The sequence below is a fragment of the Curtobacterium sp. YR515 genome (genome assembly GCF_900113095.1).
Taxonomy (GTDB): domain Bacteria; phylum Actinomycetota; class Actinomycetes; order Actinomycetales; family Microbacteriaceae; genus Curtobacterium.
In genome coordinates, this window is sequence record NZ_FOOD01000002.1 from 113765 (window position 1) to 169836 (window position 56072).

General features: G+C 71.4%; 59 protein-coding genes, 2 tRNA genes and 1 riboswitch (2 of these 62 running past the window's edge). Of the genes, 35 read left to right on the forward strand and 26 right to left on the reverse strand.

Going from position 1 to position 56072, the window contains the following annotated elements; translation table 11 throughout:
• Positions 1-747, reverse strand: the 5' portion of a protein-coding gene (locus tag BM028_RS05260) for a DUF2332 family protein (protein WP_092385121.1). It extends 255 nt beyond the left edge of the window; only the first 747 of its 1002 coding nucleotides appear in the window; its start codon is at positions 745-747; its stop codon lies beyond the left edge, outside the window.
• Positions 747-1220, reverse strand: coding sequence for a GNAT family N-acetyltransferase (locus tag BM028_RS05265; RefSeq protein ID WP_092385123.1), 474 nt, complete (start codon positions 1218-1220; stop codon positions 747-749). The genes BM028_RS05260 and BM028_RS05265 overlap by 1 nt, the downstream gene beginning before the upstream one ends.
• 57 nt (positions 1221-1277) lie before the next feature.
• On the opposite strand from BM028_RS05265, the gene msrB reads away from it, so the two are divergent.
• Together msrB and BM028_RS05275 are read left to right on the forward strand one after the other, a co-directional pair.
• Positions 1278-1682, forward strand: a complete 405-nt coding sequence (gene msrB, locus BM028_RS05270) for a peptide-methionine (R)-S-oxide reductase MsrB (RefSeq protein ID WP_070417813.1) — start codon at positions 1278-1280, stop codon at positions 1680-1682.
• 36 nt (positions 1683-1718) lie between these two features.
• Positions 1719-1794, forward strand: a tRNA-Thr gene (locus BM028_RS05275).
• 183 nt (positions 1795-1977) lie between these two features.
• On the opposite strand, the gene BM028_RS05280 is transcribed toward BM028_RS05275, so the two are convergent.
• Positions 1978-3009: an aldo/keto reductase gene (locus BM028_RS05280; protein WP_070417812.1), complete on the reverse strand. Its 1032-nt coding sequence runs from the start codon at positions 3007-3009 to the stop codon at positions 1978-1980.
• Positions 3010-3062: 53 nt separating this feature from the next.
• Positions 3063-3863, reverse strand: coding sequence for an alpha/beta fold hydrolase (locus BM028_RS05285; protein ID WP_092385125.1), 801 nt, complete (start codon positions 3861-3863; stop codon positions 3063-3065).
• Positions 3864-3897: 34 nt separating this feature from the next.
• Between BM028_RS05285 and BM028_RS05290 the strand changes: the two genes are divergently transcribed.
• Positions 3898-4659 carry an NAD(P)H-hydrate epimerase gene (locus BM028_RS05290; protein ID WP_092385778.1) on the forward strand — a complete coding sequence of 254 codons (762 nt, stop codon included), beginning with the start codon at positions 3898-3900 and terminating at the stop codon, positions 4657-4659.
• Positions 4660-4680: 21 nt separating this feature from the next.
• Here BM028_RS05290 and BM028_RS05295 read toward each other — a convergent pair whose 3' ends face one another.
• Positions 4681-5622 (reverse strand): 2-deoxy-5-keto-D-gluconate 6-phosphate aldolase domain-containing protein, encoded by a 942-nt coding sequence (locus tag BM028_RS05295; protein WP_092385127.1) that lies wholly within the window; start codon positions 5620-5622, stop codon positions 4681-4683.
• A gap of 64 nt (positions 5623-5686) precedes the next feature.
• Between BM028_RS05295 and ypfJ the strand changes: the two genes are divergently transcribed.
• Positions 5687-6586, forward strand: a complete 900-nt coding sequence (gene ypfJ, locus BM028_RS05300; protein WP_092385129.1) for a KPN_02809 family neutral zinc metallopeptidase — start codon at positions 5687-5689, stop codon at positions 6584-6586.
• 19 nt (positions 6587-6605) lie between these two features.
• Here ypfJ and BM028_RS05305 read toward each other — a convergent pair whose 3' ends face one another.
• Positions 6606-7544, reverse strand: coding sequence for a DsbA family protein (locus BM028_RS05305; RefSeq protein ID WP_092385131.1), 939 nt, complete (start codon positions 7542-7544; stop codon positions 6606-6608).
• Positions 7545-7787: 243 nt separating this feature from the next.
• On the opposite strand from BM028_RS05305, the gene BM028_RS05310 reads away from it, so the two are divergent.
• Together BM028_RS05310 and BM028_RS05315 are read left to right on the forward strand one after the other, a co-directional pair.
• The gene (locus BM028_RS05310; RefSeq protein WP_070417806.1) at positions 7788-8888 is read left to right on the forward strand and encodes an ABC transporter ATP-binding protein; all 1101 of its coding nucleotides are present in this window, start codon (positions 7788-7790) and stop codon (positions 8886-8888) included.
• An 82-nt stretch (positions 8889-8970) separates the two neighbouring features.
• The gene (locus tag BM028_RS05315; RefSeq protein ID WP_092385133.1) at positions 8971-10278 is read left to right on the forward strand and encodes a DUF4032 domain-containing protein; all 1308 of its coding nucleotides are present in this window, start codon (positions 8971-8973) and stop codon (positions 10276-10278) included.
• Positions 10279-10391: 113 nt separating this feature from the next.
• Here BM028_RS05315 and rlmB read toward each other — a convergent pair whose 3' ends face one another.
• Genes rlmB through BM028_RS05335 form a run of 4 tightly spaced genes read right to left on the reverse strand, consistent with a single transcriptional unit; the run spans position 10392 to position 14565 of the window.
• Positions 10392-11402 carry a 23S rRNA (guanosine(2251)-2'-O)-methyltransferase RlmB gene (gene rlmB / locus BM028_RS05320; RefSeq protein WP_070417805.1) on the reverse strand — a complete coding sequence of 337 codons (1011 nt, stop codon included), beginning with the start codon at positions 11400-11402 and terminating at the stop codon, positions 10392-10394.
• Positions 11403-11430: 28 nt separating this feature from the next.
• Complete coding sequence (gene cysS, locus BM028_RS05325; protein ID WP_092385135.1) at positions 11431-12840, reverse strand: cysteine--tRNA ligase; 1410 nt, start codon at positions 12838-12840, stop codon at positions 11431-11433.
• A 17-nt stretch (positions 12841-12857) separates the two neighbouring features.
• On the reverse strand, positions 12858-14033 hold the full coding sequence (gene ispD, locus BM028_RS05330; protein WP_092385137.1) for a 2-C-methyl-D-erythritol 4-phosphate cytidylyltransferase: 1176 nt from the start codon (positions 14031-14033) through the stop codon (positions 12858-12860).
• A gap of 49 nt (positions 14034-14082) precedes the next feature.
• Positions 14083-14565, reverse strand: coding sequence for a CarD family transcriptional regulator (locus tag BM028_RS05335; RefSeq protein WP_017888066.1), 483 nt, complete (start codon positions 14563-14565; stop codon positions 14083-14085).
• Between the two features lie 158 nt (positions 14566-14723).
• Between BM028_RS05335 and BM028_RS05340 the strand changes: the two genes are divergently transcribed.
• Positions 14724-15329, forward strand: coding sequence for a hypothetical protein (locus BM028_RS05340; RefSeq protein WP_071295879.1), 606 nt, complete (start codon positions 14724-14726; stop codon positions 15327-15329).
• Between the two features lie 81 nt (positions 15330-15410).
• Here the strand turns inward: BM028_RS05340 and BM028_RS05345 are convergent, their stop codons facing one another.
• On the reverse strand, positions 15411-16091 hold the full coding sequence (locus BM028_RS05345; RefSeq protein ID WP_022906624.1) for a response regulator transcription factor: 681 nt from the start codon (positions 16089-16091) through the stop codon (positions 15411-15413).
• The gene (locus BM028_RS05350; protein WP_070417801.1) at positions 16088-17254 is read right to left on the reverse strand and encodes a sensor histidine kinase; all 1167 of its coding nucleotides are present in this window, start codon (positions 17252-17254) and stop codon (positions 16088-16090) included. Before BM028_RS05350 ends, BM028_RS05345 begins: the two co-directional genes overlap by 4 nt.
• Positions 17255-17400: 146 nt before the next feature.
• Here BM028_RS05350 and phoU point away from each other — a divergent pair, with 146 nt between their 5' ends.
• Both phoU and BM028_RS05360 read left to right on the forward strand, forming a co-directional pair.
• Complete coding sequence (gene phoU, locus BM028_RS05355) at positions 17401-18072, forward strand: phosphate signaling complex protein PhoU (RefSeq protein ID WP_070417800.1); 672 nt, start codon at positions 17401-17403, stop codon at positions 18070-18072.
• A 49-nt stretch (positions 18073-18121) separates the two neighbouring features.
• On the forward strand, positions 18122-18670 hold the full coding sequence (locus BM028_RS05360; RefSeq protein ID WP_071302098.1) for a P-loop nucleotide/nucleoside kinase family protein: 549 nt from the start codon (positions 18122-18124) through the stop codon (positions 18668-18670).
• Between the two features lie 66 nt (positions 18671-18736).
• On the opposite strand, the gene BM028_RS05365 is transcribed toward BM028_RS05360, so the two are convergent.
• On the reverse strand, positions 18737-19483 hold the full coding sequence (locus BM028_RS05365; RefSeq protein ID WP_070417798.1) for a phosphoglyceromutase: 747 nt from the start codon (positions 19481-19483) through the stop codon (positions 18737-18739).
• Positions 19484-19539: 56 nt separating this feature from the next.
• Here BM028_RS05365 and BM028_RS05370 point away from each other — a divergent pair, with 56 nt between their 5' ends.
• The gene (locus tag BM028_RS05370; protein WP_070417797.1) at positions 19540-20313 is read left to right on the forward strand and encodes a methylase; all 774 of its coding nucleotides are present in this window, start codon (positions 19540-19542) and stop codon (positions 20311-20313) included.
• Positions 20314-20425: 112 nt separating this feature from the next.
• Here BM028_RS05370 and ygfZ read toward each other — a convergent pair whose 3' ends face one another.
• The 3 genes from ygfZ to BM028_RS05385 form a co-directional block, all read right to left on the reverse strand.
• Entirely contained in the window at positions 20426-21511 is a 1086-nt protein-coding gene (gene ygfZ / locus BM028_RS05375) for a CAF17-like 4Fe-4S cluster assembly/insertion protein YgfZ (RefSeq protein ID WP_092385139.1), read from the reverse strand.
• Positions 21511-22113, reverse strand: coding sequence for a heme-binding beta-barrel domain-containing protein (locus tag BM028_RS05380; RefSeq protein WP_071295875.1), 603 nt, complete (start codon positions 22111-22113; stop codon positions 21511-21513). The genes ygfZ and BM028_RS05380 overlap by 1 nt, the downstream gene beginning before the upstream one ends.
• A 163-nt stretch (positions 22114-22276) precedes the next feature.
• The gene (locus BM028_RS05385) at positions 22277-22558 is read right to left on the reverse strand and encodes a hypothetical protein (protein WP_083403399.1); all 282 of its coding nucleotides are present in this window, start codon (positions 22556-22558) and stop codon (positions 22277-22279) included.
• Between the two features lie 127 nt (positions 22559-22685).
• On the opposite strand from BM028_RS05385, the gene BM028_RS05390 reads away from it, so the two are divergent.
• The 8 genes from BM028_RS05390 to pstB all read left to right on the forward strand — a co-directional run bounded on the left by BM028_RS05390 (position 22686) and on the right by pstB (position 31767).
• A complete protein-coding gene (locus BM028_RS05390; RefSeq protein ID WP_022906634.1) occupies positions 22686-23369 on the forward strand; it encodes a winged helix-turn-helix domain-containing protein in 684 nt (227 codons plus the stop codon).
• Complete coding sequence (gene mshD / locus BM028_RS05395; RefSeq protein ID WP_092385141.1) at positions 23369-24187, forward strand: mycothiol synthase; 819 nt, start codon at positions 23369-23371, stop codon at positions 24185-24187. The genes BM028_RS05390 and mshD overlap by 1 nt, the downstream gene beginning before the upstream one ends.
• A 90-nt stretch (positions 24188-24277) precedes the next feature.
• Complete coding sequence (locus BM028_RS05400; protein ID WP_070417793.1) at positions 24278-26443, forward strand: RNA degradosome polyphosphate kinase; 2166 nt, start codon at positions 24278-24280, stop codon at positions 26441-26443.
• On the forward strand, positions 26440-27387 hold the full coding sequence (locus BM028_RS05405) for an NUDIX hydrolase (RefSeq protein ID WP_070417792.1): 948 nt from the start codon (positions 26440-26442) through the stop codon (positions 27385-27387). Before BM028_RS05400 ends, BM028_RS05405 begins: the two co-directional genes overlap by 4 nt.
• 267 nt (positions 27388-27654) lie before the next feature.
• Positions 27655-28764, forward strand: coding sequence for a phosphate ABC transporter substrate-binding protein PstS (locus tag BM028_RS05410; RefSeq protein WP_070417791.1), 1110 nt, complete (start codon positions 27655-27657; stop codon positions 28762-28764).
• A gap of 145 nt (positions 28765-28909) precedes the next feature.
• Complete coding sequence (pstC, locus tag BM028_RS05415; RefSeq protein WP_071302101.1) at positions 28910-29857, forward strand: phosphate ABC transporter permease subunit PstC; 948 nt, start codon at positions 28910-28912, stop codon at positions 29855-29857.
• 13 nt (positions 29858-29870) lie between these two features.
• Positions 29871-30956 (forward strand): phosphate ABC transporter permease PstA, encoded by a 1086-nt coding sequence (gene pstA / locus BM028_RS05420; protein ID WP_092385143.1) that lies wholly within the window; start codon positions 29871-29873, stop codon positions 30954-30956.
• A 31-nt stretch (positions 30957-30987) separates the two neighbouring features.
• Positions 30988-31767, forward strand: coding sequence for a phosphate ABC transporter ATP-binding protein PstB (gene pstB / locus BM028_RS05425; RefSeq protein ID WP_070417788.1), 780 nt, complete (start codon positions 30988-30990; stop codon positions 31765-31767).
• Positions 31768-32145: 378 nt separating this feature from the next.
• Here the strand turns inward: pstB and BM028_RS05430 are convergent, their stop codons facing one another.
• From BM028_RS05430 to BM028_RS05440, 3 genes are all read right to left on the reverse strand, one after another.
• Complete coding sequence (locus tag BM028_RS05430) at positions 32146-33027, reverse strand: anti-sigma factor (protein ID WP_092385145.1); 882 nt, start codon at positions 33025-33027, stop codon at positions 32146-32148.
• The gene (gene sigK / locus BM028_RS05435) at positions 33024-33623 is read right to left on the reverse strand and encodes an ECF RNA polymerase sigma factor SigK (protein WP_070417786.1); all 600 of its coding nucleotides are present in this window, start codon (positions 33621-33623) and stop codon (positions 33024-33026) included. The genes BM028_RS05430 and sigK overlap by 4 nt, the downstream gene beginning before the upstream one ends.
• Positions 33624-34214: 591 nt before the next feature.
• A complete protein-coding gene (locus BM028_RS05440; RefSeq protein ID WP_070417785.1) occupies positions 34215-34844 on the reverse strand; it encodes a DNA-directed RNA polymerase subunit beta in 630 nt (209 codons plus the stop codon).
• Between the two features lie 125 nt (positions 34845-34969).
• Between BM028_RS05440 and BM028_RS18460 the strand changes: the two genes are divergently transcribed.
• The 5 genes from BM028_RS18460 to BM028_RS05460 all read left to right on the forward strand — a co-directional run bounded on the left by BM028_RS18460 (position 34970) and on the right by BM028_RS05460 (position 37794).
• A complete protein-coding gene (locus BM028_RS18460) occupies positions 34970-35131 on the forward strand; it encodes a hypothetical protein (protein WP_175473634.1) in 162 nt (53 codons plus the stop codon).
• A gap of 52 nt (positions 35132-35183) precedes the next feature.
• Positions 35184-35256: transfer RNA gene (locus BM028_RS05445), tRNA-Lys, on the forward strand.
• A 75-nt stretch (positions 35257-35331) separates the two neighbouring features.
• Positions 35332-36435, forward strand: coding sequence for an acyltransferase family protein (locus BM028_RS05450; protein ID WP_070417784.1), 1104 nt, complete (start codon positions 35332-35334; stop codon positions 36433-36435).
• 63 nt (positions 36436-36498) lie between these two features.
• Positions 36499-37308 (forward strand): SGNH/GDSL hydrolase family protein, encoded by an 810-nt coding sequence (locus tag BM028_RS05455; RefSeq protein WP_175496004.1) that lies wholly within the window; start codon positions 36499-36501, stop codon positions 37306-37308.
• A gap of 165 nt (positions 37309-37473) precedes the next feature.
• Entirely contained in the window at positions 37474-37794 is a 321-nt protein-coding gene (locus BM028_RS05460; RefSeq protein WP_070417782.1) for a hypothetical protein, read from the forward strand.
• 180 nt (positions 37795-37974) lie between these two features.
• On the opposite strand, the gene BM028_RS05465 is transcribed toward BM028_RS05460, so the two are convergent.
• Both BM028_RS05465 and BM028_RS05470 read right to left on the reverse strand, forming a co-directional pair.
• A complete protein-coding gene (locus BM028_RS05465) occupies positions 37975-38907 on the reverse strand; it encodes an aldose 1-epimerase family protein (protein ID WP_092385150.1) in 933 nt (310 codons plus the stop codon).
• Positions 38904-39782 carry a DeoR/GlpR family DNA-binding transcription regulator gene (locus BM028_RS05470; RefSeq protein WP_092385152.1) on the reverse strand — a complete coding sequence of 293 codons (879 nt, stop codon included), beginning with the start codon at positions 39780-39782 and terminating at the stop codon, positions 38904-38906. Before BM028_RS05470 ends, BM028_RS05465 begins: the two co-directional genes overlap by 4 nt.
• A 64-nt stretch (positions 39783-39846) precedes the next feature.
• On the opposite strand from BM028_RS05470, the gene galT reads away from it, so the two are divergent.
• Both galT and galK read left to right on the forward strand, forming a co-directional pair.
• Entirely contained in the window at positions 39847-40956 is a 1110-nt protein-coding gene (gene galT, locus BM028_RS05475) for a galactose-1-phosphate uridylyltransferase (RefSeq protein ID WP_092385154.1), read from the forward strand.
• Entirely contained in the window at positions 40953-42089 is a 1137-nt protein-coding gene (galK, locus tag BM028_RS05480) for a galactokinase (RefSeq protein ID WP_071302107.1), read from the forward strand. The genes galT and galK overlap by 4 nt, the downstream gene beginning before the upstream one ends.
• A gap of 37 nt (positions 42090-42126) precedes the next feature.
• Here the strand turns inward: galK and BM028_RS05485 are convergent, their stop codons facing one another.
• From BM028_RS05485 to glyA, 4 genes are all read right to left on the reverse strand, one after another.
• Positions 42127-42630, reverse strand: a complete 504-nt coding sequence (locus BM028_RS05485; RefSeq protein WP_092385156.1) for a hypothetical protein — start codon at positions 42628-42630, stop codon at positions 42127-42129.
• Positions 42631-42659: 29 nt separating this feature from the next.
• On the reverse strand, positions 42660-43112 hold the full coding sequence (locus BM028_RS05490) for a hypothetical protein (protein ID WP_092385158.1): 453 nt from the start codon (positions 43110-43112) through the stop codon (positions 42660-42662).
• Positions 43113-43300: 188 nt separating this feature from the next.
• Positions 43301-44212, reverse strand: a complete 912-nt coding sequence (locus BM028_RS05495; protein ID WP_070419370.1) for a tetrahydrofolate dehydrogenase/cyclohydrolase catalytic domain-containing protein — start codon at positions 44210-44212, stop codon at positions 43301-43303.
• Positions 44213-44238: 26 nt separating this feature from the next.
• On the reverse strand, positions 44239-45522 hold the full coding sequence (gene glyA / locus BM028_RS05500; protein ID WP_302847568.1) for a serine hydroxymethyltransferase: 1284 nt from the start codon (positions 45520-45522) through the stop codon (positions 44239-44241).
• Positions 45523-45581: 59 nt separating this feature from the next.
• Positions 45582-45667: riboswitch (ZMP/ZTP riboswitch) on the reverse strand.
• Between the two features lie 37 nt (positions 45668-45704).
• On the opposite strand from glyA, the gene clpS reads away from it, so the two are divergent.
• The 8 genes from clpS (at position 45705) to nagA (ending at position 52158) form a co-directional block, all read left to right on the forward strand.
• Complete coding sequence (gene clpS, locus BM028_RS05505; protein ID WP_083403394.1) at positions 45705-46004, forward strand: ATP-dependent Clp protease adapter ClpS; 300 nt, start codon at positions 45705-45707, stop codon at positions 46002-46004.
• A complete protein-coding gene (locus BM028_RS05510) occupies positions 46001-46477 on the forward strand; it encodes a DUF2017 family protein (RefSeq protein WP_070417774.1) in 477 nt (158 codons plus the stop codon). Before clpS ends, BM028_RS05510 begins: the two co-directional genes overlap by 4 nt.
• Positions 46474-47415: a GNAT family N-acetyltransferase gene (locus tag BM028_RS05515; RefSeq protein WP_092385160.1), complete on the forward strand. Its 942-nt coding sequence runs from the start codon at positions 46474-46476 to the stop codon at positions 47413-47415. Before BM028_RS05510 ends, BM028_RS05515 begins: the two co-directional genes overlap by 4 nt.
• A 51-nt stretch (positions 47416-47466) precedes the next feature.
• Positions 47467-47898, forward strand: a complete 432-nt coding sequence (locus BM028_RS05520) for a MarR family winged helix-turn-helix transcriptional regulator (RefSeq protein ID WP_092385162.1) — start codon at positions 47467-47469, stop codon at positions 47896-47898.
• Positions 47899-48062: 164 nt separating this feature from the next.
• Positions 48063-49397: an MFS transporter gene (locus BM028_RS05525; protein WP_092385164.1), complete on the forward strand. Its 1335-nt coding sequence runs from the start codon at positions 48063-48065 to the stop codon at positions 49395-49397.
• 307 nt (positions 49398-49704) lie between these two features.
• The gene (gene purU / locus BM028_RS05530; RefSeq protein ID WP_071302110.1) at positions 49705-50583 is read left to right on the forward strand and encodes a formyltetrahydrofolate deformylase; all 879 of its coding nucleotides are present in this window, start codon (positions 49705-49707) and stop codon (positions 50581-50583) included.
• A 7-nt stretch (positions 50584-50590) separates the two neighbouring features.
• Positions 50591-50989: a YrdB family protein gene (locus BM028_RS05535; protein WP_083295174.1), complete on the forward strand. Its 399-nt coding sequence runs from the start codon at positions 50591-50593 to the stop codon at positions 50987-50989.
• Entirely contained in the window at positions 50986-52158 is a 1173-nt protein-coding gene (gene nagA, locus BM028_RS05540) for an N-acetylglucosamine-6-phosphate deacetylase (protein ID WP_254789414.1), read from the forward strand. Before BM028_RS05535 ends, nagA begins: the two co-directional genes overlap by 4 nt.
• A gap of 13 nt (positions 52159-52171) precedes the next feature.
• On the opposite strand, the gene BM028_RS05545 is transcribed toward nagA, so the two are convergent.
• Positions 52172-54628, reverse strand: coding sequence for a GH92 family glycosyl hydrolase (locus tag BM028_RS05545; protein WP_254789416.1), 2457 nt, complete (start codon positions 54626-54628; stop codon positions 52172-52174).
• Positions 54629-54737: 109 nt separating this feature from the next.
• Here BM028_RS05545 and BM028_RS05550 point away from each other — a divergent pair, with 109 nt between their 5' ends.
• Both BM028_RS05550 and BM028_RS05555 read left to right on the forward strand, forming a co-directional pair.
• Complete coding sequence (locus BM028_RS05550) at positions 54738-55403, forward strand: hypothetical protein (RefSeq protein WP_139219754.1); 666 nt, start codon at positions 54738-54740, stop codon at positions 55401-55403.
• 36 nt (positions 55404-55439) lie between these two features.
• On the forward strand, positions 55440-56072 hold the 5' portion of the coding sequence (locus tag BM028_RS05555) for a MalY/PatB family protein (protein ID WP_092385170.1). 555 nt of this gene lie beyond the right edge of the window; only the first 633 of its 1188 coding nucleotides appear in the window; its start codon is at positions 55440-55442; its stop codon lies beyond the right edge, outside the window.

Consider the following 56072-nt stretch of genomic DNA (forward strand, 5'->3'; position numbering starts at 1 on the left):
GACGACCGGCACGACGTCGTCCGGCAGGGCCTCCAGTGCGCGGTCGAGGTCGCCCGGCAGGGTGCCCCGGATGCGGACGGGAGGCGCGGCGAGCGTCGCACGCGCAGCCTCACGCATCAGGGCGGTGCGGTCCGTCGCCTCGGGCGGGACGGCCTCGACGAGCCGGTCGAACGCCCCGGGCCCGGCGAGGTCGATCGGGTTCGGGTCGAGGGCCACCCGCGCCCGGACCTCGATCGGCTCCGCTGCCGGTGCCGGCACCGCGCCGTTGGCCGCCGCGACGAGGTGCAGGCCGGGCTCGACGGACGCGGTGTGCATCCGGACGACCTCGGACCGCGCCCCGACGACGTAGTCGAGCGTCACCCGGTCCGGGATCGAGCAGAGCCCCGCCGCCGCCCCCGCGTCGACGAGGCCGAGCGGCCGCCCGACCCGCGCGGCGAGCGCCGCGAACAGCGGGACCACCGGGGCCAGGCGTCTGGGGTCGTTGGCCTGCACCGTGGCGGAGGCGAGGGCGGCGACCAGGGCGGGTCGCGCCTCCTGGACCAGCGCGCGCAGCGCACCGGGGTCCGCCGGATCGGCGCCCAGGCGACGGGCGACCGCGAAGAGGAGTTCCGGCTGCCGCTTCGACTCCGGGACGTCGTCGAGCACGGACACCGTGCCGTCGTCCACCGACCGCGCCCACGCGGCGTAGGACGGCGAGACGCTCGCGATGCGCTCCGCGTAGGCGGCGTACCGCTCCCGCGTGTCCATCAGCGACCGGGACGGTGCATGCCGACGTGGCGGATGCCGGCCTCGTCGTACGGCGCTCCGAAGCGGACGAAGCCGTGGCGCTCGTAGAGTCCGGCGACGTACTCCTGGGCGTGCAGGACGAACGGCTCGTGCCCGTGCGCATCGAGCACCGCGGCCACGAGGCGACCGGCGATCCCGCTCCCGCGGTGTCCGGGGTCGGTGGCGACCCGGCCGATCACCCAGGCGGGTGCTGCCGAACCGTCCGGGTGGACCTCGTCCGGTGCGGGTCGGATGAGCCGCAGGTACCCAACCGCTCGGTCGTCGGTGCCGAACCACCAGTGCTCGGTGTCCGGTTCACGGTCACGGCCGTCGAAGTCCTCGGCCGTGACGCGTTGTTCCAGTGCGAACACGCGGTTCCGGAGCACCACGATGCCGTACAGTTCGTCCGTCGTCAGACGGTCCCAACGGGCGTGGTGCACGGAATGTTCGGACATCGTCGCGAGTTTACCGAAGTGGTCGTCCAGCAACGGCGACAGGAGCAGGAGGAAACAATGGCATACAACGTCGACAAGTCCGACGCCCAGTGGCGCGAGGAGCTCTCCCCGGACCAGTACGCCGTCCTCCGGCAGGCCGGTACGGAGCGCCCGTGGACGGGTGACCTCCTCGACGAGGAGCGCGCCGGTGTCTACACCTGTGCGGCGTGCGGCGCGGAGCTGTTCAAGAGCGGCACGAAGTTCGACTCCGGCTGCGGCTGGCCGTCGTTCTACGAGTCGGTCGACCCCGACGCGGTGCAGCTGCTCGAGGACAACTCCCTCGGCATGGCACGCACCGAGGTCCGCTGCGCGAACTGCGGCTCGCACCTCGGCCACGTGTTCCCCGACGGGTTCGGCACGCCGACGGGTGACCGCTACTGCATGAACTCGATCTCGCTGAACTTCTCCGAGAAGAGCGAGTGAGGCCCCGGCGCGTCCGCCGCTAGGATGGGCGCGTCAGCCGGCATGGCGCAATTGGTAGCGCACCGTACTTGTAATACGGGGGTTGCGGGTTCGAGTCCCGCTGCCGGCCCCACATGCGAAGGCCCCGGGTGGGAACACCCGGGGCCTTCGGCGCGTGGAACACGGATCAGGGGGCGTTCCGAGCGCTCGACGCGGTAACCAGCCGGTCGTGCAGCGATGGTGACACCGCACCGAACACGGTGTCCACATCCCTGGTCAAGCTCGCGGAAAGCCGCACCCGTCGGACAGCGAACGCTCAGCGGCCCCCGGTGATCTTCCGCTCGCGCTGCGCGACGCCCGCCGTGCCGTAGGGGTAGTCGTCGATGCGCGGCGCACTGACCTCGGTGAGCCGTGCGAGCTCGGCGTCGTCGAGGACGAGGTCGGCGGCACCGAGGTTGTCCTCGAGCTGCGAGACCGTTCGGGCACCGAGGATGACGCTCGTCACGGCCGGTCGGGCGAGGAGCCACGCCAGGGAGACCTGCGACCGCGAGGCACCGTGCGCGTCGGCGATGTCCGACACCGCGTCGAGGACGGCCCAGGTGCGCTCGTCGCCGTTCCGCGCCTCCCACGCCTCCATCCCGCGCGCCGGGTTCTCGCCGAGCCGGGTCGCGCCGCTGGGGGCCTCGTCGCGCTGGTACTTGCCGGAGAGCCAGCCACCGGCGAGGGGCGACCAGGGCAGCAGGCCGATGCCGGCGTCGAGGCAGGCGGGGACGATCTCGTGCTCGATGTCGCGGACGAGCAGGTTGTACTGCGGTTGCAGCGTCACGGGCGGCGCCCATCCGTGGCCCTTCGCCTCGTACACGGCCTTCGTGATCTGGTACCCGAGGTAGTTCGAGAACCCGTAGGAGCCGATCTTGCCCGCGGACACGGCGTCGTCGAGGAAGCGCAGGGTCTCCTCGATCGGGGTGAGGGCGTCCCACGCGTGCATCTGGTACAGGTCGATGTGCTCGACGCCGAGCCGCTCGAGCGAGGCGTCGAGGGCGACCCGGAGGTGCCGACGGGACAGCCCGAGGTCGTTCGGCCCGTCGCCCTGCGGGAAGCGCCCCTTGGTGGCGAGGACGACCTGCTGTGCCTCGGTCGGGTGCGCGGCGAGCCAGCGGCCGATGATGCGCTCGGACTCGTTGCCGGAGTAGACGTCCGCCGTGTCGATGAGCGTGCCGCCGGCGGCGACGAACGTGTCGATGATGGTGTGCGAGGTGGGTTCGTCGGCTTCGCTGCCGAAGGTCATGGTGCCGAGGGTCAGCGTCGACACCGATGTCCCGCTGTTGCCGAGGAGTCTGTAGTCCATGGCCGGGACGGTACGCGCGACCACCGGGGACAACGAGGACCTGGCAGTACCCGTCAGCGCTGGTCGGACACGGCGGTCTCGGTCAGGAACGTGATCGCGGCCTGGCGGAAGTCGCGCGACGTCGGCGCGTTGAAGTGGTTCCGGCCCGGGATCTCGAAGAACGAGGCGTCCGGGGCCGCCGCCGCGAGCCGCACGGCACTGTCCTTGATGCCGTCCTCGCTGCCCGCGGCCATCAGCACGGGCTGCGCGGGCGCGTTCGACGGCGTCGGCTCGATGCTGCCCCGCATCCCCTCGACCATCGCCACGAGCGCGCCGAGGTCGTTCCCCTCGACGCCGGCGGCCATCGTCAGGTAGCCGTTCGTCACGCGGTCCTCGATCGGGGTCCCGTGGGCGAGGTGTGCCTTCGCCTGGTCGACCCGCACGCGCCGCATCGGGTCCGCGTCGGGGATGCCGCCGAACACCGCACGGGTGATCCGGTCGGGGAGCTGCTCGGCGGTGTGCCAGCCGACGCGGGCGCCGAGCGAGTACCCGAGGTACGCGACGTCGTCGAGCAGGCAGGTGTCGATCACGCTGACGACGTCCGCGACGAGGAGCTCCATCGAGTACGCGGACGGGTCGTGCGGCTTCGACGAGGCGCCGTGCCCGCGCTGGTCGAGCGCGACGACGCGGTACCCGGCGCGGACGAGGTCGCGCGTCCACCCGGAGGCGTGCCAGTTCAGCAGCGCGCCGGAGGCGAACCCGTGCACGGCGACGACCGCCGGCGCCTCGGGGTCGCCGAAGTCGTAGGTCGCGATCTTCAGCCCGTCCGGGGACATCACGACGCGGGGACGGGGTGCTTCGGGGACGAGTGACATGTCCCCTCCAGGCTACCGGGGCACTGTGGTCGCCATGGACGGCTACGGCGGCGATCAGATCCGGGCGGCGGAGCGGCCGCACCTCGACGCGGGCGAACCGCTCATGCAGCGTGCGGCGGACGGGCTGGCGCGGATCGTCGGCGGACTGCTCGACGACCCGGCCGTGCGTCCGGCTGACGGACCGGGATCGGTCCTGCTGCTGGTGGGCAGCGGCGACAACGGTGGTGACGCGCTGTTCGCGGGGGCACGCCTGGCGGCGGACGGGAGGCGCGTGACGGTGCTGCGCGTCGGCGCACGCGTCCACGGGGCGGGCCTGGCAGCGGCGCTGGACGCCGGGGCGCGCCTCCTGGACCGCCCGTCCGACACCGGGTCGGTCCGTCCGGCCGCGGACCTCCTCGCAGCGGCCTCCCGGGATGACGCTGCGCGTCTGGCCGCCGTCGCGACCGACGCGGCGCTCGAGGCGGACCTGGTGCTCGACGGGATCCTCGGCATCGGCGTGCACGGCGCGTCCGCGCTCCGCTCACCGGCGCGCGAGGTCGTCGCGGCGATCCGCCAGCTCGCACGCGACCAGCGCGCACCGTTCGTCGTGGCGGTCGACGTGCCGAGCGGCATCGACGTCGACACCGGCGCGATCGCGGACGACCACGTGCTGCAGGCGGACGTCACGGTGACGTTCGGCGGGGTGAAGGCCGGGCTGCTCCGCGGACCGGGCGCGAGCCTCGCCGGGCGGATCGAGCTCGTCGACGTCGGGATCGGTGCGGACCTGGCGGGCGTGGAGCCGCTGGTCCGCACCTGAGACCCGGGCTCGGACCCGGGGTCAGACCGCGCCGGCGTCCACGCCGTGCTCGATGCCCGGGCGGGCCTCGAGCCAGGTGTCGACGAAGTGGCGGTAGTTCGCCGCGATGAGTCCCTCGGCGGCCTCGGTGTCGAGGTGTTCGCGGACGACGTCCTCGAGCGGTTCCTCCCAGTTGCTGCGACCGATGGCGAACCCGACGAACCCGTCCACCCCGGCGGCGGTGCGCAGCCAGTGGTCGAGCTGGTCCTCGGGGGCGTCCCGTCCGAGGACGATGCACTGCACCGCGTCCCGGCCACCGCGACGCACGGCCCGGACGACCCGTTCCGCGTCCGCGCGCTCGTCGAGGCCCTCGAGCTTCCACACGTCCGCCTCGACCCCGTGGTCCTGCAGGTACTCGATGACCTGCACGACGAGGTCCGGTCGGAGGTCGCGGTCGTAGTCCTCGACCGATGCCCGCTGCTCGTCGGTCGCCGGCACGAGCAGTTCGACCAGGAACGGCCGGCCGGCACCGTGCAGCACGCCCGCGACCTCGGCGAGCTCCGATGCCTGCCGCTCGCGGCGCTCCGCGTCGAAGTCGGGGTTGTCGCGCACGAGCACCTTCACCCAGTCCGGGTCGAAGGCGTCCACGTGCGCGATCCAGTCCTCGCCGTACTCGAGTTCGAACCACTCACGGCCCGACCGCTCGATCGGCATCGCGAGCTGGAGGCCGGCCTCCTTGACGAGCCGGGCGACGTCGGAGCCGTAGCGCTCGTCGACGAGGACGCCGGTCCGCTCGCGGGACGCACCGGCCGCGAGCGCCGTGAGGACACCGCGGTAGACGAGCTGCTTCCCGGCGCGCACGCGCTCGGCCTCGGCTTCGTCGAGCGGCTCCCCGCCGGACTCGTCGTAGGTGTGCTCGAGGAGCGAGGACCGCTGGTCCATCGCGAAGAGGAAGAGGGGGTGGGATTCGTCGAGGACGGGCATGCCGTCCGGTCTACTCCTCCCGCCGATGCGGGCACCGAGCACCGCTCACCCGTACATTCGGGGCATGACGTTCAACGACGACTCGCAGCTCAAGGGCGGGAAGGTCAAGCGGCGCGGGCGCACTGCGGCGGTCGCGGGTGGCGGTGTCGTCGGTGTCGGCGCGATCGTGGTGCTGCTCATCAACGTCTTCACCGGCGGCGACCTCGACCTCGGCGCGCTCCTCGGCGACAGCGGGACGACGCAGATCCAGCAGCAGGGCGAGTCGGTCGATGCAGCCGCCGAGTGCCGGACCGGTCGCGACGCCAACCTCAACATCGACTGCCGGATGGAGGGCGCCGCTGAGTCGCTGGACGGCTACTGGACGGCCGAGGCCAGGAAGCTCGGCATCACGTACGCGTCGCCGGACTTCTACCTGTTCGACGGCTCGACGAGCACCTCGTGCGGCCAGGCGTCGGCGGCGACCGGCCCGTTCTACTGCCCGCCGGACCGGGCGATCTACCTCGACACCGCGTTCTACGACGACCTGCAGTCGAAGTACGGCTCCTCCGGAGGGCCGCTCGCGCAGATGTACGTCGTCGCGCACGAGTGGGGCCACCACATCCAGCAGCTCCAGGGTGCCTTCGCGAACACCGACCGCTCCGGAACCGGAGCGTCGTCCGGCAGCGTCCGCGTCGAGCTGCAGGCGGACTGCTACGCGGGCGCCTGGGTCGGCGACGCCGCGACCACGAAGGACGCGAACGGCGAGACCTTCTTCGAGCCGATCACGCGTGCCGAGATCGAGGACGCACTGTCCGCCGCGAGCGCCGTCGGCGACGACAGCATCCAGGAGCGCTCGAGCGGTCGGGTCGACCCGGACTCGTTCACCCACGGGTCGAGCGAGCAGCGCCAGAACTGGTTCCTGCGGGGCTACCAGCGCGGCGCGACGGCGTGCGACACGTTCAGCGTGCCGGGTTCGTCCCTGTAGTCCGGGTCAGCAGCCCGGGTCAGTTCGACGGCGAGGCGCTCGGCGTCGCGGACCGGGTCGGGGTGGCGCTCGGCGTGGGCGTCGGCGTCGGGGTGGCGTCGCTCGCACCGGCAGCCGTCACCACGAAGGTCCGGAAGTCGTCGTTCGTGATCGGCGAGGTGAGCTCGTAGCGCTGCCCGTTCACGAGCACGAGGGGCGTTCCGGGGAACTCCTCGAGCGTCGACCCGGGGATGTCACCACCGGTCACCGCGGTGGTCCGCTCGTCGATCCACTTGCTGTATGTCTGGTCCTCGATGCACTTCGTGATCGTCGACCGCTTCTGCAGCCCGTCCACGCCCGTGACGACCTTCGTCAGCTGCGCATCGGTCAACCCGGCGGTGCCCTCCTCCGGCTGCTTCGCGAACAGCGCCTGGTTGACGGCGAAGAACTGGTCCGGCGAGCTGTCCGCGACGCAGGCGGCGGCGTTCGCGGCACGGAGCGAGTACTTCGTGCCCTGCGACCGGTTCGAGAGGATCGCGATCGGGTGGATGTCCACCGTCGCCGCACCGGAGTCGACGAGGTTCTGGATGTACTCGCCGTTCGCGTCCTCGAACTGGCCGCAGATCGGGCAGAGGTAGTCGACGTACATCGTGATGCGCACCGAACCGGCGGCGTCCGTCGAGGTCGGCGCGGGCGACTGCGAGGACGCCGTGACCGCCTTGAGGTCCTGCCCGATCGTGATGCCGCCCTGCGAGGTGTTCGCCGGGCCGGGGCCCGCGGGCTGCACGGAGTCGACGAGGACGAGTGTCACGACGGTCGCTGCGGCGAGCAGGACGACGCCGATGCCGATCTGCAGGCCGAGTCGGAGTCCGCGCTGGCGGCGCTTCTGCTGGGTGCGGGCACGCTGGGCGCGCTGTCGTGCGGCTTCGCGTCGTTCGTTCCGCGCGGCGCGGGCGTCACCCTCGGGGCGGTTGGTCATGCGTCGAGTGTCCTCACGTTGGTCGTCGTCCGTACGGCTTCCCCCGGCAGGCCGGACGGACCCGCCGATCGTACCGGGACCCGATGGGAACCACCCAACCCGGTGTGAGCACTGGCGCTCCCGGGGCAGATCGTGTTGTATGAACCTCGATGGTCGACGGCGACCATCCGGGGCCCCCACGGGCAACCGCTTCACTCGGATCGTCCGGCACGTACCTGCCGGTGAAGGAAGGACCGAACGCTCATGGCGTCCGTCACCTATGACAAGGCAACCCGTCTCTACCCCGGAGGCAACCGTCCCGCGGTCGACTCCCTCGACCTGGACGTAGCCGACGGCGAGTTCCTCGTCCTCGTCGGCCCCTCGGGCTGTGGCAAGTCCACGTCCCTGCGCATGCTGGCCGGCCTCGAAGAGGTCAACTCCGGCTCGATCCGCATCGGCGACCGCGACGTCACGGACGTCCCGCCGAAGGACCGCGACATCGCGATGGTGTTCCAGAACTACGCGCTGTACCCGCACATGACCGTCGCCGAGAACATGGGCTTCGCGCTCAAGATCGCCGGCGTCGGCAAGGACGAGCGCGCCACCCGCGTGCAGGAAGCCGCGAAGCTCCTCGACCTCGAGCAGTACCTCGGCCGCAAGCCGAAGGCGCTCTCCGGTGGTCAGCGTCAGCGCGTCGCGATGGGCCGCGCGATCGTCCGTCAGCCGCAGGTGTTCCTCATGGACGAGCCGCTGTCGAACCTCGACGCCAAGCTCCGCGTCCAGACCCGCACCCAGATCGCCTCGCTGCAGCGTCGACTCGGCGTCACCACGGTCTACGTCACGCACGACCAGACCGAGGCGCTCACCATGGGTGACCGCATCGCGGTGCTCAAGGACGGCATCCTGCAGCAGGTCGGCTCGCCGCGCGACCTCTACGAGAAGCCGAACAACGTCTTCGTCGCGGGCTTCATCGGCTCGCCGGCGATGAACCTCCTCCCGGCCGACGTGGTCGAGGGCGGCATCAAGTTCGGTTCGCTCAACCACCCCATCGACCGCGACACGCTCTCCAACGCGCGTTCCGGGAACATCACGGTCGGCATCCGCCCCGAGGACGTCATCGTGGCGCAGTCGGGCGAGGGCCTGCCCGTCACGGTCGACGTGGTCGAGGAGCTCGGCGCCGACGGCTACCTGTACGGTCACGCCGACGTCAAGGGTTCGCGCGTCGACATCGTCGCCCGCGTCGACGGGCGTTCGCACCCGTCGATCGGTGACACGATCGTCGTCACGCCGAAGCAGGGCCACGTGCACGCCTTCGACACCGAGTCGGGCGAGCGGCTCGACGACAAGGCCGTCGTCAGCGCGTAACGCTGGAAGGTCCCCACAGGAGGCGCGGTGCCAGCTGGCACCGCGCCTCCCGTCCGTCGCACACGTACCAGAGGAACCAACCGTGCCCGACTCGATGTCCATCACCGCCGCCACCGTCGACCCCGGACTCCTCGACCTGCCGTGGGACCTCCCACTGGCGGACTGGCCGGACGAGACGATCGTCGCGCTCCCGAAGGGCATCTCGCGGCACCTCGTGCGGTTCGTGCAGCTCGGCGGGTACGTCGTCGCCGTGAAGGAGACCGGCGAAGAGGTCGCCCGCTCGGAGTACGAGATGCTCCGCACCCTGCAGCGCATGGACGTGCCGTGCGTCGACCCCGTCGCCGTGATCACGAACCGGGTGAGCGCCGACGGCGAGGCCCTGCACCCCGTGCTCGTCACCCGGCACCTGCGCTTCTCGCTGCCGTACCGCGCCCTGTACTCGCAGACGCTGCGGCCCGAGACGGCCACCCGCCTGGTCGACGCCCTCGCGCTCCTGCTCGTGCGACTGCACGTCATCGGCTTCTACTGGGGCGACGTCTCGCTCTCGAACACGCTGTTCCGACGTGACGCCGGTGCCTTCGCGGCGTACCTGGTGGACGCCGAGACCGGCAAGCTCTACCCCGGCGGCCTGTCGAACGGGCAGCGGGAGAACGACCTCGAGGTCGCGCGCGTGAACATCGCCGGCGAGCTCCTCGACCTCGAGGCCGGCGGTCGACTCGACGAGAACGCCGACGCCGTGGACGTCTCGAACCGGATCGTCGCGCAGTACCGGACGCTCTGGAAGGAACTCACCGGCACCGAGCAGTTCGACGTCAAGGAACGCTGGCGCATCAACGACCGCGTCGAGCGGCTCAACGCGCTCGGCTTCGACATCGAGGAGCTCTCGATCCACACGACCGAGGGCGGATCGCAGGTGCGCATCCAGCCGAAGGTCGTCGACGCCGGACACCACCAGCGACGGCTCCTGCGCCTCACCGGGATCGACGCCGGCGAGAACCAGGCGCGGCGGCTCCTCAACGACCTCGACTCGTACCGGGCGCGCAACGGCCGCGACCTGCTCGACGAGGAGATGGTGGCACACGAGTGGGTCTCGCGGGTGTTCGAGCCGGTGATCCGCTCGATCCCGCGGGACCTGCGCGGGCGGCTCGAGCCGGCCGAGGTGTTCCACGAGCTGCTCGAGCACCGCTGGTTCATGTCGCAGGAAGAGGAGCGCTCGGTGTCGCTCCCCGAGGCGACGACCGCGTACATCAACGACGTGCTCCGGCACCGTCGCGACGAGCGGCTGCTGATCAACCCGCCGACGTCGTCGATGACGCTGCCGATCCCGGTCGTCGACGACGCGGTGCCGGCGTCGCCCGACGACGTCGAGGACTGGCGCGCCGGGGTCTGACCGGCGCGGGGTCGCCCCGGCGCGCGCCCGCGCGCCCGCGCGCCTCACTTCGTGAGCAGAAATGGTCGCCTCCCGAACCGGGAGGCGACCATTCCTGCTCACGAAGTGTGCGACTACTCGGCGCGACGGCGCCGGGCGACCTCCCACAGGGTGACGCTCGCGGCGATGCCCGCGTTCAGGGACTCCGTCGCGCTCGAGATCGGGATCGAGACGATCGCGTCGCAGGTCTCGGTGACGAGGCGCGAGAGGCCCTTGCCCTCGGAACCGACGACGATCACGATCGGACGGTCGGCGAGCTCGAGGCCGTCGAGCTCCACGTCGCCGTCACCGTCGAGGCCGAGGACGAACAGGCCCATCGACTTGAGCGACTTGAGGGTCTGCGTGAGGTTCGGGGCCATCGCGACGGGGGTCCGGGCGGCCGCACCGGCCGAGGTCTTCCACGCGGACGCGGTCACACCGACCGAACGCCGCTGCGGGACGACGACACCGTGGCCGCCGAAGGCCGCCGTGGACCGGATGATCGCACCGAGGTTGCGCGGGTCGGTGATGCCGTCGAGGGCCACGAGCAGCGGGACCTCGTCCTTGGCGAACGCTCGCTCGACGACGTCCTCGGCCACGGCGTACTCGTACGCCGGGACCTTGAGCGCGACACCCTGGTGCACGCTGTCGTGCCCCGTGATGCGGTCGAGCTCCGGACGCATGATCTCCATGATCGGGACGCCGCGGTGGTTGGCGAGCGCGAGGATCTCCTTGACGCGGTCGTCGACCTCGATGCGGGAGGCGATGTACAGCGTCGTCGAGGGGGTCTTCGTGCGCAGGGCCTCGAGCACCGAGTTGCGGCCGGTGACCAGCTCGGAGTCGTCGGTCTTCCGCTGCGGCGGACGACCGGTGCGCTGCTGCGGCGAGCTCGACGCACCGTGGCGCCCGCGAGCGGCCTCGAAGCGCTCCTTCGCCGCCTTGCGCTTGCCGGCGGGGTGGTACGGACGGTCCTCGGCCTTCGGCGTGGGCTTGCGGCCCTCGAGCGCCTGCGCGCCCTGGCCGCCGGAGCCGACCTGCTTGTTGCCCTTGCGACCGGTCCGGACGGCGCCCGGCCGTCCCTTCTTGCTGCCCGAGACGTTCTTCATTGCTCTCTCCTGTCCGGCACTGCCGTTGTCAGGCGATGCTCCAGCGTGTACCTGCTGCGGTGTCCTCGATCGTGATGCCCGCGGATGCGAGGTCGTCGCGCACGCGGTCGGCCGTGGCGAAGTCGCGTGCGGCCCTGGCGTCGGCGCGTTCCTGCACGAGGCGTTCGACGAGTGCTGCGAGCGGTGCGGCCGATGCGTCGTGGCCACCACCCGACCAGTGGGCGGCTCGCGGATCGATGCCGAGCACTTCCACCATCGCAGCCACCTGATGGTACGCGGTTCCGAGCGCTTCCGCATCGTCCGCGTCGAGGGCGGCGTTCCCGGAGCGGACGGTCTCGTGCAGCACGGCGAGGGCCTGGGGCACCGAGAGGTCGTCGTCCATCGCCGCGGCGAAGGCCTCGGGCACCCCCGGGGCATCGGCCAGCCGGACGCCCTCGAGCCGCGGTGCGGCCCGCGTCAGGAAGCCCTCGATCCGGTCGAGCGCCGCCTCGGCCTCGGCCAGGGAGCCGTCGTGGTGGTCGATCGACGAGCGGTAGTGCGCGGCGCCGAGGAAGTACCGGACGACCACGGGACGCGCGGACCCGAGGAAGTCCGCGGCGAAGATCGAGTTGCCGAGCGACTTCGACATCTTCTGCCCGTCGACGGAGACCAGGCCGTTGTGCAGCCAGTAGGAGGCGAACGGGTCCCCGGCCGCCGTGGACTGCGCGAGTTCGTTCTCGTGGTGCGGGAAGCGCAGGTCGAGCCCGCCGCCGTGGATGTCGAACGCCGGGCCGAGGTAGCGCCGGGACATCGCCGAGCACTCGATGTGCCAGCCCGGGCGGCCGGGGCCCCAGGGCGAGTCCCAGTTCGCCGTCGACGGCTCCCCGGGCTTGGCGCCCTTCCAGAGCGCGAAGTCGCGGGGGTCGCGCTTGCCGCGGGGGTCGGCGTCGGTGGCCTCGACCATGTCCTCGCGCCGCTGCCGGGTGAGCGCCCCGTAGGACGCCCAGCTGCCGGTGTCGAAGTAGACGTCGCCGGAGCCGTCCGCCGCAGCGTAGGCGTGCCCGCGGTCGATGAGCGTGGTGATGATGTCGTGCATCTGCGGGACGCTCGCGGTGGCACGGGGCTCGTACGTCGGGGGCAGGATGCCGAGGGCGTTGTACGCGGCCGTGAACTCGAGCTCGACGCGGTACGCCCGGGCGAACCAGGCCTCGTCGGTGCCGTGCGCGAGGTCGAGCACCTTGTCGTCGATGTCCGTGACGTTCCGCACGAGCGTGACCCGGAGGCCGCGGTGGGTGAGCCAGCGGCGCCAGATGTCGTAGACGAGCGCGGAGCGGAGGTGCCCGATGTGCGGCGACGACTGCACGGTCGGACCGCACACGTACATGCTCACCTGTCCGTCGACCAGCGGGACGAGGTCGACGACGGCAGCGGCGCGGGAGTCGTAGAGGCGAACGGTCACGCGTCCAGCCTAGGACGTCAGACCGGTCGGACGACGGCTGTCGCGATCGCGGCGAGCCCCTCGCCGCGGCCGGTGAACCCGAGACCGTCCGTCGTCGTGCCGGAGACCGCGACCGGGGCCCCGACGACGGCGCCGAGGGCGTCCTGCATCTCGGTCCGACGTGCGCCGATGCGCGGGCGGTTCCCGATGACCTGCACGGTGACGGACACGGGCGCCAGACCGGCGGCGGCCAGCATCGCGACCGCACCCCGGACGAAGACGTCACCCGCCGCCCCGGCGTAGGCGGGGTCCGACGTGCCGAACGTCCCGCCGATGTCGCCGAGCCCGCCCGCCGAGAGCAGGGCGTCGCAGACCGCGTGCGCGACCGCGTCGCCGTCGCTGTGGCCGGAGAGCCCCGCTTCACCGGGGAAGTCGAGCAGCCCGACCCGGCACGGGGACGCCGCGTCGAACGCGTGCACGTCCACCCCGAGGCCGACCCGGGTGTCCACGGGGGTGGCGGCGCGGGCACGCACGATCGACTCGGCACGACCGAGGTCCCACGGGGTGGTGATCTTGAAGGCGTCGGCGTCGCCGGGGACGAACCGCACGGTGCCGCCCGCTGCCTGGAACACCCCGGCGTCGTCGGTCTCGGCCTGCTGCGACACCGCGTACGCCTGCCGGAGCGCGGCGAGCGGGAAGCCCTGCGGCGTCTGCACCCCGACGAGTGCTGCGCGGTCGACGGTCTCGACGACGACGTCCCCGTCGACGCGCTTGATCGTGTCCGTGACGGGCAGTGCGGGGACGAACCCGGCACCCGCCCCGTCGTGCAGCGAACCGGCGACGGCATCGAACACCCGCTCGAACTGGGCTGGTGGCGTCAGACAGCGCGCCGCGTCGTGCACCAGCACCGCGGTGACGGAGTCCGGCAGCACGGCCAGGCCGGCCTCGACCGAGGCATGGCGATCCGCGCCTCCGGGGACGACGGCCGTGTACGCGACCGCAGCCCCGGCGACGGACGCGACCACCTGTCGGCAGTCGTCGAGGAGCGCCGCCGGCGCGACCACCACGACGAGCGTCGGCGACGGCAGGGCGAACAGCGGCTCGAGCGCCCGCGCGAGCATCAATGTGCCGGCCACGGGGACGAACGCCTTGGCCGTCCCGATGCCGAGCCGCGTGCCGGAACCGGCCGCAACGACGACGACCGCCCTGTCCACCCCGTGGGGGAACAGAACGGTCGAGGACGTGTTCAGTGGTTCGGTGCGCTCAGGAGGCGAGGACCTCGTCGAGGACGGTCGATGCCTTGTCCTCGTCGGTCTTCTCGGCCAGCGCCAGCTCGGAGATCAGGATCTGCCGCGCCTTGGCGAGCATCCGCTTCTCCCCCGCGGACAGGCCGCGGTCCTGGTCGCGGCGCCAGAGGTCGCGGACGACCTCGGACACCTTGATGACGTCACCGGAAGCGAGCTTCTCGAGGTTCGCCTTGTAGCGACGCGACCAGTTCGTGGGCTCTTCGGTGAAGGGGGCACGCAGGACCTCGAACACCTTGTCGAGGCCTTCCTTGCCGATCACGTCACGGACTCCGACCAGGTCGACGTTGTCCGCCGGGACCTCGATCGTGAGGTCACCCTGGGTGACCCGCAGCTTCAGGTAGACCTTTTCCTCACCCTTGATGACGCGCGTCTTGACTTCAGAGATGGTTGCCGCCCCGTGATGGGGGTAGACGACGGTCTCGCCGACCTCGAATTGCATGTATCAGGCTCCGTTCCGAGACACCCAGTTTACCACAAGCGTTGTTCGGGTAAGGGGCGCCTAACAACTGGCACCCCCGCTGATCGGTAGGATGGTGCCGGACCGTCCGGTCCACAATCGTGATCTTCCGGAGGAATCTCTTGCGAGCTCGGGTACTCGTGTCCGTCGCCGTTGCGGCAACCATCGCGCTCGGCGCCACCGGCTGCGAGTTCATGTCGCCCGCACAGACGACGGAGATCAAGCAGATCACCGACGGCGTGAACGTGTCGACCGGCAAGGTGGACATCCGCAACGCGCTCCTCATCGCGGACGACGCCGACGGTGCCCGGTTCGTGGGCACGATCGTGAACAACGCCGAGCGGGACGACATCACCCTCTCGATCGAGGTCGGCGGGGACACCCAGACCGTCACGGTCCCGGCGAACACGCACATCGACCTCGGCGGCGCCGCGGAGCCCTCCGAGCAGGCCACCGCCTCGACGGAAGAGGGCGACGGCACCACGCAGGGAACGGCCGCCGGCGACTCGCGCGAGGTCGTCTTCGACGACGCCGACACCAAGCCCGGCTCGCTGGTCAAGGTCTACTTCTCGTACTCGGGCGCCGAGGGCGTCTCGGCGAGCGTCCCGGTGCTGACCAGCCAGCAGGAGGAGTACGCGACGCTCGCGCCGACCTCCTCGCCGGAGCCCACCAGCGAGATCACCCTCCCGGTCGAGACGCCCGCGGCCACGCCGACGGACGACGCGACGCAGGACGCCGGCAACTAGCAGCAGACGCACGCACAGAGGAGGCGCGGTGCCGGTCCCAGGGACCGGCACCGCGCCTCCTGTGCGTCAGCCGACCTCGCGTCAGCCCTCGATGCGGTAGCCGAGCCCGCGGACGGTCACCAGGATCTCCGGCGCGCTCGGCACGCGCTCGATCTTCGAGCGGATGCGCTTGATGTGCACGTCCAGGGTCTTCGTGTCGCCGAAGTAGTCGGAGCCCCACACCCGGTCGATGAGCTGCCCCCGGGTGAGCACGCGCCCGGCGTTGCGGAGCAGCAGCTCGAGGAGCTCGAACTCCTTGAGCGGCATCGGCGTCTCCGAGCCGTCCACCGCCACGGTGTGCCGCTCGACGTCCATCCGGATGCCACCGACCTGCAGGATCCCGCTGTCCGCGGGGTCGTCCTCGGTCCGGCGACGCAGCACCGCACGGATGCGGGCGAGGAGCTCGCGGGTCGAGTACGGCTTCGTCACGTAGTCGTCCGCGCCGAGCTCCAGCCCGACGACGATGTCCACCTCGGAGTCCTTCGCGGTGAGCATGATGATCGGGATGTTCGAGCGGGTCCGGATCTGTCGGCAGACCTCGGTGCCGGAGAGTCCCGGCAGCATCAGGTCGAGCAGCACCAGGTCGGGGTTCTCCGCGTCGAACTTCGACAGCGCGGTCACGCCGTCCGCAGCGACGGAGGTGTCGTACCCCTCGCGCTGCAGCAGGAACTCCAGGGGCTCGCTCAGGGCCGGCTCGTCGTCGACGATGAGGATCTTGGTCACGATGGCTGCTCTTCCAGTTGCTCTTCGAGTGCTGTGGTCAGTTCGGGGTCCGCCTCGGGCAGGCGGATGGTGAAGGTCGAGCCCTTGCCGGGCTGCGACCAGACGCGCACGTCCCCGCCGTGGTTGCCGACGACGTGCTTCACGATGGCGAGGCCGAGGCCGGTGCCGCCCGTGGCACGCGACCGGGCGGGGTCGACGCGGTAGAACCGCTCGAACACCCGGTCGAGGTCGGCTTCGGGGATGCCGACGCCCTGGTCGGTCACCGCGATCTCGACGAAGCCCTTCGCGGACCGGACGCCCACGCCGACGCGGGTGTTGTCCGGGGAGTACTTGACCGCGTTGGCGATGAGGTTCGACACCGCGATCTGCAGCAGGGCGGGGTCGCCCATCACCCGCAGCTTCGACTTCTTCGCCCGCACGAGTTCGATGTCCCGGGCGCGGGCGACGATCTCGTTCGCGTCGACGGCGGCCTGCACGATGCGGTCGATCGACGTCTCCTCGCTGTTCTCCAGCGTGTCGACGGACTGCAGCCGCGAGAGTTCGATGATGTCCTTCGTCAGGGCGGCCAGCCGCTCCGACTCGGTGACGAGCTGCGCGGCGAACTTCCGCACGTGCTGGGGTTCGTCGGCGGCGGCGACGAGGGTCTCGGAGAGCAGGCCGATCGCGCCGATCGGGGTCTTCAGCTCGTGCGAGATGTTCGCGACGAAGTCTCGCCGGACCTCGTCGATGCGCCGGGTCTCGGTCAGGTCGTCGGCCGTGACGAGCACGTACCGGTTGCCGAGCTGCGCGGCGCGGAAGCTCAGGTAGCCGATCTGGTCGCTGCCCCGGCCGCGGGGCAGCTCGAGGTCCTCGGCGCCCATCTCCCCGCTCTTGCGCACGCGGTCGACGAGGTCGACGAGCTCGCGGTGCACGAGCTTCCGCCGCACCACCAGCCCGACCGTCAGTGCCTGCGGCGAAGCAGCGACGACCGTGTTCGAGGGGTCGACCACCACGGCCGGGTTGTGCATCGTGGCGATGACCGCGGCGACGCCGTCGGGCAGGGTGCGTTCCGCCACGTCGGCAGCACGAGCCGTGCGCTCGGCGGTGATGATCAGCACCACGACGCCTGCTCCGAACACCCCGCCGAGGAGCATCGACAGTGGCACGAGCCACGCGTTGTCCATGCCGTCAGTGTAGGGATGGTCATGCGGGGTTCCGGTACCGTTCACCGTCTGCGGAAGGCCGGATCGCGAAGCGTTCAACCGCACGTCACCGTTCGTTCACCTGACGTGACGACACTCGACCGGTACGCAGAGAGAGGTACTCCCCCATGCGCGAAGTCTTCCAGCAGGAACTCCAGGACGTCCAGGAGCGACTGACCGAGATCGCCGGGCTCGTCGAGTCCGCCATCACCCGAGCCACGCAGTCGTTCAGCGAGTCCGACGTGTCCCTCGCCGAGGAGGTGATCGCCGACGACGTCAAGATCGACGAGGCGGCGAACAGCCTCGACGAGATCGCGATCGACATCCTCGCGCGCCAGGCACCCGTCGCCCGCGACCTCCGCGTCGTGGTCACCGCCCTGCGCGTCAGCTCGTCGCTCGAGCGCATGGGCGACATGGCCGAGCACATCGCCCAGCTCACCCGGCAGCGCTTCCCCGAGAAGGTCGTGCCGAAGGGCCTCCGCGGCACCTTCAAGAAGATGGGCCAGCTCGACGTCGCGATGGCGCAGAAGCTCACGCGGCTGCTCGCCACCGAGGACATCGCCCTCGCCGGGGAGATCCGCGACGAGGACGACGCCATCGACGAGCTGCACGCGAGCGTCTTCGACTTCGTGCTCGGCGAGACCTGGAAGGGTGCGCCGATCGACACGGTCGACGCGACCCTGGCATCGCGCTACCACGAGCGCTTCGCGGACCACGCGGTCTCGATCGCCAAGAAGGTCGAGTACCTGGCGACGGGTGACTGGGCCGGCGCGTCCTCGGTGACGGTGTCGCCCGCCTGACCCGACGCTGCGTTCCGCTCGGCTCGCTGGGTTCTGACAGGATCGTGGCATGGCCCAGGTCGCGATCATCGTCAACGGCATGCCCGGTTCCGGCAAGAGCACCATCGGTGCCGCCCTCGCCGAGGTGCTCGGCTGCCCGTTCCTGTCGAAGGACCGGATCAAGGAGCCCCTCGCCGACCTCGTCGGCCCGATGATCGCGTCGCGTCCGCTCGGCGGCATCGCGATGGACACCATGTGGTCGATGGCGCAGGCCGTCGAGAACGGGGTCGTCCTCGACGCCGTCTGGCTGCCGTCGCGGGACCGCGGACTCCTGGAGGCGCGGCTCGCCTCCGCCGGGTCGCCGCGCGCTGTCGAGGTGTGGTGCGACACGGACCGGGCCACCGCCGAGGAGCGGCTGCGCGACCGGTACGACCCGGGCACCGTGCCGGTGCGCCACGAGGTGCACGGGGACCTGGCCGACGTGCTCGCGTTCTGGGACGAGCACGGCGACGCCGCCCAGCCGGTCGGCCTGCCGGGCGTCCCGGTGGTCCGCGTCGACACGACGAAGCCGTACGACGTCGGCGCCCTGGTGCAGGAGATCGCCTCCCACTTCGTGTGAACGCGCAGAACGCGCAGAACGCCCCGCCCGGTCAGTCCGGGCGGGGCGTTCGTGTGTGCAGCGCCGCTACTTCTTGGCGCCCTGCGCGGCCACGGCGGCGGCTCCGGCCGCGGCGGCCTCGGGGTCGAGGTAGTACGCCGGCTTCGTCGGACGGAAGTCGTCGTCGAGCTCGTACACCAGCGGGATGCCGGTCGGGATGTTCAGGCCGGCGATGTCCTCGTCGGAGATGCCGTCGAGGTGCTTCACGAGCGCCCGGAGCGAGTTGCCGTGCGCCGTCACGAGGACGGTCTTGCCCGCACCGAGGTCCTTCGTGATGTCGGACTCCCAGTAGGGCAGCAGACGGTCGATCACGAGCTTGAGCGACTCGGTGCGGGGCAGCTGGTCGCCGAGGTCGGCGTAGCGGCGGTCCCCGAACTGCGACCACTCGGCGTCGTCGGCGATGGGGGGCGGCGGCACGTCGAACGACCGGCGCCACTCCATGAACTGCTGCTCGCCGTACTGCTCGAGCGTCTGGGCCTTGTCCTTGCCCTGCAGGTCGCCGTAGTGGCGCTCGTTGAGGCGCCAGTCGCGCTTCACCGGCAGCCACGCCAGGTCGGCCTGGAGCAGCGCGATGTCGGCCGTCTGGATCGCACGGGTGAGGAGCGAGGTGTACAGGACGTCGGGGACGATGCCGGACTCGGCGATGAGGTCGCCGGCGCGCTTCGCCTCCTTCTCGCCCAGCTCGCTGAGCCGGACGTCGACCCAACCGGTGAACAGGTTCTTCTGGTTCCAGTCACTGTTGCCGTGACGGAGCAGGACGAGCGTGGAGGTCATGCCCCGAGTCTACCGAGCGCCGTGCAGCCGGTCCCCGGACCCGTACCCTGGTCGGCATGCCCATCGGGAACGTGACGCGCGGGACGACCGGGTACAACCGGCTCCGCCGCGTCGACCGGTGGATCGCCACGCTGCCGGCCCTCCGCCGGAGCGCCGACCCGCTCGTCGCCGACGTCGGGTACGGGGCCTCGCCGACGACGACGCTCGAACTCCGGGACCGCCTGGCCGCCGTCCGCCCCGACGTCGAGGTCACCGGCATCGAGATCGAGCCGGCCCGGGTGGCCCTCGCGAACGCCGGCACGCGGGACGGGGTGACGTTCCGGCTCGGCGGGTTCGAGACACCGACACCGGGGAACCGCCGGCCCGCCGTGATCCGCGCCTTCAACGTGCTGCGGCAGTACGACGAGTCCGCGGTGGTGGAGTCCTGGCGGATCATGCAGGACCGCCTGCAACCGGGCGGCGCGCTCGTCGAGGGGACCTGCAACGAGGTCGGGCGGGTGGCCTCGTGGGTGACGCTCGACGACGTCGCACCACGCACCTTCACGGTGTCGCTCCGGCTGGCGGGGCTCGACGTCCCCTCGGTCGTGGCCGAACGGCTGCCGAAGGCCCTCATCCACCGGAACGTTCCCGGCGAGCGGGTGCACGCGTTCCTCGGCGACCTCGACCTGGCGTGGGCGGTCGCGGCACCGCTCGGCACGTACGGCCCCCGGCAGCGGTGGATCGCGACGGTCCGGGGCATGCGGGACCGGGGGTGGCCGGTGCTGCACGGGGTGACGCGGTGGCGGCTCGGCGAGCTCAGCGTCCCGTGGGCCGCGGTGGCCCCGGCCTGACCGGCGCCGCGGGACCCCGAGACTCGGCCGGGCGGACAGTTTCGTGGCCCTGATGGCGCGAACGTGTCCGCGGAGCCGAGACTCGGGGCCGGGCGCCGGCGGCCTGGGCGGGCTAGGAGCGGCGGACGGCGCCGAGGCGGGGCAGGCGCGGGACGTCGGCGGTGGCGCCGGCCCCTGGCGGCACGATGACCTCTTGCGTGGCGGACACGACCACGTCGTCGGCGCTGAGCGTCAGCGTGGCGGCGGGGTCGAGGGAACGCTTCACGACCGCGAGCCCGATCGGCCCGAGCTCGTGGTGGATCCCCGACGCCGTCAGACGCCCGACCTCCTTCTCGCCGGAGACGACCGGCGTCCCCGGGGCCGGCAGCACGCCGTCCGACCCGTCGAGGTGCAGCATGACGACCCGGCGCGGCGGGTGCCCGAGGTTGTGGACCTTCGCGACGGTCTCCTGCCCTCGGTAGCAGCCCTTCGACAGGTGCACGGCGGAGCGGAGCCAGTCGAGCTCGTGCGGGATCGTGCGCTCGTCGACGTCGGACAGCGAGGGGCGCCAGGCGGCGATGCGCAGGGCCTCGTACGCGAGGAGTCCCGCGACGGGTTCGTCCGACGCGGCGATCGCGCCCGCGGTGCCGGGGGTGACCACGGCGATGCGGAGGGTCCAGTCGGAGGCGGGGTGCTCCTCCTGGTCGGCGTAGCCCCACCCGCCGGGCGTGACGGACGCCCACGGGTCGACCCACTCGGCGACCGGGGTCTCGGGCAGGTCGGTCGACGCGAACGGCGCGGACTCGCCGAACCAGCCGATCGTGGCGAAGTCCGCCGAACGGTCGGCGACCTCGACGCGCAGCATGAACCGCATCGAGTCGAGCCACGCAGCGAGCGGTGCCGCGTCGGCGGGCTCGGTCAGCAGCCACGCCACCGACCCGTCGTCGACGACGCGCGCCGCGTGCTCGACCCGACCGGACTGGTCGAGCACGAGCGTCTCGGTGCTCACGCCGGCGGCGAGCCCGGTGAGGAGCTGCGAGGTGATCGAGTTGAGCCACGACAGGCGGTCCGGGCCGGTGACGGTGACGACACCGAGGCCGAGTTCGACGACGGCGCGACCGCGAGCGAGCAGGCGCTGCTCGCCGAGCGGGTTGCCGAAGTGCGCGGCGGGGCCGGATTCCGTCGCCACGAAGCCCGCGCGGCCGGCGAAGGCGGACATCAGTCGACCTTCGCGAGCTGCCCCGACGCGTGCGAGGTCAGCTCCTTGCCGAGCGCGGCGATGTCCCACGCCCAGAAGAGCTTGCCCTCGACCAGGCCGTAGAGCCGGGTGGCCGCGGAGTAGTCCTTGGCGTTCGGCGAACGCATCACGGCGTCGGTCGCGAGGTCGATGCGGCCCTTGCGGACCCGCCCGACGTAGAGCTCGTTGACGCCGGTGGGGTGGATGATCGCCGCTTCGACGTCGAAGCCGTCCGTGGTGTTCCGCAGCGCCTCGACGCTCTCGACGGTGCCGAACGGCGTCGGCCCCTCGCCGAGGAGCATCGCCGGGCCGCGGTCACCGGGCTCGGACGGACGGTCGATCCGCCAGTAGCCCATCTCGGCCGCGAGCGGGGTGTGCTCGTCGTCGAGCAGCCACGTCGTGGAGGAGTAGTTGAGGTAGGGCAGACCGTCGTGGCTGAAGCTCACGCGCTGGCCGAACTCGTACTTCCGGGGTTCGTCCTCGTCTCCGACGGGGTACTCGACCACACCGGTGCCCTCCCAGACGCCGACGAGCCACGACAGCGGGACGAGTTCGGGCGCGAGGCCCTCCGGCAGTTCGATCAACGCTGACCCTTGAACAGCTTCACGACGACGGTCACCGAGACGAACGCGATCGCGAGCGACGCGAGGCCGAGCAGGCCCACGTAGAAGAGCTCGAGCGCAAGCAGCGAATCCATGGCTGGAGTCTACGCGTCACGCCTGACGGCGCCAGGCGGACGGCGGCGCGTCAACGCACCAGCAGGACCACCGCGGTGACGAGCACGACGACGAACGCCCCGGACGACGCGATGCTGATCCGCTCGACCAGCCCGTCCTTCGTCGCGGTGATGAGCTGCAGCACGAAGCTGACCAGCACGCAGAGCACGAACACGAGCAGCAGCCACGCGAACGAGTCCTTGTCGGTGAGGGTGAGGACGAGCACGGCGCCGACGACCGCGAGCAGCCAGACCGGCAGCACGGACGTCAGCCGGAGGCGGCGCTGGTCGGTGGGCTGCACAGGCTCGGTCACGCGCCCCATCATGACAGGGCCGCGTGCCGAAGGTGCCCGGAACGCGTCCCCGACCGTCCGGCCGGGAGGGATGCTTCCCGAGCATCACTAGGATGTGTGCACGACTCCCCCACGCCCTGGAGGTCCTGTGGCCCAGCTCCTGGTACTCACCTCAGCCGCGCCCGGCGACGTCCTGCCGAGCCTCGGACTGCTGAGCCACCGGATCCGCCACGTCCCCGCCGAGGCCGCACAGCTGGTCAACGCCCCGCAGAGCGACCTCATGTTCGTGGACGCCCGGACGGACCTGGCGAGCGCCAAGGCCCTGTGCAAGATCCTCGCGACGAGCGGCTCGACGACGCCGATCATCCTGGTCGTCACCGAGGGTGGTCTGACCGCGGTCAACAGCGAGTGGAACGTCGACGACGTCGTGCTCGAGACCGCCGGCCCGGCCGAGGTCGACGCCCGCATCCGTCTCACGGCCGGTCGCGCGTCGAAGAACCAGACCGGGTCGAAGATCCAGGCGTCCGGTGTCGTCATCGACGAGGCCAGCTACTCGGCGAAGGTCCGCGGTCGGCCGCTCGACCTCACCTTCAAGGAGTTCGAGCTCCTCCGCTTCTTCGCCACGCACCCGTCGCGGGTCTTCACCCGCGAGCAGCTCCTCAGCGAGGTGTGGGGCTACGACTACTTCGGCGGCACCCGGACGGTCGACGTGCACGTGCGGCGCCTCCGCGCGAAGCTCGGCGACCTCGAGTCCCTCATCGGCACGGTCCGCAACGTCGGGTACCGCTTCAACGTCTACGACGACGAGGCCGACCGGCTCGCGGGCCAGTAGTGGTCGACCTGTCGCGCTTCGTCGTCCCGGGCGAAGCACCGCCGTTCTCCGACCAGACCCTGGTCGACGTGCGCGCCGGACGCGCGACCGTGCTCGGCGACGAGCGCGGGGTAGCGGTGGTCCGTGACGGCGAGCTGGAACTCGTGGTCGCCCAGGAGGCGCGGGGCCACGGTCTCGGCACCGCCCTCGCCCGGCAGGCGCTCACCCCGGGCGGCGGGGCCGCTCCCGTGGACGGGCCGGCCCCTCGGCTCGCGTGGGCGCACGGGGACCACCCCGCTGCCCGAGCACTCGCGGCCCGCTTCGGCTGGACGGCGGTCCGCACGCTCCTGCAGCTCCGCGCCCCGATCGCGTCCGTCGCCCCCGACCCCGCGGTGCCGGCCGGCTGGTCCCTGTCGTCGTTCCGGACGGGCAACCCCGCCGACGAGGCCGACTGGCTGGCGCTCAACGCCGCCGCGTTCGCGCACCACCCGGAACAGGGCCGGATGACGCTCGACGACCTGCGCGCCCGCGAGGCCGACGACTGGTTCTCCGGCGACGACCTGCTCCTGCTCCGCGACGACTCCGGGCAGCTCGCGGGGTCGTGCTGGCTCAAGGTCGAGGGCGACACCGGCGAGTTCTACGCCGTGGCCGTCCGACCCGACCTGCAGGGCCGGGGACTCGGCGGCGTCCTGATGCGCGCGGGGACGGCACGCCTGACCGGCCGGGGCCTCTCCGCCGCGGCGCTCTACGTCGAGGGGGACAACGCGCCGGCGCTGGCCCTGTACCGCCGATCCGGGTTCGAGCAGCACGCGATCGACGTCCAGTACGCGGCCGGCTGACGCTCCTCCACACGGCGTCGTTCACCGCCCGTTTCCACAGCGTCCACGTGCGGCCCTCCTGGCGCAGGGGGCGGGTGGCAGGATGTGGGCATGGACACCGAACCGCAGCTCGACGGCGACTCCGTCGCACCGGACCTCGACGACTTCGACGAGGTCGTCGAGATCGAGCACGAGTCGCTGCCCACCGACCGCTACTTCGACCGTGAACTCAGCTGGCTCCGGTTCAACCAGCGCGTGCTCGAACTCGGCGAGGACCGCACGCAGCCGCTCCTCGAACGGGCGAACTTCCTGGCGATCTTCGCGTCCAACCTCGACGAGTTCTTCATGGTCCGGGTCGCCGGCCTGAAGCGCCGCATCGACACCGGCATCGCCGTGCCGACCAACGTCGGTCGCGCACCGAGCGACGTGCTGCGCGACATCGCGACGAAGGCGCACGAACTGCAGGACCGCCACGCGCAGGCGTTCATCGGGTCGCTCAAGCCGGACCTCGACGCCGCAGGCATCCACATCGAGCACTGGTCCGACCTCGACGAGGCCGACCGGCTCCGGATGCGCGAGTACTTCAACGAGCAGATCTTCCCGGTGCTCATGCCGCTCGCGGTCGACCCGGCGCACCCCTTCCCGTACATCTCCGGGTTGTCGCTCAACCTCGCGGTGCGCGTGCGCAACCCGAAGTCGCAGCGGCAGGAGTTCGCGCGCCTCAAGGTCCCGCAGAACTTCTCGCGGTTCATCAAGCTGCCGGACGACGACTCCGGGCTGCTCCGCTTCATCCCGCTCGAAGACCTCATCGCGAACCACCTCGACGACCTCTTCCCGGGGATGGAGGTCCTCGAGCACCACGTGTTCCGGGTCACCCGCAACGAGGACGTCGAGATCGAGGAGGACGAGGCCGAGAACCTCATCCAGGCCCTCGAGCGCGAGCTGCTCCGTCGTCGGTTCGGGCCGCCCATCCGTCTCGAGATCACCGAGGACATGGACCCGGTGACGCTCGACCTGCTCGTGCGCGAACTCGACATCACCGAGCAGGAGGTGTTCCGCCTGCCGTCGCCGCTCGACCTCGGCGGCCTGTTCGAGATCGCCAAGATCGCCCGCCCGGACCTGCACTACCCGAAGCACGTGCCGACGACCCCGGTGCAGTTCCAGCCGGGCGAACCGAACACGAAGCCGGACCTCTTCCGCGCGATCGCGGCCAAGGACGTCCTCGTGCACCACCCGTACGAGTCCTTCGCGACCAGTGTGCAGGCGTTCCTCGAGCAGGCCGCGGCCGACCCGAACGTGCTCGCGATCAAGCAGACGCTCTACCGCACCTCGGGCGACAGCCCCATCGTCGAGGCGCTCATCGACGCCGCGGCCGCGGGCAAGCAGGTGCTCGCACTCGTCGAGATCAAGGCGCGCTTCGACGAGCAGAACAACATCACGTGGGCCCGCAAGCTCGAGAAGGCCGGCGTGCACGTGGTCTACGGCCTGGTCGGGCTGAAGACGCACTCGAAGCTCGTGCTCGTCATCCGGCAGGAGGGCGGCACGCTCAAGCACTACAGCCACATCGGGACGGGCAACTACAACCCGAAGACCTCGCGCATCTACGAGGACATGGGGCTCTTCACGTCGGACGACACCGTGGGCAAGGACCTCACGCGCCTGTTCAACGAGCTGTCGGGCTACGCGATCGAGAAGAAGTTCAAGCGCTTGCTCGTCGCGCCGCTGCACCTGCGGAAGGGCTTGCTCAAGCGCATCACGACCGAGGCGGACAACGCCCGTGCCGGCAAGCCCTCGGGGATCCGCATCAAGGTCAACTCGATGGTGGACGAGCAGATCATCGACGCGCTGTACCTGGCGAGCCAGGCCGGTGTGCCGATCGACGTCTGGGTCCGCGGCATCTGCTCGCTCAAGCCCGGCATGGAAGGCGTCAGCGACACCATCCGGGTGCGCAGCGTCGTCGGCCGGTACCTCGAGCACTCGCGAGCGTTCGCGTTCCACAACGACGGCGACCCGGCCGTGTTCATCGGCTCGGCGGACATGATGCACCGCAACCTCGACCGCCGCGTCGAGGCGCTCGTCCGGCTGTCCGACCCCGGACACGTGAACGAGGTCCACGAGATGTTCGACCTCGCCATGGCGGACACGACGAGCTCGTGGCACCTCGAGTCGGACGGCGAGTGGACGCGCCACTCGACGGACGAGGACGGCCGACCGCTCGATGACGTGCAGAATGTCCTCATGCGGAAGATCTCGGCGCGGAAGCGCTCCACTCGGTGAGCGGCGGCTCCTCAGGGCCGGTCGTCGCTGCAGGTGCCGTCGTCTGGCGTGAACAGGACGGCGTCCCGCTCGTGCTGCTCATCCACCGCGACCACCACAAGGACGTCTCGTTCCCGAAGGGCAAGGTCGACCCGGGCGAGAGCGTCCCGACGACCGCCGTGCGCGAGATCGACGAGGAGACCGGCTACCGCGTGCACCTCGGCGCTCCGCTGGGCACGGCCGAGTACGTCCTGCCGAGCGGCCGCGACAAGGTGGTGCACTACTGGTCCGCCCGCGTCCCCGCGAAGGAGTACGAGCGCGCCGGCAAGTTCCGCCCGAACGACGAGGTCGCCTCGGTCGAGTGGGTCACGCTCGACGACGCCCGGCACCGACTGACGTACGAGCGCGACGTCGCGATCCTCGACCGGTTCGCCGACCGCGTCGCCGCCGGGGAACACCGCACCTTCGCCCTCATCGCCCTCCGGCACGCCAAGACCGTCCCCGGCTCGGAGTGGAACGGACCGGACGCCACCCGTCCGCTCCTGCCCGTCGGCCGGTCGCAGGCGAAGTCGGTCGCGTCGCCGGTGGCCGCCTTCGGTCCGAAGAAGATCGTCAGCAGCACCGCGGCCCGGTGCCTCGCGACGGTCGAACCGCTCTCCGACCGGACGCACCTCGGGGTCTCGAGCACGCCGGACATCAGCCAGGACGCCCACGACCGGGGTGCCGCCGACGTCAAGGGCGTCGTGCAGAAGCGCCTCGACAAGGCGAAGACGACGGTCCTGTGCTCGCACGGGCCCGTGCTGCCGGACATCATCGCCCGCATCGCGACCGCGACGGCCGACGAGTCCGGACGGTTCGACCTCCGTCGTGCCGCGATGCTCTCGGTCGGCGACTTCTCGGTGCTGCACATCGCCGGCGGCAGGCTCGTGGCCGTCGAGACGCACCGCAACCCCGTCTCGGCGTAGGCCGAGCGCCCGGGCCGAGCCGCGCCTCCAGGCCCCTGCGGTGTGCATGCGCACGCATGCGCCCGCGCACGGCGCGGCGTTCCCGATCCTGCACCCGCGCGCGCTCCGACGCACGGCGCCCCGTCCAGGACAACCCCTCGTTCACCTCCCGTTCACCAGGGCGGGTGATCCCCGTCACCTCGCGTCCCTACAGTCGCTCCCGGGTCAGCACCGGCCCACGGGACCAGCAGCGGTCCCACCTGCACTGACATTCCCGAAGGGACCCCTGTGAACATCAAGCGAATCGGTACGGTCGCGGCAATCGCGATCGCCGGCGCGGTCGTGCTCTCCTCGTGCGCGGCGAACGAGGACGCGGGCAACACGCCCTCGTCCAGCTCGAGCTCCGGCACCGACTACTCGAAGCTCTCGGGCACGCTGACCGGCTCGGGTTCGTCCGCCCAGCAGACGGCCGAGGCCACCTGGGCCGCTGGTTTCCAGAACGTCGCCTCCGGCGTGACGGTCAACTACTCGCCCGACGGTTCGGGCGCCGGTCGCAAGAACTTCATCTCGGGTGCCGCCGACTTCGCCGGCTCCGACGCCGCGCTGAAGGACGAGGAGCTCGCGGGCTCGTTCGCCCTGTGCGCCGCGGACTCGAAGGCCATCGACATCCCGGTCTACATCTCTCCGATCGCCATCGCCTACAAGGTCGACGGCGTCAAGGACCTCACGCTCGACGCGAAGACCATCGCGGGCATCTTCTCGGGCAAGATCACGAAGTGGAACGACTCGCAGATCGCCGACCTGAACAAGGACGCGACCCTGCCGGACGCGAACATCACGGTCGTGCACCGCTCCGACGACTCGGGCACCACGCAGAACTTCTCCGAGTACGTCGCGGCGAACGCCAAGGACGTCTGGACCGAGGCCCCCAGCCAGACCTTCCCGTACCAGGTCGGCGACAGCGCGAAGGGCACCTCGGGTGTGGCCTCGGCCATGGCCAGCGCCTCGAACGCCATCACCTACATCGACGACTCCGGCGCCGGTGACCTCGACAAGGCGAAGCTCATGGTCGGCGACAAGGCCACCGAGATCTCCGCCGAGGGTGCTGCCAAGGTCGTCGCGGACTCCGAGACGGTCTCCGGCCGCGCGGACAACGACCTCGCGATCGACATCAACCGCACCGACACGGCCGAGAACGCCTGGCCGCTGGTGCTCGTCTCCTACGCGATCGCCTGCCAGGAGTACAAGGACGCCGACAAGGGCAAGCTCGTGAAGGGCTACCTCGACTACGTCGTCTCGAAGGACGCGCAGGACGCCGCCGCGAAGGAGGCCAAGTCGGCCGCCCTCTCGACCGACCTCGCCGAGAAGGCCGCGAAGGCCGTCGCCTCCATCAAGTAAGACACCCTGAGCGCCCGGACGCCGGTCCCACCCACCTGACCGGCGTCCGGGCCCTCGCCGGTCCGCTCCACGCTCCGAGCGGACCGCGCACCACCGGACACCCCCGACCCGTCGCCTCCCCCGGCGTTCCTCCGACAGGAGTCCCATGACGACCGCACCGGCCCAGCCAGTGGCCCCCGTCACCCCCAAGCCGAAGCCCGTCGTCCGCATCGGCGACCGCGTCTTCTCCGCCGCGTCGGTCATCGCCGGCGGGCTCATCCTCTTCGTGCTGGTGCTCGTCGCCGCCTTCCTGGTCTGGCAGAGCATCCCGGCGTTCTCCGCGAAGGTCGGCGAGCTGCCGAACAGCGCCACGAACTTCTGGGACTACGTCGGCCCCCTCGTCTTCGGCACCGTCTGGTCCGCGCTCATCGCGCTCGTGATCGCCGTGCCGCTCGCCCTCGGGATCGCGCTCTTCATCTCGCATTACGCACCGCGGCGGCTCGCCCCGGTGCTCGGCTACGTGATCGACCTGCTGGCCGCGGTGCCGTCGGTCGTCTACGGCCTCTGGGGCATCGTGGTGCTGGCGCCGTTCGTGAAGCCGTTCTACGTCTTCCTGAACACCTACCTCGGCTGGATCCCGCTGTTCTCCGGGCAGGTTTCCGGCACGGGTCGCACGATCCTGACCGCATCGATCGTCCTCGCCGTCATGGCGATCCCGATCATGACCGCGGTCATGCGCGAGATCTTCCTGCAGGCACCGCGCCTCAACGAGGAAGCGGCCCTGGCCCTCGGCGCGACCCGGTGGGAGATGATCCGCCTGTCGGTCCTGCCGTTCGCCAAGTCCGGCATCGTGTCCGCGATCATGCTCGGCCTCGGTCGTGCGCTCGGCGAGACGATGGCGATCGCGCTGGTGCTGTCGGTGTCGACGAACGTCACCTTCCAGATGCTCACGTCGCTGAACCCCTCGACGATCGCGGCGAACATCGCCCTGCAGTTCGCCGAGGCGTCCGGCACGGCCCTGAACGCGCTCATCGCGTCGGGTCTGATCCTCTTCGTCATCACCCTGGTCATCAACATGCTCGCGCGGTACATCGTCCGCAAGCGAGTGAGCTGAGAGGTACGACCCGATGTCCCTCGCCATCCGTCAGTCCGGCGTCGCCGGCAACGTCTACGCCAACGGCAAGCTGCACAAGTCCGTGCCGTGGCTGCTCCTCGTCGGCTCCTGGGTCGCGCTGATCCTCGTCTTCGCCCTGCTCAACGCCGGCGGCGCGGTCAAGGACTTCAACGTCGTCGCGGCGCTCTTCCTCGGCACCGTCCTGTTCGACGTCCTCATCGTGGTCGTCTCGCGGATCGTCGAGGGTGGTCGCAAGGCCGTCGACCGGCTCATCACCTCGCTCGTCGTCACGGCGTTCGTGATCGCGGTCCTGCCGCTCGTCTCCCTGCTCTACACGGTGCTCGCGGACGGCCTCGCCCGCTTCGACGTGGAGTTCTTCTCGTACTCGATGCGCGGCGTCATCTCCGAGGGCGGCGGCGCGCTGCACGCCCTGATCGGCACGCTCGAGATCACGCTGTTCGCGGCGCTCATCTCGGTACCGATCGGGCTGCTCACGTCGATCTACCTCGTCGAGTACGGCACGGGCGCCCTCGCCAAGGGCATCACGTTCTTCGTCGACGTCATGACGGGCATCCCGTCCATCGTCGCCGGCCTCTTCGCGTACTCGCTCTTCGCGCTGTTCCTCGGCCCGGGCGCCCGCTTCGGCCTCGTCGGCTCGGTGGCGCTGTCGGTGCTGATGATCCCGATCGTCGTGCGCTCCACCGAAGAGGTCCTGAAGATCGTGCCGATGGAGCTCCGCGAGGCCTCGTACGCCCTCGGCGTCCCGAAGTACCTCACCATCCTCAAGGTCGTGCTCCCCACGTCGCTCGCCGGCATCACCACCGGCGTCATGCTCTCGATCGCCCGCGTCATCGGCGAGACCGCCCCGCTGCTGGTCACCGCCGGGTTCACGGCGAGCATGAACTACGACCTGTTCAAGAACCCGATGATGACCCTGCCGGTGTTCGCGTACACGCAGTACTCGCAGCAGGGCGCCAACCCGGTGCCGTTCGTCGACCGGGCCTGGACGGCAGCGCTCCTGCTCATCCTCATCGTGATGCTGCTGAACCTGCTCGCCCGCTTCATCACCCGCCTCTTCGCCCCCAAGCTCTCGCGCTGACGCGCGGATCCACCCACCCCGAAGGAACACAGTGTCCAAGCGCATCGAGGTCGACGGCCTCAACGTCTACTACTCGAAGTTCAAGGCGGTCGAGGGCGTCGACATGACGATCGAGCCCCGCACCGTGACCGCGTTCATCGGTCCGTCCGGCTGCGGCAAGTCCACCTTCCTCCGCACCCTGAACCGCATGCACGAGGTCATCCCGGGCGCCTACGTCGAGGGCTCGGTCAAGATCGACGGCGACGACCTGTACGGCGCGGGCGTCGACCCCGTGCTCGTCCGTCGCCAGGTCGGCATGGTGTTCCAGCGTCCGAACCCGTTCCCGACGATGTCCATCAAGGACAACGTGCTCGCGGGCGTGAAGCTCAACAACAAGCGCCTCTCCCGCTCCGAGTCGGACGACGTCGTCGAGCGGTCCCTGCAGGGCGCGAACCTCTGGAACGAGGTCAAGGACCGCCTCGACAAGCCCGGCATGGGGCTGTCCGGCGGCCAGCAGCAGCGCCTCTGCATCGCCCGGGCGATCGCGGTGCAGCCGGACGTGCTCCTCATGGACGAGCCGTGCTCGGCGCTCGACCCGATCTCGACCCTCGCGATCGAGGACCTCATCGAGGAGCTGAAGAAGGAGTACACGATCGTCATCGTGACCCACAACATGCAGCAGGCCTCGCGCGTCAGCGACAAGACGGCGTTCTTCAACATCGCCGGCACCGGTGCCCCCGGCAAGCTCATCGAGTTCGACGACACCGCGACGATGTTCTCGAACCCGTCCGTGCAGGCCACCGAGGACTACGTCTCCGGCCGCTTCGGGTGATCGTCGTCCGCCCGTCGCGCTGACGGTCGACCAGGAGGCCCGGTGTACGTCCGCCACGGACGCGCACCGGGCCTTCCGGCGTGCGCGGGGCGCGGGGCGCTCGTGCGCTCGTGCGCTCGTGCGCGGGCATGTTCCGACGTTCCACCAGTCGATCGACCGGTGGAACGTCGAACGATGCGCACGCAGACGGTGCGGGTGCATGTGTCGACGTTGCACGTGTCGATCGACCAGCGCGATGTCGGAACATGCACGGGCAAGAACCGCCCGCGCACGACCGCCCACGCCCCCGCCGCGCGACCACCACCCGGCGGGCACGACGAACTCCCCGCCCGCGGACCGTGCCACGCGAGCGGGGAGACGTGCGAACCAGTGCCCGGGTCAGGCCGAGGTGGTCGGGACCGCCATGATCGGCGTCGTCGTCGGCTGGTCCGAGCCACCGGCGGGCTCCACCGTCATGCCGATCGTCGCACCGTGCGACAGCGACCCCTTGAGGACCGCCGAGTGCACCCCGGAGGACACCCCGTCCATCAGGCCGGCAGCGTTGATCTTGCCGCCGGTGCCCTCGGATCCGATGTACCAGAGTTCGTAGGTCTTGCCCTCCGGAGCCGCAGGGACCCCGTCGAGGATGACCGCGGACTTGCCGACCTCGTTCGACCAGACGACCGTGGCCGTCCCGCCGCCCGCGACCTTGGCGGTGCTGCGCTGGAAGTCCGACGCGGCGTAGATGCGGTCGAGTCCGCCGGACGCCTGCGTCGTGCCCGGGCCGGGCTCGTTCGAGGGCGTGAAGGACGTGCCGACGCCGAGTCCGACGCCGAGGAAGACCACGGCGACGGCGGCCGCGGCGGAGAGTGCCGCTGCCGGACGCTGGAACCAGCGACGGCGAGCCTTCTCCGAAGCCGCACCACCGGCGGACGTGAGGTCCGTGGCGGGGGCGAACCGCGCCTCCTGGCCGGCATCGCCGACCGGCGCGTCAGCAACCGGAGCGGTCGTGGCAGCCGGCTCGGACCGCGAGGCCACCGGAGCAGCCTGCGGGGTCGATGCGATCTGGGCCATCAGCGACGCCTTGAGCGACGAGGGCGGCTCGATCGGGGTGACGGCGTAGGCGAGCTGCAGCGCGGTCTCGCGCAGCGAGTCGGTCTCGGCCTGCAGCTCCGGAGAAGTGGAGAGCGCCGAGTCGAGCAGTGCCCGCTCGTCCTCCGACAGCGCGTCGAGGGCGTGTGAACCCGTCAGCAATGCGGGGTCGTCGTGTCGTTCGGTCATGATGTCACCCCCATCTCGTCGCGGAGTCTGATCATCCCGTCACGGAGACGGGTCTTGACGGTGCCGATCGGGACACCGAGGTGGTCGGCCATCTCGCTGTGCGAGTAGCCGCCGTAGTACGCGAGTTGGACTGCCTGGCGCTGGAACTCGGTGAGCTTCGCGAGCGCCCGGCTGACGCGTTCGTGTTCGATCCGGATCTCGACCGACTCGGAGACCTGGTCGAAGCCGGCCTCGAAGTCGCGGATGCCGATCTTCGTGTCACGGTCGTGCGAGGACTGCGATGCCCGCACCCGGTCGACCGCTCGGCGGTGGGCCATGGTGAGGATCCAGCTCGCTGCGGTGCCGCGCTTGCGGTCGTAGCGGGTGGCTTGCTGCCAGACCTCGAGGAAGACCTCTTGCGTGACCTCTTCCGACTGTGCGCGGTCCCGGAGGAGCCTGGTCACGAGGCCGAGCACGCGGCCCGAGAGCACGTCGTACAGGTCAGAGAAGGCTGCCTGGTCGCCGGTCGCCACGCGGGTGAGGAGGTCGTCTGGGGACGCCTGAGCAGGCTCGGTCGAGCTCCAGCTCTCGGTGTCACTGTCCACGATGGCAAGCATTGCAGGTTTCCCTCCTCTCGGTTGCGATCTGGCTGTGAGTCCTGTCCGACCACGCGTTCGGGTCTCGTGGTCGGGACAGTGGTGCAGGACAGCACGAGGGCCCGCGTGACCCGCAGGGAATTGACCGCCAGGGAGCGGACCGGGTCTCGCGGGACCCTCGCTGTCGTGACCGGCTCATCGCCTGTCACGGTGATGATTCGGCACCCTCGCCCAACCGGATTGGAGCGGTTCTCACGGCTTGTCGTTGGGGCGCGCTCGGGGCACGCCCGGCGTCGGTTCTGTCCACCGAGAGTGAACAGGGTCGTGTGCACGGCCGCGGTCTCGTAGAATCGATGTCGCCGGGCCGCAGCAAGCCCCGGGCTCCAAAATTCGCCGCTTCGAGCGGCCTCGCGCCGAGAGGCGCTTCTGCGGCCCGGTTCTTCTCTGCCCGCTTCGTGCGTGCGCGTTCCGTGCCCGCTTCTCGGGTGCGCGTTCCGTGCCCGCTTCTCGGGTGCGCGTTCCGTACCCGGTTCTTGCGTGCGCGTCGCGTGCCCGGTGGGCGTCGTCGCGTTCGGGCCTGGAGGCGCGGTGCGGGTCCGCCCCGCGGCCCGCTCAGTCCAGGCTGTCGCGGCGCCAGAGCGACGCCGCCTCGGTGAGGTCGGCCGCCAGTTCCGACAGGCGCAGCGCACGCGTCGTGAGCTCGGACGCCCGGTCCCCCGCCGTGAGGTCCGCATCGTCCGCCACCGCGGTCGCTCCCGCCGCGGTGAGCCGGCAGAACGCGGCACCGCGGTCGAGCGCCACCGCGAGGTCCCCCGTGTAGAGGCCGTGCAGGATCCGGTCGGCCAGCGTCAGGATCTCCGCCGGTCCGGTCGGCTGTTCGGCGCCCGCGACGGCCTGGTCGATCGTGCCGATCCGCTCCGTGCCGCGCGCGAAGAGGTACGCGATCTCCTCCGGGTTCTGCCGGATGACGGTGCGGACGAGGTAGATCCGCCACAGTGCGCCCGGGAGCGTGTGCGCCCCCACCCGCGCCCACAGCTCGGCAATGGCGTCGATCCCGTGCACGTCCGTGTAGGTCACCAGGCGCTCGACGACCGCCGGGTCCGGGTCCTGCCGCACGCGGTGGAGCAGGGCGTTCGCGGTCTCGTGCGCGACGCGGTTCACCACGGCCGGGTCCTCGCCGCCCTGGATCGCGGCGAACTCCTGGTCGGTGAAGTGGACGGGACGGTGGTGATCGCGAGGCACCGCGTCAGTGTAGGCACGGCCGGTGACGCGCCCGCCCTCCGTTCGCCCAGAACGCAACCGCTCCGTCGCGCGTACGGTGTCTGATCGGGAGGCGCTCCTCCCGCACGCGAAGGAAGAGGACTCCCATGAACCCCCTGCTCATCATCCTGGCCGTGATCGCGGTCATCCTGCTGTTCGTCGGTGGCTTCACCGCGAGCCTGAAGTTCCTGCTCTGGGTCGGCCTCGTGCTGCTCATCGTCGCGGTCGTGCTGTGGCTCGTCCGCACGCTCACCGGGCGTCGCAGCTGACCCGTCCCCTCGGTTCTTCCCGGAGGCCCTCACCCGCTAGCCTTGCGGGTGAGGGCCTCTAGCTCAGTTGGTAGAGCACCGGACTTTTAATCCGAGGGTCGTGGGTTCGAGCCCCACGGGGCCCACATCGTGTTCCGATGTCGCGCCCACCGAACGTGACCGTTCCTTGGCTTGGCCGGGCTTCCCGTAGGATCGTCGGCATGCGCGATCGCCCAACCGGCAGGATCGGCTCACTGGACGGACTCCGCGGCGTCGCTGCCGCCGTCGTCGTCGTCCACCACGCCTTCCTCTCGATCCCGACCCTCTCGGACGGCAACTACCGCCGCGACGTCCCCGACTGGGCGAGCTGGATGGTGTACTCCCCCGCCCACCTCGTGTGGGCCGGCAGCGAGGCCGTCTTCGTCTTCTTCGTGCTGAGCGGCTTCGTCCTGACCCTCCCGGCCCTCCGCCGGTCGCAGGACTGGATCGCCTACTACCCGAGCCGGCTCGTCCGCCTCTACCTGCCGGTGGTGGCGTCGATCGCACTCGCGCTCGTGTTCTTCTTCCTCGTGCCCCGGCAGGACCAGCCGCACCAGTCGTTCTGGATCAACCGGCACGCCGAGCCCTTCACCCTGCACGGCCTCGTGAACGACCTCACGCTCCTCGCTCCGACGCTCGTGAACAGCCCGCTCTGGTCGCTCACGTGGGAGGTCCTCTTCTCCCTGCTGCTGCCGCTCTTCGTCTCGATCGCCGCGGTGACCCGACGCTGGTGGTGGGTGACCGCCATCGTCGCCGTCTTCCTGTCGGCACTCGGCGAGTACGAGCACTCGAAGTGGCTGATGTACCTGCCGATGTTCCTGCTCGGCTCCGCGCTCGCGGCCGGCTGGGAGCGCCTGCCGGACGTCCCGACGCTGCTCGGCTGGGTCCTGCTCGTGGTGAGCCTGCTCGGCATCACCGTGAAGTGGTGGCTGCCGACGACGGCGTGGTGGTCCCCCGTGCTGCCCGCGATCATCCTCGCCTCGGCCGGCACGATCGTCGTGCTCGCCGGCAGGTGGTTGCCCGCCGAGCGCTTCCTGCTCGGTGCGATCCCCCGCGAGCTCGGACGGCTCTCGTTCAGCCTCTACCTCGTGCACGAACCCATCACGGTGTCCGTCGCGAACCTCCTCCCGCGTGCCCTGCCGTCCTGGCTGGTCCTCGTCGCGATCCCGATCGGCATCGGCGTCGCCTACGTGTTCTCGCGGCTCGTGGAACTGCCGGCGCACCGCTTGGCGAAGCACATCGCGAAGTCGCTCTCGAGCCGTCCACCCGTCCCGCAGGCTGTCTGACGGTTCAGCACCTCGCCGGGCGGGTGTCCGGGGGCACGGATGCTGAGCACCTACAATCCCGGTGTGGCTCGACGAACCGACGGCGGTGTGCCCGGCGGCTCCCGTCGGTCCACCGCGCAGACCAGGCGCCGACGAGCGGTCCCCGCGATCGCCCTCGGCGCCATGTGCCTCGGCATCGCCGGGCTGCTCGTCATGCTGCCCGCCGTGTCCGACGCCTGCCAGCCGGTGCCCGCGACGTCCGACTTCTCGGCTGAGCAGGTCGCGGACGCGATCGCCCCGGGCTCCGACGTCCTCATCGTCGGCGACTCGTACACGACGGGTCGCGGTTCCTACGACGACGTGCACGGGTGGGCGCAGGACCTCGTGTCCGAGCGGCAGTGGGACGCGACCATCAACGGCTACCCGGGCACCGGCTACGTGAACCCCGGCCGCGGTCGCTCCTCGCGCGCCGTCTACCTGTCCCGGATCGAGCAGCGGGCAGCACTCACGCCGGACCTCGTCATCGTCCAGGGCAGCCAGAACGACTGGCTCACCGACTCCACCACCCTCGAGAAGACCGTCGAACGGACGCTCCGGCAGGCCGAGGTGCAGTGGCCGGACGCGGTCGTGGTGGCGATCGGCCCGTCGGCACCCCAGCCGCGCGCCGAGGCCACGACGGGCATCAACGACGCGGTGGCCGCCGGTGCCAGCGCCGTGGGCGTGCCGTACATCGACGCGATCGACGGGCAGTGGTTCACCGCGATGAACAGCGGCAGCTACGCCGCGACGGACCAGCAGCACCTCAACGACGCCGGGTACCTGTACCTCGCGGGCAAGATCGACGCCGAGCTCGAGCAGCTCGCGACGCAGCCCGACGGCGAACAGTGCCTCTGAGCACTCGACCGGGGTACAAGTCGTCCTCAGGAGCCTCAGGGTGGTTCCACTGCACAGTTCAGTCCGCGTTCAGCCGACTGTTGGGCTGCCGCCGATAGTGTCGTTCCCGGATCCGATCGACGGATCCTGCAGCACCGCACCATCGCAGAACGAACGGGGTACACCGTGATCGAGCCCATCGAAGCCACGCAGACCAGCACCACCGGTGACGCGCGCCGCATCGTCGAGCTCGCAGCAGCGACCAACACGACGATGAGCAACGAGCTCCTGCTCGACACGCTCCGCCGGAACGCCCAGGTCACGACCCGCCACATCCGCAAGGACTTCGTCGAGGTCGCGACCGGCACCGCGGTGCTCGGCTACGTCTGCCGGCAGCGCAAGGACTTCATCGCCCTCCGCGGGGACGACCCGGCGTGGGCGCACGAGGTGGGCCGCTACGCGAGCGAGTCCCTCGCGGTCGAGGCGCTGCGCATGCGTCGCGCCTGACCCTCCCGGACACGACGAAGGCCGCCCCTCTCCGGGGCGGCCTTCGTCGTGTCCGGCGCGGACCAGCCGCGGGTGTCCCACCGCCCGCCCGAGTCTCGCCTCCGCGGACAGATCAGCGGCGCTGGGCACGCGAAACCGTCCGCACGGCCGAGTCTCGGCTGCGGACCGGCCGCGCCCGGGTCAGGACCAGACGCGGCGGATGCCCCAGCTGCCGGTCCAGGCCTCGTCGGGCTCGAGCCAGCGCAGCCCCTCCCCGGAGTTGAGCGCGTCGGCCGGCGCCGTCATCGGCTCCACCGCCACGGCCAGCCCGGTGCCGTCGCCACGGGGGAACTCGCGGGAGGTGAACACCTGCACGTACGGGAACGACGCGTCCTGCCAGAGTTCGACGCCGTCGCCCTCCGGCCCGTGCATCGTCGTGCGGCGGATCCCCTCGGCGTCGGGCGTGACGTCCGTGTAGGCGGTGTCGAGGTCGGCGTCACCGGCGCGGACACCGGCGCGCAGGTCGAACGGGGTGCCGTCGACGGCCACGGTGCCGTTCGGGATCTTCCGCTCGTCCACGGTGAACGCCGTCGCCGCGTCGAGCCGGACGACGAGGTCCTCGGCGGGGGTGTCCCCGGCGCGGAGGTACGGGTGCGCGCCGATGGCGAACGGCGCACGCACGCCGGAGCGGTTCACGACCTCGTGCGTCACCCGGATGCCGTCGTCGACGAGCTCGTGGTGCACGCGGGTCTCGAGCGTGAAGGGCCAGCCGTGCTGCGGGTGGATCGTGGCTTCCTGCACGATGCCGGACTCGGTCTGGGAGACGACGCGGTACGGCGCGAACCGGAGCAGTCCGTGCGAGGCGTTGCCGTACTTCGGCTCGGAGACGTCGAGCTGCTGCTGCTTCCCGTCGAGTTCCCACACGCCGCCGGCGACGCGGTTCGGCCACGGCGCGAGCACGATCCCGTTCGCCCCGGGCGGCTGCGACGTGACGGGGAACGGCTCGGTGAGGTCGAACCCCGCGACGCGGAGTTCCCGGATGCCGGCGGCCACCTCGGTGACGATCGCCTCGACGACCCCGTCTGGTCCGGCGTGGCGGAGGTGGTACTGGCCTCCGGTGGGAGCTGCGGTCATGAGGTACGGGTCCTTCCCGGTGCGGATGGTGCTGATCGTGCGGATGGTGCGGGTACTGCCGGCTCGTCCGCCACGACCACCTCGACGCCGGCCGCCCGGATCGGGGCGACCTGCTCCGCCGTGGTCTCGGCGGTGACGACGACGTCGATGTCCTCGAGCGCGCGGACGACCCCGATGTGGGCCCGGCCGAACTTCGACCCGTCCGCGACCACGACCGTACGCCGAGCCGCGGCCGCGAGCATCCGCTTCGCCTCGGTCTCGGGCAGGTTCACGTTGGTGAGGCCGTGCGCGACGTCGACCCCGGTGCCGCCGAGGAACACGAGGTCCGCGGCGATCATCGGCAGCAGGGTGCCGTTGAACGGCGCCACGAGGGAGTGCTGCAGCGGACGGAGCGTGCCCCCGGTGACGATGACGGTGAAGCGCGGGACGGCGGCCTCGAGCACGAGCGCGGTCGTCAGCGAGTTCGTGACCACCGTGACGTCGACGAGGTCCTCGCGCGCGACCAGCGCTGTCGCGACGGCGGCGGGCGTGGTGCCGACGTCGAGCACGACGCACTGCCCGGAGCGCACGAGCGCCGCCGCGGCGCGGCCGATGGCGGCCTTGGCCACCTGGTGCTCGACGGCGGTCTCCTCGAAGGGGCGCTCGGTGGAACCGACCCCGAGGCGGACGGCACCGCCGCGGACCCGCCGGATCCGCGCCTCCTGGTCGAGCAGGGAGAGGTCCTGCCGGACGGTCACCTCGCTGGTGCCGAGGGCCGCTGCCAGGGCGGCCGTTCGGACGAGTCCGGGCGCGCCCTCGACGATCGAGACGATGCGGTCCTGCCGCAGCGGCGCGGGGAGCGCGCCGGCCAGGAAGGAGAGGTCGTCGTCCGTCATGCCACCAGTTTCGCGTGCTTACGAACACTTTCGCAATGCTTCGTGGAGCCGCTAGGGTTGTGCGGTGATCACCAAGCGCGTGACGAAGCTCGCGGACGGACGCGACCTCTTCTACTTCGACGACGCCGACTCGACGCTGCCCGCAGAACGCAGCATCGACCAGCGTGTCCTCGACCCGCGGCCGGAGACGGCGCGCATGCGGCAGGACGTCCTCACGGGCGAGTGGGTGTCCATCGCGGCGAGCCGGCAGAACCGCGTGTTCCTGCCGCCGGCCGACCAGGACCCGCTTGCGCCGCAGTCGGCGGAGAACCCCTCCGAGATCCCGAGCCGCTACGACGTCGCGGTGTTCGAGAACCGCTCCCCGTCCTTCGGCCCGATGCTCGCAGGAGCCGACGGGGCGGATGACGCCCCGCCGTCGCTCGACTCCCTGACCGAGGTCGGGCTGAACCGGCAGTTCCGGAGCGTCGGGCGGTGCGAGGTCGTCTGCTTCTCGCCCGCGACCGAAGGCTCCTTCGCGTCGATCTCCGAGTCGCGCGCCCGCACCGTGGTCGAGGCGTGGGCGGACCGCACGGCGGCGCTGTCCCAGATGCCCGGCATCCAGCAGGTCTTCCCGTTCGAGAACCGGGGCGAGGCCATCGGCGTCACGCTCCACCACCCGCACGGGCAGATCTACGCCTACCCCTACGTCACCCCGCGCACCCAGCGCCTGCTCGCGAGCATCGAGCGGTTCGGGCCGGACCTGTTCGAGCAGCACCTCGCGAACGAGCGCGCCTCCGACCGGGTCGTCCTCGCCGGTGAGCACTTCACCGCCTTCGTGCCCTTCGCCGCACGCTGGCCCATCGAGATCCACATGCTCCCGCACCGGCACGTCCCCGACTTCGCCGGGCTCACCGACGCCGAGAAGGACGAGCTGGCGCACATGCACCTGCGGCTCACCCGCGGGATCGACAAGCTCTACGGCGACCCGACGCCGTACATCGCCGCGTGGCACCAGGCGCCGGTGCACACCGGCCGCGACACCGTGCGGCTCATGCTCCAGATCACGTCCCCGCGTCGCGCGGCGGACAAGCTCAAGTTCCTGGCCGGCAGCGAAGCCGCCATGGGCGCGTGGATCGGGGACCTCGTCCCCGAGAAGGCGGCCGAGTTCATCCGAGGAGGGATCGAACGCGCATGACGTTCCAGCAGGTCTACGGGTACGAGCCCGCGGTGCGGTACTCCGCGCCCGGCCGGGTCAACCTCATCGGCGAGCACACCGACTACAACGACGGGTACGTGCTGCCCTTCGCGATCGACCGTCGCACGACCGCCTCGATCGCGCCCCGGGACGACCGGCAGCTGCGCGTCGCGTCGGCGTTCGACGCGGGCACCGTCGTCGAGCTCTCCCTCGACGAGCTCGCGCCCGAGCGCATGGACGGCTGGTCGGCGTACGTCCTCGGCATCGCGTGGGCACTCCGCGAGCAGGCGGGCGCGGACCTCACCGGCAAGACCGGCTTCGACGTCTTCATCGAGTCGGACGTCCCGGTCGGTGCCGGGCTCTCGTCGAGCGCCGCGATCGAGTGCGGCGTCGCACTCGCCTTCAACGACCTGTGGGAGCTCGGGCTCGACCGGAAGACCCTGGCCCGGGTCGGCCAGTACTCGGAGAACCACGCCGTCGGCGCCCCCACCGGGATCATGGACCAGTCCGCCTCGCTGCTCGGGGAGCAGGACGCGGTCGTCTTCCTCGACTGCCGCACGCTCGACACCGCCGTGGTCGACCTGGCGCTCGAGGCGAACGGGCTCGAGGTCCTCGTCGTCGACACGCGCGTCGAGCACGCGCACGCCACCGGCGGCTACAAGGCCCGACGCGCGTCGTGCGAGCACGGTGCGGCCGTGATGGGCGTCGAGGCGCTCCGCGACCTGTCGGTCGACGACCTGCCCCGCGCGCAGGAACTCCTCGACGACGAGACCTTCCGCCGTGTCCGGCACGTCGTGACCGAGGACCAGCGCGTCCTCGACACCGTCCGCACGCTGCGCGAGCACGGGCCGCGGGCGATCGGGTCCCTGCTGGTCGCGTCGCACGAGTCGATGCGGGACGACTTCGAGATCTCGGTGCCGGAGCTCGACCTCGCGGTCGCGACCGCGATGGAGCACGGTGCGGTGGGCGCGCGGATGACCGGTGGCGGCTTCGGTGGTGCGGCGATCGCGTTGGTCGACCAGGAGGCGCGGCAGACGATCGCAGACGCGGTCACCGCCGCCTTCGCCGCGGCCGGGTACCGCGAGCCGACGGTGTTCACGGTGCACGCCGCGCAGGGCGCCCGGCGCGACTGACGCGCCGGGTCCCGGCGGGCCGACCGGGGGCCGCGGGTCAGCGGGTCGCGTGCCCCGTGGTGACGGTCACGCCGCCCCACGGGAAGCCGTGCGGGTGCAGGACCTCGTGGTCGATCTGGTCCATCACGACGTGCCCCTGCCACACGGTGTAGATCAGCACGCCGACCACGACGACCACCGGGACGGCCAGGTACGCCGCGAACCGGACGACGTCGCCGAGCGATCGCTTGCCGAACCGCGCGAGCATCGGCGGCAGGAACACCCCGACGACGACCACGAGGAGCAGGACGGCGATCGCGGCCGGCGCCGTGTGTCCCTCGACGTTCACGGTGGGCGGCGCACTCGACAGCGGGTTGCCGGCGTTGTCGATCCAGTGCCCGTCGCTGTCCGTCCCGCCGTACTCCGACGAGGCGGACCACATCGTGAGCGTCGGGTACGACAGGAGCGCGACGGCCCCGATCAGCACGAGGCCCCCCGCTCGCGGTCGCAGCTGCCGTCCGGTGTGCGCCATCACGGGCGCGGTCTGCACGTTCTCCCCCATGTTCGAGACCCTAGCACTGCGGTCGACGCTCACGGCGCGCCCTCGAGTCGCTGGATCGACCACGAGACGTCGCCGATCGTGAACGGGTGCAGGTCGCCGTGCGCGACGGCCCAGTACACCCACTGCCACTGCACGATGAACAGCACCCACACCAGCACGGTCACCCCGACCACCCCGGCCAGACCGAGCGCGAGCACGCGGTCCTGGTCCCACCGTGCGGCACCGCGCCGAGCGACCCCGACGACGAAGCCGGCCACCGCGAAGCCGACCGTGAGGAGCACCCACCCGATCCACGGCCGGGCCTCGAACTGCACGAAGCCGAGTTCGTGCACGTCCGTGCTGCCGGGCAGCCGCGGCTGAGCGGACCAGTTCTGTCCGAGGACCTGCAGGAACAGGCACAGCAGCGTGATCCAGACGAGCTTGCGGGCGTCCTTCGTGAAGAGCGACTCGTGTGCCCGGGGCTCCGCGGCGGAGGTGGTCATGCTCGAACGGTAGCGCGGTGCCGGCCGCGGCAGAAGCGCCCGTCCGAGGCACGCCCCGGGCCCGGCCACCTCGGGCCCGCGCGGACGTGGCGGCGCCGACCCGCGCCTCCCGACCGTGCTTCGTGAGCAGAAATGGTCGGGTTCCACGACGGGACCCGACCATTTCTGCTCACGAAGCAAGCCGCGCGCTAGTGCAAGTGGCGCTCGGCGGCCTCGACCACGTTCTTCATCAGCATCGCGCGCGTCATCGGGCCGACACCGCCGGGCGTCGGCGACAGGAAACCCGCCACCGAGGCGACCGCGGGGTCGACGTCGCCCCGGAGACGAGCCTTGCCCGTGTCCGGGGAGACCACGCGACTGATGCCGACGTCGATGACCGCCGCACCGGGCTTCACCCAGTCCGGCTGGACGAGCCCCGCGACACCGGCGGCGGCGACGATGATGTCCGCGCGGCGGCACTCGGCGGCGACGTCCTCGGTGAGGGAGTGGGTGAGGGTCGCGGTGGCCTCGAGCCGGGTGAGGAGCAGCCCGAGCGGACGACCGACCGTGAGCCCCTGCCCGATGATCGTGACGTGCTGGCCCCGGATCGGGACGTCGTACGCCTCGAGCATCGCGACGATGCCGCGCGGGGTGCACGGCAGGGGTGCGTCGATCGTGCCGGCACCGCCCGGGACGGCGAGCACGAGCTCACCGAGGTTGGTCGGGTGCAGGCCGTCGGCGTCCTTCGCCGGGTTCATCAGCTCGAGCATCGGGATCGGGTCGATCCCCTGCGGCAGCGGGAGCTGCACGATGAACGCGGTGACCCGGGGATCGTCGTTCATCTGCAGGATCGCTGCCCGGATGTCGGCGGCCGACGCGGTCTCGGGCAGGTCGATGCGGACCGAGTCGAGCCCGATCTGCGCCGAGTCGCGGTGCTTGCCCGCGACGTAGGACACCGAGCCCGCGTTCTGGCCGACCATGATCGTGCCGAGCCCGGGGCGGAACCCGTGGTCGTGCAGCCGGTCGATGCGGACCTTCAGGTCGTCGAGCGTGCGGGCGGCGAGGGCGGTGCCGTCGATGCGGACGGCACTGCCCTCACCCGCCCAGCGCTCGCGCGGCAGCGGCGCGGGCGACGGGGCGGCGCCGCTCACGCGTAGAGCGGGAACGCGTCGGTCAGGGCCTTCACCCGGGCCGAGAGCGCGTCGATGTCGGGGTTCGGCATGAGGGTCAGCGCGATGATGTCCGCGACCTCGGTGAACTCCGCGTCGCCGAAGCCACGCGTGGCCAGCGCCGAGGTGCCGATGCGGACACCCGAGGTGACCATCGGCGGGCGCGGGTCGAACGGCACGGAGTTGCGGTTCACGGTGATGCCGACCTCGTGCAGGAGGTCCTCGGCCTGCTTGCCGTCGACCTCGGACGTGCGGAGGTCCACGAGCACGAGGTGCACGTCGGTGCCACCGGTGAGGACGTCGATGCCCGCAGCCTTCGCGTCGTCGGCCGTCAGCCGTGCGGCGAGCGCCTGGGCACCGCGGATCGTGCGCTCCTGGCGCTCCTTGAACTCCGGGGTGGCGGCGAGCAGGAACGCGGTGGCCTTGGCGGCGATCACGTGCATGAGCGGACCGCCCTGCTGGCCCGGGAACACGGCCGAGTTGAGCTTCTTGAAGAGCGACTCGTCGTTGGACAGGATGATGCCGGAGCGGGGGCCGCCGAGGGTCTTGTGCACCGTCGAGGACACCACGTGGGCGTGCGGCACCGGGGACGGGTGCAGGCCGGCGGCCACGAGACCGGCGAAGTGCGCCATGTCCACCCAGAGCTTCGCGCCGACCTCGTCCGCGATCTCGCGGAACTTCGCGAAGTCGAGCTGGCGCGGGTAGGCCGACCAACCGGCGATGAGGACCTTCGGCTGGTGCTCGATGGCCTTCGCGCGGATGTCGTCGTAGTCGACCTCGAACGTCTCCGGGTCGACGCCGTACGCGACGGCGTTGTAGATGCGGCCGGAGAAGTTGAGCTTCATGCCGTGGGTCAGGTGACCGCCGTGCGCGAGCTCGAGGCCGAGGATGGTGTCGCCGGCGGAGGCGATGGCGTGCAGGACGGCCGCGTTGGCCGTGGCGCCCGAGTGCGGCTGGACGTTGGCGTACTCGGCGCCGAAGAGCGCCTTCGCGCGGTCGATGGCGAGCTGCTCGGCGACGTCGACGTACTCGCAGCCGCCGTAGTAGCGCTTGCCCGGGTAGCCCTCGGCGTACTTGTTGGTGAGCACGGAGCCCTGCGACTCGAGGACGGCGCGCGGCACGAAGTTCTCCGACGCGATCATCTCGAGGGTGTCGCGCTGGCGGCCGAGCTCCTGCTCGAGGACGCGGGCGATCTCGGGGTCGACCTCGTTCAGCGGGGCGTTGAAGGTGGTGTTGGTGGCTGCGGGGGGCAGATCGGTGATGGACACGGGACTCCTCGTTGTCTGTTCCGTCGCGCACGCGCACGACGAGGTGGACGGGTGGGCGCGGCCCAGGCGTACGGCCGCGCACCGTGTCAGGTGTCGCTCCCCGATGGTGACCCATCCAACGCCAGTCGCGACCCCCCGATCGTACCGAGCGAGCAGGTTCGTGTCACCCTGGGTGCATGACCCTGTTGACGCCCGACGTGGACGAGCGCACCGACGCCCGCACGAGCGTGCGACCGGACACGCCGTGGGTCGCCGTCGTGTGGGACGATCCGGTGAACCTCATGTCCTACGTGACCTACGTCTTCCAGCAGTACTTCGGCTTCCCACGGGCGAAGGCGGAGCGACTCATGCGCCAGGTGAACGACGAGGGACGCGCGATCGTGGCGACCGGCCCCCGCGAAGCGATGGAGGCCCACGTCGAGGCCATGCACGGGTACGGGCTGCAGGCCTCGGTGGACAGGGCGCCCGCTCCGTGATCCCGTTCGTCCGCCGTGCCGACGGCGTGCACCTCGCCATGTCCTCCGGCGAGCGCGGCGTGCTCACGTCGCTGACCGAGCAGCTGCAGCAGGTGCTCGACGGGGACCTCGCGTCGGACCCGGTCGCGGCGCGGATGTTCCCGGACGCCTACCGCGACGACGCCGAGGCGAGCGCGGAGTTCCGGCGGTGGACCGAGTCGGACCTGGTGGCGAGGAAGACCGAGAACGCCCGGGCCGTGCACGCGTGGCTCACCGGGGCACGGGACGGCGCCTTCGAGACCTCGGACGAGCAGGCCTGGCTGCGCTGCCTGACGGACCTGCGGCTGACGATCGCGGACCGGCTGGGGATCGTGGACTCCGCCACGGAGGAGCAGTCGTACACCGCCGACGCGGGCGTCGGCCTCCGGGACGTCTACGACTGGCTCGGGTACGTGCAGGAGCACCTGGTCGAGACCCTGACCGGTCCGCGGTGAGCGTCGCCTTCCGCCCCGTCGACGGTGACACCCTGGAGGCGCTGCTCGCCTTCTCGACGGACGAACCGGTCGCGTGGATCGGTGCGGACCGGTACCGGGCCGAGTCCGCCACGGGCAACTACCGCCCGGAGTGGTCGTGGCTGGCCCTGCGGGACGGTCACCCCGTCGGCCGCGCCCTGTGGTGGGGCGGCGCGGACGCCACGGCACCGTCGACACTCGACGACCTGCTCATCGCACCGGGGTCGTCCGACCCCGACGAGCGCCGGGAGATCGCCGCCGGACTCATCGCCGCCGGGGCCGCCGCGTTCGGTTCGCTGCCGGAGTGGATCGTCGACGTCGCAGTGGACTGGCACACGGACGACGCCGCCGTCGCGGCCGTGCGGTGGCGGACGGAAGCGGCCCGTGCCGCCGGACTCGGACGGATGACCGAGCGGGTCAGCGTCGCGCTCGAACAGCCGGGCGCTCCCGCGACGGGGTCGGTGTCGACGCCGGCACTGCGGTTCCGCGGTGGCGACGACGCCGAGTTCGTGGACCTCTTCGCGCGCGTCGCGGTCGGGAGCCTCGACGCACACACGCTGGCCTCCGTCGCCGAACTGGGCTCGCGGGGCGCGGCCGCCGACGACCTCGCGTTCTACCGGTCGCTGCCCGGATCACGGGACGGGTGGCGGATCGCCCTCGACGCGGAGGGGCTCGTCGTCGGCTTCGTCATCGCGACCCGGACGGCGTACGACGCGGCCGTCAGCTCCATCGGCGTCCTGCCGCAGCACCGGGGGCGCGGCATCGTCGACGGACTGCTGGCCGAGGCGGTCCGGGTGCACGCCGCTGCCGGTGCACCGCGGGTGGTCGGGACGACGGACGCGACGAACACCCCGATGCGTCGGGCGTTCGAGCGTGCGGGGTTCGTGGTGACGAAGCGGCGGATCGTCTTCGAGCCCTGATTTCAGAAGGCAGCCTTGCAAGTTCACCTGTCGAAGTAGTACCGTGACGGTATGGAATCGGACGGCGACGGCCCAGACGTGCTCGCCGGTGCGCTGCTGACGCTGTACGGCAAGATCCGCCGCACGACCCTGGTCGGCAAGGTCGACGACGTCACGGCCTCGCAGTCCGCCGCACTCGGGCGGCTCGTCCGCGACGGTGCGACCACGACCGCCGAACTCGCCCGTGCCGAGGGCGTCCGGCCGCAGTCGATGGGCGCGACCGTCCAGGCACTCGAGGACCTCGGCCTCGTCACCCGCACGCAGGACCCGACCGACGGGCGCCGGACCATCGTCGCCGCGACCGACGCCGGCCGCACCGCCCGCGACGAGTCCCACCGCGCCCGGACCCGCCTGCTCGCCGAGCGCCTCGCGACGCTCGACCCCGACGACCGTGCCACGGTCGCCCGCTCCCTCCGCATCCTCGAACCCCTCGTCGAACCGTGACCACCAGGAGGGGCGACCCGCGTCGACCGACGCGAGCCGCGCCTCCTGGCCGTCACGACGCGACCCCCTCGCAAAGGCAGCCGACCACGTCCACCGCAACCGCCTCCACACCCGTCTCCCCGTCGACCGATCCCGGCGGCAGCGGCTTCGGCCCGAAGCTCCTCGTGCCGGTCCTGGTCGGACCGCTGCTCAACCCGATCAACACGACGATGGTGTCGGTCGCCCTCGCGCCGATCTCCCGCGACCTCGGGATCGGTGCGGCGCAGGCGATCTGGCTCGTCGCGGCGCTGTACCTCGCGAGCGCCATCGCGCAGCCGACGATGGGCAAGCTCGCCGACCGGTTCGGTCCGAAGAAGGTGTTCCTGACCGGACTCGTCATCGTCGGGATCGCCGGGATCGTGCCCGAGTTCCTGACCGGCTTCGGCGGCGCGGTGTTCGCGCGCGTGCTGATCGGCATCGGGACCTCGTCGGCGTACCCGGCCGCGCTGACGACCCTGCGCCAGCACTCCGCCCGCATCGGGAAGCCCACCCCGCCGCTCGTGCTCGGCGCGCTGTCGATCACGTCGCTCGTGTCCGCCGCCGCCGGGCCGCCCCTCGGTGGAGCGCTCATCGCCGCGTTCGGGTGGCACGCGATCTTCCTCGTGAACGTCCCGCTCGCCGCCTTCGGGATCGTCGTCTCCGCGCTGTGGCTGCCGTCCGACAAGCTCCGGCCGCGGACCGACGAGGACCTGCCCGTCCTCACCGCGCTCGACCCGTTCGGGATGCTGCTCATGACCGGCTTCGTGTCGGCGCTCCTCGTGTTCCTGCTCGACCTGTCCGCCGGATTCTGGTGGCTGCTCGGCACGGCGGTCGTGCTGCTCGTCGCGCTCGTGCTCTGGGAGCTCCGCGCCGTGCGGCCCTTCGTCGACGTGCGGATGCTCGCCCGGAACGGTGCCCTGTCGCGGACGTACATGCGGCTGTTCCTCGTGTACCTGCTGGCGTACACGATGACCTACGGGTTCTCGCAGTGGGTGCAGGACGTCGCGGGGTACTCGAGCGACGTCGCCGGGTACATGCAGCTGCCCGCGGCGATCGTCGCCGGGGTCGCGTCGTTCCTCATCGCCCGGAAGACCGCCGTGCGGGGGCCGCTCATCGTCGCGGCCGTGGTGCCGATCGTCGGCGGGCTGCTTCTCCTGCTGCTCCACACCGGGTCGCCGGTGTTCCTGCTCGTCCTCGCGCCGGCGCTGTTCGGCGTACCGCAGGCCCTGGCGTCCGTGTCGAACCAGGCGGCGCTCTACCGGGTCGTGCCGGCGGAGTACATCGGGACCGCGGCGGGGCTGTCCCGGACGAGCGTGTACATCGGGGCGATCGGGGCGTCCTCGCTGATCGGCGGGGTGTTCGGCCAGGCCCCGACGACGCCGGACCTGCACGTGCTGGCGTGGGTGATCGTGGGGGTCGCGGTGCTGTTGAGCGTCCTGACGATCGCCGACCGGGCGTTGTCGCGGCCGCTCCCGCGCTGACGCCGCGGGGCGGAGCCGGGCGGAGCGCCGCGGCGCGGCGGGCCGTCGCCGGGCGCGACGCCGGCGCGGCGCGCCCGCCCGGCCGGCCGGCCGCCGGCCAGACGTGCGCACAACCAAAGACACGTCGAACCGCGCGATCGTCCGGTTCGACGTGACTTTGGTTGTGCGCCGCCCTCCGGAGCCGCGGGGCGGCGCGGCCCGCCGGAGCCGCCGCGCGCCGCGCGCCGCGCGACCGCCGGCGGGCCGCAGCCCGACCGGCGAGGCCGCGCCGCGCCTCCCGACAGCCCGATCCCGGTACCCTGATCCGGTGACCGACCCGACCGCCCCGAGCGAGCAGACCCCCACGCACTGGACCCTCACGCTGGTCTGCGACGACCAGCCCGGGATCGTGCACGCCGTCTCCGGAGCCGTCGTCGCCGCGAGCGGGAACATCACCGAGTCGCAGCAGTTCTCGAGCGTCGACACGAACACGTTCTTCATGCGCCTCCAGGTCATGGCCCCCGTCGACCGCACCACGTTCGAGGCCGCGCTCGCCCCCGTCGCCGAGCGCTACGACGCCCGCGTCCAGCTCGACGTCGTCGGCCGGCCGCTACGCACCCTCGTCCTCGTGTCGAAGGCCGGGCACTGCCTGAACGACCTGCTGTACCGGCAGCGCGGCGGACAGCTCCCGATCGAGGTGCCGCTCGTGCTCTCGAACCACGCGGACCTCTCCGAGCTCGCGTCGTTCTACTCCGTGCCGTTCGAGCACCGGCCGGTGACGGACGCCGCGAGCAAGCAGGAGATGGAGCGCCGGGTGCTGCAGGCGGTCGAGGAGCACGACATCGAGCTCGTCGTCCTCGCCCGGTACATGCAGATCCTCTCGCCGGAGCTGTGCGCCGCGCTCGAGGGTCGCGCGGTGAACATCCACCACTCGTTCCTGCCGGGCTTCAAGGGCGCCAACCCCTACCGGCAGGCGCACGCCCGCGGGGTCAAGCTCATCGGTGCGACGGCGCACTTCGTGACGAGCGACCTCGACGAGGGCCCGATCATCGAGCAGAACGTCGTCCGCGTGGACCACACGAAGGACCCCGCCGAGCTGGTCTCGATCGGCCAGGACGAGGAGTCCCGCACGCTCACCCAGGCGGTGCGCTGGATCGCCGAGGACCGTGTCCTCCTCGACGGCGCCCGCACCATCATCTTCAAGTAGGCACCGCATGTCAGCACCGCAGTCCCCCGTCGATTGGGGCGACACCCCGGACCCGCACGCCATCCGCCCGCGGAGGCTCGACGGCTGGACGGTGCTCCGCATCCTGGTGTGCGCCTTCGGCCTGGTCTCGCTGGCGTACTGGGGCTACATCGCGTGGCCGTTTCCGATGCCCGGCATCCTGTTCATGATCGGCGCGCCGGTGTTCGCGGCGGTGGTCTGGTACCTGTTCCGGTCGCAGGCGTCGCCGATCGAGACCGACATCGTCGGCAAGACCATCGTCGAGGTCGCCCTCGTGATCGCGGCCGGCGGGTGCTGGATCTCGATCGGGCACCCGGTGGTGGGGCTGGTCTTCATCCTCGTGGCCGCCCTGTCGGGCGTGGTGCAGTTCCGGAAGGAGACCCGGTGAACGGCGGCGCGTCCGTCGGCCAGGAGGCGCGGCGCACCCTGATCCGCTCGGCCCACGTGGTCGACGCGGCCGGCTCCACGGCGGACGGCTGGGTCCTCGTCGTCGGTGACACGATCCACGCGGTCGGCTCCGGCCCCGAGGCACCGGCGGCGACCTCGGTGCACGAGGTCGTGGACCTCGGCGACGCCGTCCTGACGCCCGGCTTCATCGACCTGCACGGCCACGGCGGCGGCGGCACCGCCTACGAGGACGACTCGATCGCAGCCACGCTCGAGGTCCACCGGTCGCACGGCACGACCCGCTCGGTCCTGTCCCTCGTCGCGAACCCGGTGCCGGCGCTGACCGCCTCGCTCAACCGCATTCGCACGGTGATGGCCGACGACCCGCTCGTGCTCGGCGTCCACCTCGAGGGCCCCTTCCTCTCCCCGCACAACAAGGGTGCCCACAACGAGTCGTTCCTGATCGACCCGGCGCCCGGTCCGGTCGCGGACCTGCTCGAGGCCGGCGACGGCGTCGTCCGCCAGGTCACCATCGCGCCGGAGCTCGCCGGCGCCCTCGACGCGACCGAACGGTTCGTCGACGCGGGCGTCACCGTCGCCGTCGGCCACACGGTCGGCACGTACGACCAGGCCCGGGCAGCGTTCGACGCCGGCGCGACCCTGCTCACGCACGCGTTCAACGCCATGCCGGGCATCCACCACCGGGCTCCCGGGCCGATCGCGGCCGCCGTGGCCGACGACCGTGTGACGCTCGAGCTCATCCTCGACGGCGTGCACGTGCACCCGTCCGTGGCGTCGATGCTGCTGCGTGCGGCACCGGGCCGGGTCGCCCTCATCACCGACGCCATGGGTGCTGCCGGTGCGGCCGACGGCTCCTACACGCTCGGGTCCCTCGCCGTGACCGTGACGGACGGGATCGCGCACGTGGCGGGGACGGACACCATCGCGGGGTCCACCCTGACGCAGGACGTCGCGCTGCGGAACGCGGTGACCCTCGCGGGACAGACGCTGCCGGACGCCGTGGCGGCGCTGACCAGCGTGCCGGCGGCGGCGCTGGGGCTCGGCGACCGGCTGGGTCGGCTCGCGCCGGGGTACGCCGCCGACCTCGTGGCGTTGTCGCCGTCGTTCGAGGTGCGCCGCGTCTGGGGCGCGGGGCGCGAGCTGCGCTGACCCGCCGCGGCGCCTACCGGTCGACCGGCCGGCCCCGCAGCCCGCTCGCCCACGACGTGTCCGCCGTGTCCCCGACCCGCAGCGACAGCGTCCCACCGCGCGTCACGAACGACGCCGGCACCCAGGACTTCTCGAGCGTCCGGCCGTCCAGGCGTGCACCGTGGACGTACGGCTCCGTGCCGGAGGACCGGACGACGATCCGCTCCCCGCTCGACCGCCGGATGTCGACCGTGCTGAACGTCGGGCTGCCGATGAGCATCTCCGCCCGCCCCGGCGTCTGCGGGAACAACCCGATCGACGCGAAGACGTACCAGGCGCTCATCGTGCCGAGGTCGTCGTTGCCCGGCAGCCCGCTCGGCCCGGTCGCGTAGGCGTCGTCGACGACCCGACGCACGGTCTCCTGCGTCTTCCACGGCTTGCCGAGCGCGTTGTACATCCACGGCGTGTGGATGTCGGGCTCGTTGGTCGGGTCGAACTTGGTGGGGTCGCCACCGGTCACCGCGAACGCGCCGGAGCTGTCGTGGAAGAAGGCGTCCAGGCGAGCCGCAGCGGCATCGTCACCGCCCAGCGCGGTCGACAGCCCGTGCACGTCCTGCGGCACGAGCCACGTGTACTGCGCGCTCGTCCCCTGCGCGAACCCGGTTCCGGTCGAGGGCGACCAGTCCGGCGTCCACGATCCGTCGGCCTGGCGAGCGGCCTGGTAGCCGACGGCCGGGTTGAACGTGTTCTTCCAGTAGGTCCCGCGCTCCGCGAACATCCGGGCGTCCGAGCGCAGCCCCAGCGACGAGGCCCAGTACCCGAGCGCACTGTCGGAGATCGAGTCCTCGAGGGTCTCGGCAGCGCCACCCCAGCACGAGCAGTCGTCGTTCGCCGCGTACTGCCGCTGCAGGTACTCGTCGAGCGCCGGCCGTTGCGCCAGACACTGGCCCGGGCACCCGATGTCGCTCTCGGCGTCGGCGTTCTCGACGGTCGCCTGGTGTTTCAGCGAGGCGTAGGCGGCTCGCACGTCGAAGTTCCGGACACCCATGGCGTACCAGGTGGCGAGGGTCGCGGCCGAGGGGTCACCCGTCATCACGTGCGTCGGCGCACCGAGGTGGAGCCAGCGGTCCCACACGCCACCGTTCTGCTCGGCGAACCGCAGCATCGACTGCGCCATGTCCCCGGCGACGTCCGGTCGCAGCAGGGCGAGCAGTTGGATCTGCGCCCGGTACTGGTCCCACCCGGAGTACGTGCCGTAGACGGCCCGGTGGCCCCGGTCCATCCGGTGCACCCGCTGGTCCGGCCCGAGGTAGCGGCCGTCACGGTCGTTCAGCGTGTTCGGCTGCATGAGCGCGTGGTACACGGACGTGTAGAGCTGGGTGGTCCGGTCCGCGGTACCGCCACCGACGCGCAGGCGCGTCAGTTCGCGGTTCCAGGAGGCGCGGGTGCCGGCCGCCACGCTGGCGACGGTCGAGCGCGGGGTCACCTCGCCGTCGCGGTTCGCGACGGCTCCTGCCGCGCTCACGTACGAGATGCCGATCTTCGCGTGCACCGTCGCACCGCGACGCGCGTCGAACCCGACCCACGCGCCGGAGCCGCGTCCGGCACGGTCGGCGCCGGTCAGGTAGCCCTCCCCGCCGGAGGAGGACGTGCCTCCTGGCCGGACCGTGCCGTCCTGCCAGGTGCCGGTGCTCGTGAACGCCCGGTCGAAGGTCGCCGTGAAGAACAGGCGGTAGTAGCTGCGGCGGTCGGGGTTCGTGGCCCCGCCCCCGTTCGCACGGCGGCTGCAGAAGCCGCCGGTCAGGACGCTGCCGCTGACCGTGCGCGTCCGTGCGTCGACGCGGGTGGTCGCCGCCTCGCTGCCGTTGATCGAGTTCGACGTGCGGAAGAGCAGGTTCGCGTCCTTGCCGGCCGGGAACGCGAACTCGCCGACGCCGGCACGCGTGGTGACGGCGAGGTCGGTGCGGACGCCGTTGTCGAGGCGGACCGTGTAGCGGCCGGGGCTCGCGGACTCGTCGTCGTGCGAGTAGCCGGCGGCGTAGACCGCGTCGGTGGAGTCGGACGACGGCGAGGTCGTGACCGGTGTGGTGACGGGCATGATCGGCACGTCACCGGCGGCACCCGGCGCGCAGCCGGCACCGTTCAGGTGCGTCAGGCTGAATCCCCGCAGTCGGTCGACGTCGTACGAGTAGCCGTTCGCGACCGGGGTCGAGGTCTGGTCGCCCGCGGTGCCGGTGGGGCTCCACTGGAGCATGCCGAACGGGGCGGTCGCGCCGGGCCAGGTGTTGCCGTCGCCGCTCGTGCCGATGAACGGGTCGACGTACCGGGCGGGGTCGGAGACGGTCCGGGCCGCCTGCCCTGCCTGCGCGGACGGCGAGGCGTCCGCCGGTGCGGCGACCATCCCCGTTCCGAGCAGCGCGGCGATCGTGGCCACCGCGGCGAGCGGCAGCGGGCGGAGGAGCGGGCGACGGTGCACGCGGGAACGGTTCACGCCCGCGACGCTAGACCCCTCGGACGGGGGACGCGCGATCGGTCACCGAGCGCTCCCCTGCTGTTCACGTCGATCGGTCGCCCCGCCCGCGCCTGCTTGGATGGACGCCATGCACCACGGGGACGAGCACGCGCCGGGCGGTCGACGGCGCCCACCGCGGGCGATCGTCCTCGTGATGGCCGAGTACGGCGTCGGGGACTCGCCGCTCTGGTACCGCGGATCCTCCGAGGACGTCGGTCTCGTCGACGCGGGCGCGGACGGCCTCGGCCTCAGCGCTGCCCTGCGGCACGACCTCGAGGCGTGGAACGACGTGTTCGACGCGCTGAGCGGGACGTCGTTCGAGTGGCCCTCGGCCGCCGTCCGTGACGCCCATCGGGTCGACGCGTTCACGCTCGCGAGCAGGGTGCAGCTCGAACTCGGCGACGGTGTCCACGTCTGGTGCGGCGCCGGCGGCGGGATCGACACCTTCCCGGTCGCGCACCCTGCCGTGGTGGCGCCCGCCGACCGCGCCGGCACCGAGGTCGAGTCCTGGAACGGCCGCCGCCGCGCCGAGGTCCTGTCCGCGCGCGCCGCCGGGCTCCGCGAGGGCACCGCGCGCGCGATCGTCGGGTGGCGAGCGCTGACCGAGCGGGCCGGGGGTCCGTTCGGTGACGCGGGGACCCGAGCACTGGGACTCCGCACGGCAGCACGCATGCAGGTCGACGTCGGCGTCCGGGCGCAGGTGGTGTCCTTCGCGGGCGCGAGCGGACCGTACACCCCGGCCGACGTCGACTGAGGTCCAGATCACACCCACCGCTGCGAGGATGGCCCCATGAGCGTCATGGTCTCCCTCTTCGATGCGCACCGCACCCGCACCAGCGAGAAGTACACGGCCTACCCGCCGGACGTGCTGCCGATGTTCGTCGCGGAGATGGACAGCATGCTCGCCGAACCCGTGCGGGACGCCCTCGTCGCCGCGGTCACGAACGGCGACACCGGGTACGTCGGGCACGGCCGGGCGCTCCCCGAGGCGTTCGCCGACTTCGCCGAGGCCCGCTGGTCGTGGCGCCTCGACCCGGACCTCGTGCGGACCACCACGGACGTCTCGGTGGCTGCGGTGGAGACGCTCCGCCTGGTCATCGAGCCCGGGGACCAGGTCGTCATCATGCCGCCCGTGTACCCGCCGTTCTGGGAGTACGTCGCCGAGGCCGGTGGCTCCGTGACCGAGGTCCCGCTGCTCGCACCCGAGGGCACCGCGGACCCGTTCGACACGACGGCCGGGTGGCGGATGGACCTCGACGGGATCGGCCGGGCGTTCGCGGACGGGGCCCGCACGGTGCTGCTCTGCAACCCGCACAACCCCCTCGGACTCGTCCACACCCGCGAGGACCTCGCCGCCCTCGCCCGACTCGCAGCCGAGTGGGACGCCGTGGTCGTCTCGGACGAGATCCACGCGCCGCTCGTG

What these genes read in the sequence shown, in the direction of transcription:
- BM028_RS05265 (WP_092385123.1), bottom strand. Translation starts at nt 1,220, where the DNA reads ATGTCCGAACATTCCGTGCACCACGCCCGTTGGGACCGTCTGACGACG.
- BM028_RS05550 (WP_139219754.1), top strand. Translation starts at nt 54,738, where the DNA reads ATGCACCACGGGGACGAGCACGCGCCGGGCGGTCGACGGCGCCCACCG.
- galK (WP_071302107.1), top strand. Translation starts at nt 40,953, where the DNA reads ATGACGTTCCAGCAGGTCTACGGGTACGAGCCCGCGGTGCGGTACTCC.
- BM028_RS05350 (WP_070417801.1), bottom strand. Translation starts at nt 17,254, where the DNA reads ATGGACAACGCGTGGCTCGTGCCACTGTCGATGCTCCTCGGCGGGGTG.
- BM028_RS05310 (WP_070417806.1), top strand. Translation starts at nt 7,788, where the DNA reads ATGGCGTCCGTCACCTATGACAAGGCAACCCGTCTCTACCCCGGAGGC.
- BM028_RS05280 (WP_070417812.1), bottom strand. Translation starts at nt 3,009, where the DNA reads ATGGACTACAGACTCCTCGGCAACAGCGGGACATCGGTGTCGACGCTG.
- BM028_RS05400 (WP_070417793.1), top strand. Translation starts at nt 24,278, where the DNA reads ATGGACACCGAACCGCAGCTCGACGGCGACTCCGTCGCACCGGACCTC.
- BM028_RS05290 (WP_092385778.1), top strand. Translation starts at nt 3,898, where the DNA reads ATGGACGGCTACGGCGGCGATCAGATCCGGGCGGCGGAGCGGCCGCAC.
- BM028_RS05465 (WP_092385150.1), bottom strand. Translation starts at nt 38,907, where the DNA reads ATGACCGCAGCTCCCACCGGAGGCCAGTACCACCTCCGCCACGCCGGA.
- rlmB (WP_070417805.1), bottom strand. Translation starts at nt 11,402, where the DNA reads ATGAAGAACGTCTCGGGCAGCAAGAAGGGACGGCCGGGCGCCGTCCGG.
- BM028_RS05365 (WP_070417798.1), bottom strand. Translation starts at nt 19,483, where the DNA reads ATGACCTCCACGCTCGTCCTGCTCCGTCACGGCAACAGTGACTGGAAC.
- clpS (WP_083403394.1), top strand. Translation starts at nt 45,705, where the DNA reads ATGACCCTGTTGACGCCCGACGTGGACGAGCGCACCGACGCCCGCACG.
- BM028_RS05370 (WP_070417797.1), top strand. Translation starts at nt 19,540, where the DNA reads ATGCCCATCGGGAACGTGACGCGCGGGACGACCGGGTACAACCGGCTC.
- BM028_RS05335 (WP_017888066.1), bottom strand. Translation starts at nt 14,565, where the DNA reads ATGCAATTCGAGGTCGGCGAGACCGTCGTCTACCCCCATCACGGGGCG.
- phoU (WP_070417800.1), top strand. Translation starts at nt 17,401, where the DNA reads ATGCGCGAAGTCTTCCAGCAGGAACTCCAGGACGTCCAGGAGCGACTG.
- BM028_RS05490 (WP_092385158.1), bottom strand. Translation starts at nt 43,112, where the DNA reads ATGACCACCTCCGCCGCGGAGCCCCGGGCACACGAGTCGCTCTTCACG.
- BM028_RS05520 (WP_092385162.1), top strand. Translation starts at nt 47,467, where the DNA reads ATGGAATCGGACGGCGACGGCCCAGACGTGCTCGCCGGTGCGCTGCTG.
- ypfJ (WP_092385129.1), top strand. Translation starts at nt 5,687, where the DNA reads ATGACGTTCAACGACGACTCGCAGCTCAAGGGCGGGAAGGTCAAGCGG.
- pstC (WP_071302101.1), top strand. Translation starts at nt 28,910, where the DNA reads ATGACGACCGCACCGGCCCAGCCAGTGGCCCCCGTCACCCCCAAGCCG.
- msrB (WP_070417813.1), top strand. Translation starts at nt 1,278, where the DNA reads ATGGCATACAACGTCGACAAGTCCGACGCCCAGTGGCGCGAGGAGCTC.
- pstA (WP_092385143.1), top strand. Translation starts at nt 29,871, where the DNA reads ATGTCCCTCGCCATCCGTCAGTCCGGCGTCGCCGGCAACGTCTACGCC.
- BM028_RS18460 (WP_175473634.1), top strand. Translation starts at nt 34,970, where the DNA reads ATGAACCCCCTGCTCATCATCCTGGCCGTGATCGCGGTCATCCTGCTG.
- sigK (WP_070417786.1), bottom strand. Translation starts at nt 33,623, where the DNA reads ATGCTTGCCATCGTGGACAGTGACACCGAGAGCTGGAGCTCGACCGAG.
- BM028_RS05430 (WP_092385145.1), bottom strand. Translation starts at nt 33,027, where the DNA reads ATGACCGAACGACACGACGACCCCGCATTGCTGACGGGTTCACACGCC.
- BM028_RS05535 (WP_083295174.1), top strand. Translation starts at nt 50,591, where the DNA reads ATGTCAGCACCGCAGTCCCCCGTCGATTGGGGCGACACCCCGGACCCG.
- BM028_RS05485 (WP_092385156.1), bottom strand. Translation starts at nt 42,630, where the DNA reads ATGGGGGAGAACGTGCAGACCGCGCCCGTGATGGCGCACACCGGACGG.
- BM028_RS05285 (WP_092385125.1), bottom strand. Translation starts at nt 3,863, where the DNA reads ATGTCACTCGTCCCCGAAGCACCCCGTCCCCGCGTCGTGATGTCCCCG.
- BM028_RS05305 (WP_092385131.1), bottom strand. Translation starts at nt 7,544, where the DNA reads ATGACCAACCGCCCCGAGGGTGACGCCCGCGCCGCGCGGAACGAACGA.
- BM028_RS05360 (WP_071302098.1), top strand. Translation starts at nt 18,122, where the DNA reads ATGGCCCAGGTCGCGATCATCGTCAACGGCATGCCCGGTTCCGGCAAG.
- BM028_RS05295 (WP_092385127.1), bottom strand. Translation starts at nt 5,622, where the DNA reads ATGCCCGTCCTCGACGAATCCCACCCCCTCTTCCTCTTCGCGATGGAC.
- BM028_RS05470 (WP_092385152.1), bottom strand. Translation starts at nt 39,782, where the DNA reads ATGACGGACGACGACCTCTCCTTCCTGGCCGGCGCGCTCCCCGCGCCG.
- ygfZ (WP_092385139.1), bottom strand. Translation starts at nt 21,511, where the DNA reads ATGTCCGCCTTCGCCGGCCGCGCGGGCTTCGTGGCGACGGAATCCGGC.
- BM028_RS05450 (WP_070417784.1), top strand. Translation starts at nt 35,332, where the DNA reads ATGCGCGATCGCCCAACCGGCAGGATCGGCTCACTGGACGGACTCCGC.